At 61.0% G+C, this 57671-nt stretch carries 47 protein-coding genes and 1 tRNA gene (2 of these 48 cut by a window edge); 16 read left to right on the forward strand and 32 right to left on the reverse strand.

Annotation, left to right across the window (positions count from 1 at the left end; all coding sequences use genetic code 11):
- On the reverse strand, positions 1–457 hold the 5' portion of the coding sequence (locus ACO07N_RS04255) for a M3 family oligoendopeptidase (RefSeq protein ID WP_421979831.1). Its footprint begins 1370 nt before the window's first position; the window shows 457 of its 1827 coding nt (coding positions 1–457); the start codon lies at positions 455–457; its stop codon lies off the left edge, out of view.
- Positions 458–642: 185 nt separating this feature from the next.
- On the opposite strand from ACO07N_RS04255, the gene ACO07N_RS04260 reads away from it, so the two are divergent.
- Together ACO07N_RS04260 and ACO07N_RS04265 are read left to right on the forward strand one after the other, a co-directional pair.
- Positions 643–2199, forward strand: coding sequence for a sigma-54-dependent transcriptional regulator (locus ACO07N_RS04260; RefSeq protein ID WP_421979832.1), 1557 nt, complete (start codon positions 643–645; stop codon positions 2197–2199).
- Positions 2200–2497: 298 nt separating this feature from the next.
- The gene (locus ACO07N_RS04265) at positions 2498–4240 is read left to right on the forward strand and encodes a DUF882 domain-containing protein (protein ID WP_421979833.1); all 1743 of its coding nucleotides are present in this window, start codon (positions 2498–2500) and stop codon (positions 4238–4240) included.
- Positions 4241–4329: 89 nt separating this feature from the next.
- Here ACO07N_RS04265 and ACO07N_RS04270 read toward each other — a convergent pair whose 3' ends face one another.
- The 3 genes from ACO07N_RS04270 to ACO07N_RS04280 all read right to left on the reverse strand — a co-directional run bounded on the left by ACO07N_RS04270 (position 4330) and on the right by ACO07N_RS04280 (position 5870).
- Entirely contained in the window at positions 4330–4596 is a 267-nt protein-coding gene (locus ACO07N_RS04270; RefSeq protein ID WP_319384172.1) for a DUF2312 domain-containing protein, read from the reverse strand.
- Between the two features lie 133 nt (positions 4597–4729).
- Entirely contained in the window at positions 4730–5026 is a 297-nt protein-coding gene (locus ACO07N_RS04275) for a DUF1244 domain-containing protein (protein WP_421979834.1), read from the reverse strand.
- A 34-nt stretch (positions 5027–5060) separates the two neighbouring features.
- Positions 5061–5870 carry an N-formylglutamate amidohydrolase gene (locus tag ACO07N_RS04280; RefSeq protein ID WP_421979835.1) on the reverse strand — a complete coding sequence of 270 codons (810 nt, stop codon included), beginning with the start codon at positions 5868–5870 and terminating at the stop codon, positions 5061–5063.
- A 493-nt stretch (positions 5871–6363) separates the two neighbouring features.
- On the opposite strand from ACO07N_RS04280, the gene ACO07N_RS04285 reads away from it, so the two are divergent.
- On the forward strand, positions 6364–6783 hold the full coding sequence (locus ACO07N_RS04285; RefSeq protein ID WP_421979836.1) for a DUF1036 domain-containing protein: 420 nt from the start codon (positions 6364–6366) through the stop codon (positions 6781–6783).
- On the forward strand, positions 6780–8216 hold the full coding sequence (pyk, locus tag ACO07N_RS04290; protein WP_421979837.1) for a pyruvate kinase: 1437 nt from the start codon (positions 6780–6782) through the stop codon (positions 8214–8216). The genes ACO07N_RS04285 and pyk overlap by 4 nt, the downstream gene beginning before the upstream one ends.
- A 310-nt stretch (positions 8217–8526) precedes the next feature.
- Here pyk and ACO07N_RS04295 read toward each other — a convergent pair whose 3' ends face one another.
- The 5 genes from ACO07N_RS04295 to cpdR all read right to left on the reverse strand — a co-directional run bounded on the left by ACO07N_RS04295 (position 8527) and on the right by cpdR (position 11274).
- Positions 8527–9537, reverse strand: coding sequence for an alpha/beta fold hydrolase (locus ACO07N_RS04295; protein ID WP_421979838.1), 1011 nt, complete (start codon positions 9535–9537; stop codon positions 8527–8529).
- A gap of 66 nt (positions 9538–9603) precedes the next feature.
- Complete coding sequence (locus ACO07N_RS04300; protein ID WP_421979839.1) at positions 9604–10266, reverse strand: tetratricopeptide repeat protein; 663 nt, start codon at positions 10264–10266, stop codon at positions 9604–9606.
- Positions 10267–10427: 161 nt separating this feature from the next.
- Positions 10428–10553, reverse strand: coding sequence for a type B 50S ribosomal protein L36 (ykgO, locus tag ACO07N_RS04305; RefSeq protein WP_006932207.1), 126 nt, complete (start codon positions 10551–10553; stop codon positions 10428–10430).
- Positions 10554–10704: 151 nt separating this feature from the next.
- Positions 10705–10779: transfer RNA gene (locus ACO07N_RS04310), tRNA-Val, on the reverse strand.
- Between the two features lie 135 nt (positions 10780–10914).
- Positions 10915–11274: a cell cycle two-component system response regulator CpdR gene (cpdR, locus tag ACO07N_RS04315; RefSeq protein ID WP_029060655.1), complete on the reverse strand. Its 360-nt coding sequence runs from the start codon at positions 11272–11274 to the stop codon at positions 10915–10917.
- A gap of 231 nt (positions 11275–11505) precedes the next feature.
- On the opposite strand from cpdR, the gene ACO07N_RS04320 reads away from it, so the two are divergent.
- A complete protein-coding gene (locus tag ACO07N_RS04320; RefSeq protein WP_421984376.1) occupies positions 11506–12414 on the forward strand; it encodes an N-formylglutamate amidohydrolase in 909 nt (302 codons plus the stop codon).
- Positions 12415–12689: 275 nt separating this feature from the next.
- A complete protein-coding gene (gene hisN, locus ACO07N_RS04325; protein WP_421979840.1) occupies positions 12690–13487 on the forward strand; it encodes a histidinol-phosphatase in 798 nt (265 codons plus the stop codon).
- A gap of 29 nt (positions 13488–13516) precedes the next feature.
- Here the strand turns inward: hisN and ACO07N_RS04330 are convergent, their stop codons facing one another.
- Both ACO07N_RS04330 and ACO07N_RS04335 read right to left on the reverse strand, forming a co-directional pair.
- The gene (locus tag ACO07N_RS04330) at positions 13517–14653 is read right to left on the reverse strand and encodes an alpha/beta fold hydrolase (protein ID WP_421979841.1); all 1137 of its coding nucleotides are present in this window, start codon (positions 14651–14653) and stop codon (positions 13517–13519) included.
- A gap of 98 nt (positions 14654–14751) precedes the next feature.
- Positions 14752–15183, reverse strand: a complete 432-nt coding sequence (locus tag ACO07N_RS04335) for a hypothetical protein (protein ID WP_421979842.1) — start codon at positions 15181–15183, stop codon at positions 14752–14754.
- A 270-nt stretch (positions 15184–15453) separates the two neighbouring features.
- Here ACO07N_RS04335 and ACO07N_RS04340 point away from each other — a divergent pair, with 270 nt between their 5' ends.
- Positions 15454–15900: an Hsp20 family protein gene (locus tag ACO07N_RS04340; protein WP_421979843.1), complete on the forward strand. Its 447-nt coding sequence runs from the start codon at positions 15454–15456 to the stop codon at positions 15898–15900.
- A gap of 87 nt (positions 15901–15987) precedes the next feature.
- Here the strand turns inward: ACO07N_RS04340 and ACO07N_RS04345 are convergent, their stop codons facing one another.
- The 5 genes from ACO07N_RS04345 to ACO07N_RS04365 all read right to left on the reverse strand — a co-directional run bounded on the left by ACO07N_RS04345 (position 15988) and on the right by ACO07N_RS04365 (position 19804).
- A complete protein-coding gene (locus tag ACO07N_RS04345; RefSeq protein ID WP_421979844.1) occupies positions 15988–17046 on the reverse strand; it encodes a threonine aldolase family protein in 1059 nt (352 codons plus the stop codon).
- 45 nt (positions 17047–17091) lie between these two features.
- Entirely contained in the window at positions 17092–17685 is a 594-nt protein-coding gene (locus ACO07N_RS04350; protein WP_421979845.1) for a DoxX family protein, read from the reverse strand.
- A gap of 48 nt (positions 17686–17733) precedes the next feature.
- Positions 17734–18516, reverse strand: a complete 783-nt coding sequence (locus ACO07N_RS04355; RefSeq protein ID WP_421979846.1) for a DNA-binding domain-containing protein — start codon at positions 18514–18516, stop codon at positions 17734–17736.
- A 1-nt stretch (position 18517) separates the two neighbouring features.
- Positions 18518–19408, reverse strand: coding sequence for a DUF692 domain-containing protein (locus ACO07N_RS04360; protein ID WP_421979847.1), 891 nt, complete (start codon positions 19406–19408; stop codon positions 18518–18520).
- A gap of 96 nt (positions 19409–19504) precedes the next feature.
- On the reverse strand, positions 19505–19804 hold the full coding sequence (locus tag ACO07N_RS04365) for a DUF2282 domain-containing protein (protein WP_421979848.1): 300 nt from the start codon (positions 19802–19804) through the stop codon (positions 19505–19507).
- A 660-nt stretch (positions 19805–20464) separates the two neighbouring features.
- On the opposite strand from ACO07N_RS04365, the gene gltB reads away from it, so the two are divergent.
- Together gltB and ACO07N_RS04375 are read left to right on the forward strand one after the other, a co-directional pair.
- A complete protein-coding gene (gene gltB / locus ACO07N_RS04370; protein ID WP_421984377.1) occupies positions 20465–25144 on the forward strand; it encodes a glutamate synthase large subunit in 4680 nt (1559 codons plus the stop codon).
- Positions 25145–25230: 86 nt separating this feature from the next.
- Positions 25231–26661: a glutamate synthase subunit beta gene (locus ACO07N_RS04375; RefSeq protein ID WP_421979849.1), complete on the forward strand. Its 1431-nt coding sequence runs from the start codon at positions 25231–25233 to the stop codon at positions 26659–26661.
- Positions 26662–26744: 83 nt separating this feature from the next.
- Here ACO07N_RS04375 and ACO07N_RS04380 read toward each other — a convergent pair whose 3' ends face one another.
- From ACO07N_RS04380 to ACO07N_RS04390, 3 genes are all read right to left on the reverse strand, one after another.
- On the reverse strand, positions 26745–27881 hold the full coding sequence (locus tag ACO07N_RS04380) for a DUF459 domain-containing protein (RefSeq protein ID WP_421979850.1): 1137 nt from the start codon (positions 27879–27881) through the stop codon (positions 26745–26747).
- Between the two features lie 146 nt (positions 27882–28027).
- Positions 28028–29248, reverse strand: a complete 1221-nt coding sequence (locus tag ACO07N_RS04385) for a lytic murein transglycosylase (RefSeq protein ID WP_421984378.1) — start codon at positions 29246–29248, stop codon at positions 28028–28030.
- A gap of 142 nt (positions 29249–29390) precedes the next feature.
- On the reverse strand, positions 29391–30848 hold the full coding sequence (locus ACO07N_RS04390) for an outer membrane beta-barrel protein (protein WP_421979851.1): 1458 nt from the start codon (positions 30846–30848) through the stop codon (positions 29391–29393).
- Positions 30849–31167: 319 nt separating this feature from the next.
- Here ACO07N_RS04390 and ACO07N_RS04395 point away from each other — a divergent pair, with 319 nt between their 5' ends.
- The 5 genes from ACO07N_RS04395 to ACO07N_RS04415 all read left to right on the forward strand — a co-directional run bounded on the left by ACO07N_RS04395 (position 31168) and on the right by ACO07N_RS04415 (position 38725).
- Positions 31168–32181: a KpsF/GutQ family sugar-phosphate isomerase gene (locus tag ACO07N_RS04395; protein WP_421979852.1), complete on the forward strand. Its 1014-nt coding sequence runs from the start codon at positions 31168–31170 to the stop codon at positions 32179–32181.
- Between the two features lie 175 nt (positions 32182–32356).
- The gene (locus ACO07N_RS04400) at positions 32357–33124 is read left to right on the forward strand and encodes a motility protein A (RefSeq protein WP_421979853.1); all 768 of its coding nucleotides are present in this window, start codon (positions 32357–32359) and stop codon (positions 33122–33124) included.
- 26 nt (positions 33125–33150) lie between these two features.
- Positions 33151–34005, forward strand: a complete 855-nt coding sequence (locus ACO07N_RS04405) for a flagellar motor protein MotB (protein ID WP_421979854.1) — start codon at positions 33151–33153, stop codon at positions 34003–34005.
- Positions 34006–34505: 500 nt separating this feature from the next.
- Positions 34506–37052 (forward strand): autotransporter domain-containing protein, encoded by a 2547-nt coding sequence (locus ACO07N_RS04410; protein ID WP_421979855.1) that lies wholly within the window; start codon positions 34506–34508, stop codon positions 37050–37052.
- Between the two features lie 482 nt (positions 37053–37534).
- On the forward strand, positions 37535–38725 hold the full coding sequence (locus ACO07N_RS04415; RefSeq protein WP_421979856.1) for a TIGR03032 family protein: 1191 nt from the start codon (positions 37535–37537) through the stop codon (positions 38723–38725).
- Between the two features lie 260 nt (positions 38726–38985).
- Here ACO07N_RS04415 and ACO07N_RS04420 read toward each other — a convergent pair whose 3' ends face one another.
- The 11 genes from ACO07N_RS04420 to ACO07N_RS04470 form a co-directional block, all read right to left on the reverse strand.
- Positions 38986–39441: an NfeD family protein gene (locus ACO07N_RS04420; protein ID WP_421979857.1), complete on the reverse strand. Its 456-nt coding sequence runs from the start codon at positions 39439–39441 to the stop codon at positions 38986–38988.
- On the reverse strand, positions 39438–40418 hold the full coding sequence (locus tag ACO07N_RS04425) for an SPFH domain-containing protein (RefSeq protein WP_421984379.1): 981 nt from the start codon (positions 40416–40418) through the stop codon (positions 39438–39440). The genes ACO07N_RS04420 and ACO07N_RS04425 overlap by 4 nt, the downstream gene beginning before the upstream one ends.
- 228 nt (positions 40419–40646) lie before the next feature.
- Entirely contained in the window at positions 40647–41738 is a 1092-nt protein-coding gene (hemH, locus tag ACO07N_RS04430; protein ID WP_421979858.1) for a ferrochelatase, read from the reverse strand.
- Positions 41739–42950: 1212 nt separating this feature from the next.
- Positions 42951–44189 (reverse strand): phenylacetate--CoA ligase family protein, encoded by a 1239-nt coding sequence (locus ACO07N_RS04435; RefSeq protein WP_421979859.1) that lies wholly within the window; start codon positions 44187–44189, stop codon positions 42951–42953.
- Between the two features lie 39 nt (positions 44190–44228).
- Positions 44229–45083, reverse strand: a complete 855-nt coding sequence (locus ACO07N_RS04440) for an ABC transporter ATP-binding protein (RefSeq protein WP_421979860.1) — start codon at positions 45081–45083, stop codon at positions 44229–44231.
- 58 nt (positions 45084–45141) lie between these two features.
- The gene (locus ACO07N_RS04445) at positions 45142–46476 is read right to left on the reverse strand and encodes an ABC transporter substrate-binding protein (RefSeq protein WP_421979861.1); all 1335 of its coding nucleotides are present in this window, start codon (positions 46474–46476) and stop codon (positions 45142–45144) included.
- A 106-nt stretch (positions 46477–46582) separates the two neighbouring features.
- Positions 46583–47659, reverse strand: coding sequence for a branched-chain amino acid ABC transporter permease (locus ACO07N_RS04450; protein ID WP_421979862.1), 1077 nt, complete (start codon positions 47657–47659; stop codon positions 46583–46585).
- 3 nt (positions 47660–47662) lie between these two features.
- Positions 47663–48616, reverse strand: coding sequence for a branched-chain amino acid ABC transporter permease (locus ACO07N_RS04455; protein ID WP_421979863.1), 954 nt, complete (start codon positions 48614–48616; stop codon positions 47663–47665).
- Positions 48617–48630: 14 nt separating this feature from the next.
- Entirely contained in the window at positions 48631–49458 is an 828-nt protein-coding gene (locus tag ACO07N_RS04460; RefSeq protein WP_421979864.1) for an ABC transporter ATP-binding protein, read from the reverse strand.
- Positions 49455–51440 carry an AMP-dependent synthetase/ligase gene (locus ACO07N_RS04465; RefSeq protein WP_421979865.1) on the reverse strand — a complete coding sequence of 662 codons (1986 nt, stop codon included), beginning with the start codon at positions 51438–51440 and terminating at the stop codon, positions 49455–49457. The genes ACO07N_RS04460 and ACO07N_RS04465 overlap by 4 nt, the downstream gene beginning before the upstream one ends.
- A 403-nt stretch (positions 51441–51843) precedes the next feature.
- Positions 51844–53652 carry a caspase family protein gene (locus ACO07N_RS04470; RefSeq protein WP_421979866.1) on the reverse strand — a complete coding sequence of 603 codons (1809 nt, stop codon included), beginning with the start codon at positions 53650–53652 and terminating at the stop codon, positions 51844–51846.
- A gap of 260 nt (positions 53653–53912) precedes the next feature.
- On the opposite strand from ACO07N_RS04470, the gene ACO07N_RS04475 reads away from it, so the two are divergent.
- The gene (locus ACO07N_RS04475; protein WP_421979867.1) at positions 53913–55886 is read left to right on the forward strand and encodes a C1 family peptidase; all 1974 of its coding nucleotides are present in this window, start codon (positions 53913–53915) and stop codon (positions 55884–55886) included.
- A gap of 4 nt (positions 55887–55890) precedes the next feature.
- Here the strand turns inward: ACO07N_RS04475 and ACO07N_RS04480 are convergent, their stop codons facing one another.
- Positions 55891–56919: a LacI family DNA-binding transcriptional regulator gene (locus ACO07N_RS04480; RefSeq protein ID WP_421979868.1), complete on the reverse strand. Its 1029-nt coding sequence runs from the start codon at positions 56917–56919 to the stop codon at positions 55891–55893.
- Between the two features lie 105 nt (positions 56920–57024).
- Here ACO07N_RS04480 and ACO07N_RS04485 point away from each other — a divergent pair, with 105 nt between their 5' ends.
- Positions 57025–57327, forward strand: coding sequence for a hypothetical protein (locus ACO07N_RS04485; RefSeq protein ID WP_421979869.1), 303 nt, complete (start codon positions 57025–57027; stop codon positions 57325–57327).
- Positions 57328–57341: 14 nt separating this feature from the next.
- On the opposite strand, the gene ACO07N_RS04490 is transcribed toward ACO07N_RS04485, so the two are convergent.
- Positions 57342–57671, reverse strand: partial view of a GntR family transcriptional regulator gene (locus tag ACO07N_RS04490; RefSeq protein ID WP_421979870.1) — the 3' end only. 360 nt of this gene lie beyond the right edge of the window; only the last 330 of its 690 coding nucleotides appear in the window; the start codon falls outside the window, past its right edge; its stop codon occupies positions 57342–57344.

Below are 57671 nucleotides of genomic sequence, written 5' to 3' on the forward strand. Positions count from 1 at the left end.
AGGGCCGGTAATGCCCGAGCTGGCTGTCCTCCAGCGCCGCATCCATAACCGCGTCATCGACGGTATTCAGCTCAAGACCGAAAAACAGCAGGTGGGAACTGGCTGTCGTGATCTGCTCCTGCACATCGCCGTAAAACTTCTGCGCCGCAGGGTCGATGGTGTTGCCGGCATAGAGCAGACCCGCGAACGAAATCAGCCGCCCCATGAGGTCTTCCAGGTCCTCATAGGCGCGGATTGCGGTCACGAGGGCCGCAACATTATCCTTCGCCAGCTCCGAAAGCCGGCCCTTGTAGGACGCTTCGAACGTTTTCGCGCGTTCCAGGCTTTCTTTCAGGTCGCGCTCGATCTCGGGGGCATCCATTGCGGCATAGAGATCGGTCAGATCCCACTCCGGCAGGGCACCGAGCTCTGCGGATCCGGCGGACTGAGGAGCGTGGACGGGGTGCGGAAGAGGCATATTCAACTCCGGTGAGACCCTGCCCGAACGGGCAGCAGGCGTGTGTTTTCCGATATGTAGGACGGTCGGCCGCCGCCGTGCAATTCGGAAATCCGAAAATTCTCGCTTGTCGGGGACGATTTATTTACCCGATTGCGACCACAATGGATCGAAACGAGACAATTTCAAGTGAACTGATCCGGCCCATGCAAGCATCCAGTGGTAAAATTCTCATTGTCGACGACGACCCGATTCAGCGCCGGCTTCTCGAAGAAGCGGTGAAGAAATTCGGCTATCGCTCGAAAACGGCGGAAAACGGCGTCGAGGCGATGCAGATCATGAATGGTCCGGAGGCCAGCGAGGTCGACCTCATTATTCTGGACATGGTCATGCCGGAACTGGATGGCATGGGTGTTCTGGAGCAGCTGCGCAGCAACAAGAATGCGACGCCGGTGATCGTTCAGACCGGCCATGGCGGCATCGACACCGTGGTCAGCGTCATGAATGCCGGCGCGCAGGATTTTGTCGTCAAGCCGGTTGCGCCCGAACGGCTCAATGTCTCGATCCGCAACCTTCTGAAGACGTCCGCCCTCGAGGATGAAATCACCCGGTTCCGGAAACAGGCGTCCGGCACGCTGACCTTTGCGGACATCATCACGCACTCGGCGGCGATGGAACGTGTGATCAGCCTGGGCAAGCGTGCGGCCGCCTCCAACATTCCGATCCTGATCGAAGGCGAGAGCGGCGTCGGCAAAGAGATGATCGCCAGCGCGATCCAGGGATCCAGCGACCGCAGGTCTAAACCGCTCATCGCCGTCAATTGCGGCGCCATTGCCGAAAATCTCGTGGAATCCATCCTGTTCGGACACGAAAAGGGGGCGTTTACCGGCGCCGTCGACAAGCATATCGGCAAGTTCCAGGAAGCCCATGGCGGAACGCTGTTCCTCGACGAGGTCGGCGAATTGCCGCAGGATGTTCAGGTCAAGCTGCTCCGCGCCCTGCAAGAGAACGAAATCGATCCGATTGGCGCCCGCCGGCCGGTCAAGGTGGATTTCCGCCTGATTTCGGCGACCAACCGCCGCCTGATCGATCAGGTCAAGGAAGGCGTTTTCCGCGAGGATCTTTACTACCGGCTCAACGTTTTTCCGATCTGGATCCCGCCGCTGCGCGACCGGCGCGAGGACATCCCCGCGCTGACCCGTCATTTCCTGGCGCGCTTCGCCGCCGAGGAAGGAAAACCGCATGTCGCCGGTGTCAGAAGCGATACCGTCGCGATGCTCCAGGACTATCATTGGCCCGGCAACATCCGCCAGCTGGAGAACGCGGTGTTCAGGGCTGTCGTCCTGTGCGACGGCGCCCAGCTGACGATCAACGATTTCCCGCAGGTTGCCGCTGCCGTCGACCAGCCAGTGACGGAACCTGTTCCGCCGCTGCAGTCGAAGAGCATCAACAGCGAACCCGCCACCGCCCAGGCCGCCGCAGGTGCGAGCGCGGACACGCCGTCGCCCGAGTCTGCCGGCGGATCGGCCTCGCCGGCCGGATTTGAGTTTGCCGCCCCCTTCGGCTTCATGCGCAATCTCGACAAGGAGGGCCACGTCAGAAAGCTTGCCGACATCGAGGAAGAGTTGATTCGTGCCGCCATAAACCACTATTCCGGCCGCATGACCGAAGTGGCCAAACGTCTCGGAATCGGCCGGTCCACACTTTATCGCAAGCTCAAGGAATACGGTCTGGAAGACGACGACAAGAATGCCGCGGCCTGAATCGCGTCAAGATTCAGGCGACATCTGTTAAATGGACGATTTTTTGACGCATTCTGCCCTTATCCAGCCCTCATGCAGGGTTTTTCCGGTTTGCGGGGACCTCGTTGCATTTATGCTACGATTTCCCGGCAAGCGAATTTAGGGTAAAAACTTCTTAACTTGCAGCGGTTAGAGTTTGGCTCCTGCTGGGGAGCAAGGGATGGGCGTGAGCCCTCGAAAAACGGCGAGATAGAGATTGCGTAACCGATTTTTTGATTTCGGCGCCGTCGATTGGCTGACGCGAGCAGCGAGGGTTGCAGTGGCATGCGTGATCACGCTTGCCTGCATCACGACGATCGCGCATGCGCAGACCCGCACGCTGAAGCTTTACAACACCCATACAAAAGAGCGTGTCTCGATCACGTTCAAGAAAAACGGCCGATACATTCCGGGCGGCCTGCGCGAGGTCAATCGCTTCCTGCGTGACTGGCGCCGCAATGAGATCACCAAGATCGATCCTGAACTTCTCGACCTGATCTGGGAGGTTTACCGCGAGGTCCGCGCCCGGGATTACATCTACGTTGTTTCCAGCTACCGCTCGCCGGCGACCAACAACATGCTGCGCAAGCGCTCCAGGGGTGTGGCCAAGAACAGCCAGCACACGCTCGGCAAGGCGATGGACTTCTATATTCCCGGTGTCAATCTCGCCAAGCTGCGCGCAGCCGGACTGCGCAAACAGGTCGGCGGCGTCGGCTACTATCCGCGCTCCGGATCTCCGTTCGTGCATATGGACACCGGCCGGGTCCGCCACTGGCCGAAGATGAGCCGGTCCCAGCTGGCGAAGGTGTTCCCGAACGGCAAGACGCTTCACATTCCCTCGGACGGCAAGCCGATGAAGGGCTACAAGCTGGCGCTCGCCGAATCCAAATCCGGAAAACGCAGGTCGATCACCAAGCCGACCATTGTCGCCTCCGGCAGGAACGCAAGTTCCAACACTTCCAGTTCCGGCCTGAACACGCGGGATCAGAACCTGACCGCGCCCGGCAAACCGATCCAGACGGCGTCCACGAGCGAAAGACCGGCGTCTTCGGAAAGCAGCGGTGGCAGCCTCTTCGCAGGCCTGTTCCGGGGCGGCTCCAGAGATGAAGATCAGGCGAACCGGGGCGGCACGACCAGCAACCGGACGGCCGCCGCGCGCGTATCCCCGGTTCTCAAAAACCCGCCGATCCCGGCTCCCAAGTTCAGGGCAACACCTCCTGTAGACGCGGCTCCGGAAGTCTTGCTTGCAAGCGCCTCGCCCGGCGCCAAACCGGCCCCGGCCGGACCGGTACCGCCGCAAGCCATCGGCACCGCGCCCGCTCCCAACACGCTCGATGCCCAGCGTTTCGCGCTTGAAAGCGGGCAGACGGTGGCCGCCAACGAAGCGATCGACTCCCGGTTCCAGGTCGCAGCGCTGCCCGGTCAAAAGCCGGATAACGGCCTGAGCGAAGCCGCGAAGATCGCTGCGGCGCAACTCGGCATCGACGAAACGTCCGCGACGTCCGCGGCACCTGAGACCGACGATCCCGTTGCCGCGATCGCTGCTGCCACGGGGACCGCCGCACCGTTCCCCGCACCTGCACCGCGTCCGGAGGCGACACTGGCCTATGCATCGGCGACGGCAACGCCGCCTGTCCTGAACAGATCGCTGCGCACGAACGCCGCGTCGCAGCGGCAGGCCGCCCCCGCCCAGCTTGAGGCGGCACCGGCCGGCAATGCGCCAGCGACCGCCCAGCCGTCACTCTCGGGCCGCATTCCGCGCGATCAGATCATCGACCCGATGGCCGGCTTCGCAAGCTTGCCGGACAAGTCCGAACCGGTTCTGCTGTCGGGAGCAGGAACCACACGCCATCAGAAATTCGCACTGCTCAGCCACCCGAACCAGCGCCAGCTCAAGAACGTGATGATGCCGGGCAACCGCTTCGTCTCGGCGAGCTTCGAGGACGCGCCCTACGGCGCACTGAGAACCGACCGGTTTGACGGTCCGGCGATCGTGGTATTGCCGGTTCGTTACGCACGATAACCGGCTTCAAAACAAAGGCACGAAACAAAAAAGAGCGGTCACTGACCGCTCTTTTCTTTTTGTCGCGAAATCCGCCGACCGGTAAAGGCTCAGCTCTCCGGGGCAGCCGGCCCGGCCATACCGAGCGCGTGCATGTAAAGGTCTAGAACGGCCTCTTCCTCTTCACGCTCATGCGGCTGCTTCTTGCGCAGCGACACCACCTTGCGCAGGATCTTCACGTCGTAGCCGTTGCCCTTGGCTTCGGCATACACATCCTTGATGTCGTCGGCGATGACTTTCTTTTCTTCTTCCAAACGCTCGATGCGTTCAACAAAGGCGCGCAGCTGATCTGCTGCGACTCCACCCGGATCGGACATGAATTCTGGTCTCCTTTTTCATTCTTCTTGATGGCTCGACAGCCTGTTCCGGGCGAAAGCTGCCCGCCCGGATATTTGACAGAAGGGGTCACCGGTCTTGCGTGCCGCTTGAGGTCACGCGAAGGCCGGAAGTTCAATGTGAGGGTTTGTTCTTGTCGAATGCCGCTTGCTGTTCAGCCGTGGCTTCGGTCTGGTACTTGTCCTTCCACTCGCCGTACGGCATGCCGTAGACGATTTCGCGCGCATCCGCCTTCTCCAGCGAAATGCCCTTTTCCTGCGCTGCGTCCTGGTACCAGTTGGACAGGCAATTCCGGCAGAACCCGGCGAGGTTCATCATGTCGATGTTCTGAACATCGGTCCGGTTCCGCAAGTGATCGACGAGGCGCCGGAAAACCGCAGCCTCCAATTCCTGTTTCGTTTGATCATCCATCGCAACGGGTTCCTTCACTGTTGCTGTCTGCCTGTCAATGCGTGTCGGTACGCGAATTGAAATGCCGGATCTCCCTGCACGCACCAAGGCTCGCAATGTCGCGCAGGATCGGCGCCAGCCGTCCGGCCCATTCCATCTGACCGGCCTGGTCGGTGATCAGGTCCTGCCTCAGCTCCAAAAGAACATGAGCCAGCCCGCGACTGGTGCCATGCCGGTACATCGTATCGTTCTTGAGTGCGCCGTCATAAGGCTCGTTGTCGCCGATGACAAGATCGTCCTGGGCTCTCAGACCGCTCAGCACGGGCTCGACCGCGCGAGCGTCAAGGTCCCACAGTACGGTCGCGTGCCAGGGCCTGGGCACACCGCGCCAGATCGGCGTGAAGCTGTGGATCGACACGATGACGGGCGGTGCAGCAACACCGATCATCGCATCCAGCGTCTGGTCGATCAGATCGTGATAGGGCTTGTGGAACTGTTCGATACGGAACCTGCGCTCGGCCTCGTCGACACGGGCATTGCCCGGCACGACTGCGCCGTCGGACAGGCGCATGATCAGCGTCGGGTCGTCTTCTCCCCTGTTGGGATCGATCAGCAGCCGGGAGAAGGTCGAAAGACAGGCTGGTGCACACAGTTGCTTTGCAAGTTCAAGCGTGACGGCGCGGGCACCGATATCGTAGCCGATGTGACGCTCGAACTGCTCTGTCGCAACGCCGAGATTTCCGTAGCCGGGCGGCACGGTGTTGCGGGCATGGTCGCACAGGAGCAGGAGTCCGGACTTCGGGTCGCCGGCCACATATTCGGTCGGCCGAAAAATCTCACTCGCTATCGCTGCTGTCTGTGTCATGTCTCGCTACGTGGAAATTTGGTGAGCGCGGAATGCGGTCGCCGACAGCTTTACGTCAAACCGTGAGAAGAACCAAGTCGGAATCCGCAAAAACCGGAAAGTCGTGCCGTCCCCGCACGGAGTCCGCTGGATGTGAAGTGATCTCTGGAAAACTCTGTGAATTCATGGCGCTTTGTCCCGCCAAACCGGTTTTGTATACGCTTTATTGACGGCTAACATCTATCAGCGGGAAAACCGCCATGTTCCCGCCCCATTTCTGGCCACATAGGTGTCCTTATCGTTCCGGCGGGCAGATTTTATTGAACGGTTTCTGTAAACACGGTTGGGTGGGTGCCTGCACATTAACCTGTTAACGACGTTGACAAGACCCTGTTGTCGACGCAAAAAGCGAATGTCAGTAAAGCAGCAAAGTGAACGACTGCATATGTATGAGGTTGGGGAACGACACCAAGGATGGTCTCGGGCGCGCATCAACGCGCCTTTGAGGGCAGTCGTGGTCGCTGTCTTTACACTGCTGTTTTTCTCAATATCCAGTAACGGCGCATATGCCGATCTGCGGCTCTGCAACAAGACGGACAGTCAGGTTGGCGTGGCCATCGGCTACAAGGACAAGAGCGACTGGGTTACCGAGGGCTGGTGGAACCTCGCCTCGAATTCGTGCGAGACGTTGGTTCCGGGCGCCCTGGTGTCACGATACTATTACATCTACGCAGTTGATTACGATCAGTTCGGCGAATGGGGCGGACGTGCATTCATGTGCACCCGCGAGAAGGAATTCACCATCCGCGGCATCGAAGACTGTGTGGCCCGTGGCTTTGAGCGGACAGGCTTTTTTGAAATCGACACGGGTGAACAAAGCAGCTGGACGGTCCAGTTGACAGAACCCGTGCAACAAGGGACAGGTGGGCGATGAGGCGAAACCGGCGAGTGAAAATTCTAGCTACTCTCGGACCCTCTTCCTCAGAACAAGACATCATTGAAAACCTGTATCGCTCTGGAGCGGATGTGTTCCGCATCAACATGAGCCATACAAACCATGATCGTTTGGCACAGCTCGTTGAGCGAATCCGTTCTGCTGAAGAAAAGATTGGGAGACCGATCGGCATTCTGGCCGATCTTCAGGGTCCGAAACTGCGTGTGGGCACGTTCTCGGACGGCCCCGTTATGCTTGAAAACGGGGCGACATTCACGCTGGATGCAGACACGTCCGGCGGAGATATCAATAGGGTGCATCTTCCGCACCCGGAAATCCTGGAAGCTCTGGAACCCGGCCACCGGCTCCTGCTGGACGACGGCAAGATCCAGCTGACGGTGAAAGAGGCAAGCGCGACCAAAGCGGTAACCGAGGTCGTCGTCGGCGGAAAGCTCTCCGACCGCAAGGGTGTGAGTGTTCCCGATTCCGAGATCGCGACAAGCGCGATGACGGAAAAGGACCACAAGGACCTGATTGCCGCACTTGACCAGAAGGTCGACTGGGTCGCGCTCTCCTTCGTGCAGCGCCCTGACGATCTTGCCGAAGTCCGCAAGATCACGCGCGGGCGCGCAGGTGTTCTGGCCAAGATCGAGAAGCCGCAGGCCATCGGCCGTCTGGACGAGATCATCGAACTGTCCGACGCCATCATGGTGGCGCGCGGCGATCTCGGCGTCGAGATGCCGCTGGAACAGGTGCCCGGCCTGCAGAAGCGGATCACGCGCGCCTGCAGACGCGCCGGCAAGCCGGTCGTCATCGCCACGCAGATGCTTGAATCCATGATTTCCTCGCCGGTACCGACCCGCGCCGAAGTCTCGGATGTCGCAACAGCGGTGTTCGAGGGTGCGGATGCGGTGATGCTGTCGGCGGAATCGGCCGCCGGCGACTTCCCCGTCGAAGCCGTCTCGACGATGGACAAGATCGCCCACCAGGTCGAACAGGACAACAACTACCGCACGATCATCGACGCCCAGCGCGCGGAACCGGAAGCAACCGGTGCGGACGCGATATCCGCAGCAGCCAGGCAGATCGCGGAAACGCTCAACCTCGCCGCCGTCGTCTGCTACACGACATCGGGCGCCACCGGCTTGCGCGCGTCGCGTGAACGGCCGTCCTCTCCGGTGATCGTTCTGTCTCCCGTTCTGGCGACGGCACGCCGCCTGTCGCTTGGCTGGGGCCTTCACTGCGTTGTCAGTGAAGATGCGTCCAACGAAGAGGACATGATCGATCGGGCCTGCCGCATTTCCTATTCCGAGGGTTTCGCGAAACCGGGCCAGCGGGTCATCGTGACCGCGGGTGTCCCCTTCGGCACGCCCGGATCCACGAACATGCTGCGGATTGCCTTCGTCGGCAACGACGGCCAGGGCGGCATTTGACGGTCTAATCGGTTGAAACGGCATCGGGCGGTAATACCAACGGTCATAGATAGAAACCGATTTCATGGCATCAAACCGGTCCACTCGGTCAGGCGTGGTGCGCAGCGCGATGCCGGCGCATCGGGCAAGCGCCACAACGCAGCCGATGGCCGGTTTCATGCCACCGGAGGCCGGGTTCTTTTGCCCCAATGCCGCGTTGCGATTTGCTTGAAGTGCCGGCACTGCCGCGCAAACCGCGCCTTGCCTTGTGGCAAAACAATCCCGGTGAAATGGGTTTCTATCTATGACCGTTGGTATAAGTGCCGCCTGATCAGGCGATGTTGACCGGCCGGCCCGCACCGTCGCCGTCCGTCTCGACCGCGTCCGCGTCTTCAACCCGCCGCACCAGCTGCGACAGTGCCTTGGCGATCTCTTCCGTGTGCGTGTGATGGGGCATGTGACCGGCCTCGTCCAGCATGAGCAACTGTGCGTTCGGCAAATCCCGCAGGAGCCCCTCGCAGTGGATCGATGGCCAGACCACCGTATCGTGCGTCCCGCTGACCACGAGCGCGGGCTGCTGCAGCTTGGCATATGACCGGGACTGACGGATGATTTCCGGTTTCAGAAAGGCAATCTGGCGCGCGTTGGCGCGGAACGAGGCCGGTCTGAACAGAAGCGGCAACCTTATCCCGTCGGCATAGTCCTGCGGCGCGGGGTCGGGAAGAAACACGTTCGTCATGGCGCGCGGCGCAAGCAGACCGCCGACGGGAAGTGTCAGTGTCCAGCAGAAAAGCGCACCGATCACGGGCATGGCGGCAACAGTGTAGTACCAGTTCACTCCACCGGGCCACGCATGGCTGACTGGGGCGAGAAACGCCAGGCCCTTGACCCTTTCGGGCGCCGCAAGACCAAGCGCCGCCGTCACGGCGCTGCCGAGAGAATGCCCCACGACGACAGCGGTCTCGATCTCCAGCGCCTCCAGCAGACCGGCAATCGCTTCGGCCTGTCCGGCGGGCAGGTCAGAGCCCGGAGACCCGCAGCTTGAAAAGCCAAGACCTGGCCTGTCGATGAACAGAAGCGAATGCCGGCCCTCCAGCGCGTCCAGGAACGCCATCTTCATGTCATAGGCGTTGCCGCTTGCTCCGTGCAGAAACACGAGCACGGGCGCACGCTTGCCCTTCTCGGGCACGCTGAGGAGGTGATAGTGGAGTTTGACGCTGCCCGCCTCGAAAACGCTGCCATCGGGCTGGTAGCTCTGCCTGATTTGCCGAACCTGAACCAGGGTATACAGGAGCACCGCCAGGACCGGTGCACCGATGAAAAGAAAACCAATCAGAACCATAGCGCGAACATAGCTTTCGCGCCGGACGGTTCAAGGGCCGCCACGCAAGGATCGGGTCCACCGGTGCTATGCCGGCGCGCCCTCTGCCTCCTTTTCGAGATCCTCAATTGCCTCGACGGCATTTTCAAGCCCGGGATTGACCTCGAGCGCCCGCTTGAAGCTTACCAGAGCGTCTTCGTCGAAACCCAGCCGGCGCTGAATGATCGCAAGTCCGGAAAGGGCGCCCCAGTGGCGCGGTTCAAGCGCGAGCGTCCGCTCGATGTCAACGAGCGACTTGCCGAAATCTTCGCGCATGTAATGAACGGTTGCCCGCCGGTTCCATCCCTCTGCGAAGGACGGCTTCAGCACGACGACGACGTCGAGAAGATCGAGCGCCAGGGCGTGATCGTCAGCCTGGATCGCCTTGCCCGCGCGCGACATCAGGATATCGACCGTATCGCTGCCCGATTCCATCCAGATCATCTGGATCTCCCGCGCGGCGCGCTCCGCGGCGGATGGTTCGTCGGATTGGGCCAGATCATCGAACAACTGGTCCAGCCGGGACTTTTCTTCCTCCGGGTCGGTTTCTTCGACGACGACCTGGCCACCGGTATCAGGCAGATCCTCGGGCATGGGATTGAAGTCTTCCGCAGAAGGCGGGTCAACCTCGGGGCCGAGATCCGGGACCGGCTGCGCTCCGGCAAGGAGCGGCACCATGGAGAACAGGCATGTAAACACAAAAATCCGCATCCAACGATTATGGGTCGTTGAATGCGGCGGTCAATCCGGGAATTTGACACTTCTTCGTGCGCGCCACCTTTTCGGTGTCCGAAGCCGCAACCGTCAGTCGATTAAGGGCTTCGATCGTCAGGAGTTTTCAACGCTCCCGGGACGCGTGCGAAATACGGGACTTAGCCCTGACGCGCCTTGAAGCGCGGATTTTTCTTGTTGATGATGTAAACGCGGCCTTTGCGGCGCACCATGCGGTTGTCCCGATGACGGGTCATCAACGCCTTGAGCGAGTTCTTGATCTTCATGTCACTGTCCCCTTTCGGGGTCCCGTTACTTTAAACCAAATGAGCGCCTGAGGCGCTCACGTTCCAGTCGGTTGCCTTTGAGCGAAGCGCAGATCCTGCGCCGATCTCCGGATCAACCCGCGCGTCTTGAAACCCTCAATCAGCGCAATAATGGTGGGCGTGACAGGGATTGAACCTGTGACCCCTTCGATGTCAACGAAGTGCTCTCCCGCTGAGCTACACGCCCGAATTTCTCGGTAGTCCGGCACCGCTGTGCCGTAGTGGGGTGCGATATAACGGGGATCGGCATTCAGCGCAACCCTGTTCTTCATCGAACCGTCAAATTTTCCCTGTCCCGAGCGCCCGTCTGAAACGCGATGCGTCACGCCGCCAGCATACGCTCCACTTCCTGAACAAGATCCTTCAGATGGAAGGGCTTGGACAGGACCTTCGCATCCTTGGGGGCATCGGATTCGGGATTGAGCGCGACCGCAGCAAATCCGGTTATGAACATGACTTTGAGATCGGGGTCCAGCTCTGTTGCCCGCCGCGCAAGTTCGATCCCGTCCATCTCCGGCATGACGATATCGGTCAGCAGCAGGGAAAACGGTTCTTCGCGCAATCTTTCATATGCGCTCCTGCCGTTATCGAAAGAAACGACATCATGCCCGGCGTTTTCCAGCGCTTTTGCAAGAAACCGGCGCATATCATTGTCATCTTCAGCAAGCAGGATACGCGACATTGTAAACAACCATTGCTCAATTTTCGATTTGGCGGCATCGGGGTCCGGCCTTTTGCCGGTTATAGCCCGAATTCCACAGAATGATAGGGAGAAATAGTTCTTCAAAGCTTTTGATCAGCCGACTGTGGACTGTGTGTTGATTCCTTGGCACCATAGACAAAGGTAGTTGAAAGTGATCGGAGTGGCTTTGCCCGAAGGTAAAACAACAGGACGGACAATTTGACGGACGATATGCAGCCCCCGTTCAAAGCGCCATTCGTAGCCGACTTTAACGGCTTGCCAGCATTTGATGTCCTTTGTCCTGCCGATCAACGGGTACCCTACGTATTCAACTCGCCTCATTCCGGCCGGCAGTACTCGCAGCAGTTTCTGGCCTCCTCACGCCTGGACGAGAGCGCGATCCGGCGGTCAGAAGACGCCTTCGTGGATGATCTGTTCGCGCATGTCATTCCGCTTGGCGCGCCGCTGTTGCGCGCGCATTTCCCGCGCGCCTATCTGGATGTGAACCGGGAACCGTACGAGCTCGATCCCAAGATGTTCGACGGCAGGTTGCCCTCTTATGCCAATATCCGCTCGATCCGGGTCGCCGGCGGACTGGGAACCGTTGCCCGCATCGTCAGCGAGAACCACGAGATCTATCGGCACAGGCTGCCGGTCGAAGAGGCTCTGAACCGGATCGAAGAAATCTACAAGCCCTATCATTCGACCTTGCGCCGCCTGCTTGCGCAAACGCATGTCACGTTCGGGTATGCCGTCCTGATCGACTGTCACTCCATGCCCTCCAGCGTCAAATGCCAGGCAACCGACGTGCGCCCCGACTTCATTCTGGGGGACCGGTACGGCACGAGCTGCAACAGCGAACTGACCGAGTATGCGTGCTCAATTCTGCGGGGCATGGGATACAGCGTCAGCCGCAACAAGCCCTATGCCGGCGGCTTCATTACCGAGCACTATGGCCGGCCGGCCAGCGGGCTGCACGCGCTGCAGATCGAAATCAATCGCGGCCTCTACATGAACGAGGCAACGCACGAGCGCTCGCCCGGTTTCGACGACCTGTTTCACAATCTGAAGCAATTCGCACAGGAACTGATCGCGATGCCGGATGCCGCACTGCCTGCGGATTCCATTGCCGCCGAATAACTGTTCCTCAACCGCAAAAAAAGAGGCCGCACTCTTTCGAGGCGGCCCGAGTCTAGGGAGGAAACGCCCAAGGAGGGCGATGCGATAAAAGATATCGCACTGCAATAAAATCGCATTGCAGTGCACAAAGGTCAAGTCGGAAATAGGTAGTATCCTGTACAAACTATAGGCAAAAAACCCTGATTTTGAGATTCAATTTTCAGCACAAGAGATTATACAAGCGGCAAATCGAGTGATATTCGATGCGCGTGCTGAGGGTCCGTCAGGAAAATCCAATGAATGAAACCGTCACAAGCTCCAACAGGTTTGCGCCCTTTCTGGAGGACCTTGCAGAGGCCTCCACGGCGGCAATCATGCCGTATTTCCGCCAAGGCTTCGATGTCGACAACAAGCTCGACACCGGTTTCGACCCCGTCACGATCGCCGACCGCGATGGCGAGACCGCGATGCGTGCCCTGATCAACAGCACCTTTCCCGATCACGGCATACTCGGCGAGGAGCACGGGCCGGAAAAGCTGGATGCGGACCATGTGTGGGTCCTCGACCCGATCGACGGCACACGGGCGTTCATCACCGGTCTGCCCACATGGGGAACCTTGATCGGACTTCGGACTGCCGGGACACCAAGTCTCGGCATGATGGTGCAACCCTTTATCGGCGAGCGCTTCGCCGGAGACTGCCGCCAGGCGTGGTACCGCGGTCCGCAGGGAACCAGGACGCTCAGCGCCCGGCGCTGCAGCCGCCTTGAGGATGCATCCATTTTCACGACAACGCCGGTTCTTTTCACCGAAACGGAGCGCGCGGCCTTCGACCGCATCGAAGCCTCGGCGCGCCTGTCCCGGTATGGAACGGACTGCTACGCCTATTGCATGGTAGCCGCGGGACATGGGGACGCAGTGATCGAATCCGGCCTTCAGGCCTATGACATTGTCGCACTTGTGCCGATCATCGAAGGCGCCGGCGGTGTCGTCACGACCTGGACGGGCGGTTCACCGTCCGAAGGCGGCCGGATACTTGCCAGCGGAGACCCGCGTCTCCATGACAGGCTTCTGAAAGAGCTTTCGCAGGTGTGATTAAGGGTACGTACCCTAGGGTACGGACCCTAGGCTTGGCTGACCTCGGCCAAACCCGGCTTGTTGGAATCGCGCACGACCGTGGCAGTCGACTTCAGGCGGGCTTCAGCCAGTTCCTGCTCCGCTTCGAAACCGGGAATGAAGGCATCGAAGGCCGCCCAGAACTGGTCGCGGTAGACATCGCGTTCCATCATGATCTCATGGGCGGCGCCGGGTATCTCCACATAAGCGGCCGACCGGGTGCGTGCAACGAAGTCCTCGATGATCGGTGTTGAGACGATCCGGTCCTCTCCGGCGCCGAGCATCAGGCAGGGCAGCTTGATCCCGGGACCGGCGGTGCGCTTGCGAAGCGGCATCATCGTACGCGCGGCGGCATTCAGCCACCCGAAGGTCGCTGACCCGATCCCGAGTTCCGGCGCCTTGTCCAGAACCTTCCTGCACCGTTCGAAACGCGTCCGGTCCGATGTCTGGCGGTTCTTATCAAACGGCACCATGAGCTTGCTGTTGCCCCCCGGCACATAGAGCCGGCCGAGGCCGATGATCGACATCAGGCGCGCCAGCGGGTACCCGACCTTCTCCACGATGGCCGACGTCTTCGGAGCGCTTGCCCGCAGAGGAGGCTTGCCCAGAAGCCCTAAGGTGACGATCCGCATGAACCGGCGGTACGACTCGCCGATCCCCAGAGCGTGGCTGCCTGACGGCAGACCGAGCAGGGGGCTCGTGATCACCGCGCGGTCCAGCATCGTGCGAAGACGCACCGTATCGCTTAGCAGGACAAGGCCGCCGGTGGAATGCGCAAGGGCGAAATGCGGGCCGGCATAGTGGGCAAGGGAAACTTCCTTGAGGATCGTGCGCAGATCCGTCCGGAACTTGCGGAAGTTTGAAATATGCCCCCGCCGCGCACTGCGTGTCACGCGCTGGGAACCGCCCTGCCCGCGCCAGTCGAAGGCAACCACGTCGAAGCCGCGTTTGCGCAGATCCTCGACCACCTCGAAATACTTCTCAATGAACTCCGCACGCCCCTGCAGAAGCGTCACGGTTCCGCGCCGGTGCTCTCCCGTTCCGGCCCAGTGCGCATAGCGGATGCGGACACCGTCGGGCGTGGTCGCAAATCCGGCTTTGGCCCCGTCGGGTACGGGATTGTCGGGGTGATCGATCAGGTCCATGGTTCTTTGTGATACCCGCCTTCACGCGGCCCGACAACAGACTTCGGGCCGGTGCATTTAAGCACCGGCCGGAAAGTCGCCTTTTACCTCGGCAAATCCTACCAGCGGTATTGCCAGTAGACGCCATGGCCGATCGGGCGGCTGCGCACGATATGTGCATTGCGCGAATCAACGACAAGTCTCATGGGCATGCCGCGCCATCCGACCGCCTTGACGATATACATCGGCCCGCGGCGGTCGATGATCCGGATCCGGTGAAATCCGCGATGGCGCAGGCTGCGGCGGATCTGGCGCGGCCCGAGGGAATAGTGCCCTCCGCCATGTCCGCCCTGCCAGCCGTGGCCTCTTCCCTTGTGCTTGCCGTAACCCTTTTTCTTGTGATGGATCTGGATGACGGGCGCATCCTGCGAGGACTGGATCTGTTTCGCGGCGGAGAGCGGCGACGCAGCCGCTGCAGGTGCAAAACCGATTGTTGCCAGCAGGATGGCTCCGGCGATCGGAGCGGAAAGTTTTGAAGCAATCGATGACATTTCAATTCTCCTGGTCTGATCGCCAGCGTTTTGCTGACGTTGACCGGAAGATGCACGATCCAGCTTGAACCAAACCGGAAGGGACCGTTCATCGGGCGTTCATGTCGCACGCCGGTCACCGATCCGCGGCCTTGAAATCGAACCGGGCAATTCCCACCTCAACCGTGCAGGCGCCAAACGGGTCTGCAATCACCTCCCGTCCCGCCACCATGGGGGACAGGAAAACATGAAAATCAGTGAAGTATCTGTTGCTCAAAGGAGGACACTTTAATGCGTCACTTGGACTTCTCCCCCCTTTACCGCTCTACCGTCGGCTTTGACCGGCTTTTCTCGATGCTGGACACCGCCGGCAACGACACCCCGAGCTACCCGCCCTACAACATCGAACGCACCGGCGAGAACGCTTACCGGATTACGATGGCCGTGGCCGGCTTTACCGACGCTGAACTTTCCGTCGAAGCCAAGGAACACGTCCTGACGATCAAGGGCGAAAAGACCGACGAGGATTCCGACAAGGAAATCCTGTATCGCGGCATCGCCTCGCGCACGTTCGAGCGCCGTTTCCAGATCGCCGAGCACGTTCGTGTCGATGGCGCGAGCCTCGAAAACGGACTTCTGCATGTTGATCTCGTACGTGAGATCCCGGAAGCCATGAAACCGCGCAAGATCGAGATTTCATCCGGCGCGTCGAAGCAGATCGAAGCCAAGACCCACTAAGGTTCGGGTCTGCATCGAACTGCAGGAAAGTCGGGCGTCCGGGAAACCGGACGCCCTTGATACATGTGGCCGATCAAATACCGCCGCTCAGACTGTCCCGGCGAGCGTTTCCAGGAACGTTTTCACGTCCTCTTCTGAAGTTGCAAAGCTGGTCACCATTCTGAAACACACTTCGTCTGCTGCCGGGGCCACGTTATCCGACAGCTCATTGGCCGGCCATTCGTAGATATTCGCGCCGGCATCCCTGAGCGTTTCGAACCGGGTGCGTTTGACGATCGGGAACAGCTCGTTGGCTTCAACGCCCCATGCCGTCCGCCCGCCGAGTGCCCTGATCCCCTCTGCCAGTTTCAAGGCCATGGCGTTGGCGTGCCGCGCCGTATCCAGCCAGCTGTCATTTTCGAAATAGCCTTCGAACTGGGCCGCAACGAACCGGCTCTTGGAAAAGAGGTGTCCGGCGCGCTTCCGGAAGTATTCGAACTCCCTGGCCTGCTCCGGGTCAAAAAAGACAACCGCCTCGGCACACCAGCACCCGTTCTTCGTACCTCCGAAGGACAGGACATCGACACCGGCCTTCCAGGTCATCTCCGCCGGCGTGCATCCAAGCGTGACAAGCGCGTTGGTGAAGCGTGCACCGTCCATGTGCAGCGGGAGCGACCGGGACCGGGCAGCCTCCGCAATCGCGCCGATCTCGCCGACCGTGTAAACCGTGCCGCTCTCCGTGGCCTGACTGATGGAGACCGAGGCGACTTGGCCATGCATCACCACCCCGTCCGGAAACCTTGACATCGCAATCGTCAGATCGTCCGGCGCAATCTTGCATCCTCCGCCGGGAAGGCCGACGAGCTTGTTGCCGCTCGTCATGAATTCCGGGCAGTTGCACTCGTCTATGTTGATATGGCTGTCGCGATGACAGAAGACCGCACCGCCCGGTCTGCCGAACGTGGCAAGGGCAAGCGCATTTGCGGCTGTGCCGGTCGCCACGAAGTAGACCGCCACCTCACGCTCGAAAATGTCGTTGAAGGACTGGTTGACGCTCGCCGTCAGCGGATCTGCGCCATAGCCGGGCGCAAACCCGGAACTGTGGCGGGCCAGCGCCGACATCACCGCCGGAGCCGCACCCGCCCAATTGTCGCTAGCAAAATTCATGTGCCGGTTTAAGCAGGTCGGATTTCAACCGGCAACAGGATTTTCTCAGTAGTACATTTCCCGCTTGCGGTAGATACGCCCGAACAGCCAGTCGAGCGAGATAACGCCCGGTCCCTTCAGCGTCGGCACCAGCAGCAGGAAGATCCAAAGCAGGCGGTCATCGGCAATCTTGGAATAGGGGTCGCCGTCGAACATCGCTCCGATGGTCGCCGCATCCACGCCATGCCCGTTGATGTCCACATAGGTCATCACGATGATGAAGACGATCATGCCGAGGCTGGCGGCTCTCGTGAACAGGCCGACTACGACCAGTGCGGGCAGGATGAATTCCGCCCAGGTGCCCAGGAGGACAATCAGTCCGTAGGGAAAGAAGGCGATCCCGCTGGAGTCGTATCCGGCCGCTTCGAAGACAGTCGGCAGGATCTGGATATAGGCACCATCCGTCGGCACGAACAGGTTGGTAAGGCTCCAGTCGGCACCGCCGATCTTTGTCATCGCGGATTTCCAGAAAAACAGCAGCAGCACCGATGCAAAGGCCAGACGCGCCGCCAGACCCAGAAGCCATCCATTTGTGATGCGTTCAAAAAAGCCGAACACGGCCGTGTACAATCTGACAAAAAATCCGATGAGAGCGCCCATAAAGTCCCCCTTCCCTTTCCATACGACAACCTCAGGCTCTTGTCTGGTTTAAGCCTTTACGAGAGTTGTGAAAACACCATTTGCAAGACAATCCGACAGGGTGTCGGACAGTGAGAAGTCTTCGGCATGCCCGCTTGCCGCGGCTGCGGCGTCCGCAAGCGTGGCCCCGCCGAAAAGCGCGGTCACGAATATGTCGCCGCCGGGGCGGAGCAGCAGCAGCTCGACCTCGACATCCGGACGCGTGATCAAGACAGACTGCGGTGATTCGAGATCGATTGCGATGTCGGCGTCCGGATCGAACCTGTTCGCGCGTATCAGGTCCCAGACCGGCCACGACGATCGCAGAACCGAGGACGCCGGATGCTTGCCGAAACGCACCTGCCCGACGTCATCGGGTGCAATCGTCCCGATCTCGTTCGGATCGAGCGGTGCCGCGTCTTCCGCGTGATACGCTTCGAGCCAGGCCCATTCGGCCTGCGCCACGTCCGCGAGATAGGGATAGGCCTGCAGCGGCGGAAATCGTTCGATGAAACCGGCGAAGTCCGCGCCATACCACATCAGCACCGGGGTTTGAGGCGGGTGTTCGGCGACGAAGGCCCGCGCCAGCGCCTTGAAATAATCTGCGCCGAGCAGGTTTCCGACCGCCGGAAACGACTGTTCGAGGGCTTCGCTCAAGCTGACGATGACGTTGTTCCGGTAGACATTGAACCGTTTCGGCGCGGTCTTCCCGTCCGGTCCGACTAGGCCTGCCGGCGTTTCAGCGGCCGGATCCCACAGCGCTTCGCCGAATCGGCCGGCACTCACCTTGGGAGGAAACTCGGGGGCATTCATTTCAGACCGCACGTTTCAGGGCCGTGGCCGGTGCACCGCTCAGGATCGCATCGGCCGCTTGCGCCTCGGCCTGCAGGACCTCCCACGCCGGAACGTCGTTGTCCCACTCGATCAGGGTCGGTATCGGACCGTTTTGACGTATCACCGTCTCGTAAAGTGCCCAGACGGCGTCATCGACTTCCCGGTCATGCGCATCGATCAGCAGGGGGCGCCCCGCATCATCGGTATCCGGCGCGTGGCCGCCCAGATGGATCTCGCCGACGTCGCCGATGGGAAACGCCGCAAGGTAATCCTCGGCCGATCTTTCGTGATTGGTGCACGAAACATGGACGTTGTTGACATCCAGCAGCAGGCCGCAGCCGGACCGGCGCGTGATTTCCTTCAGAAAATCAAGCTCGCTCATCGTGCTTTGCTCGAAGGCAACATAGGTGGACGGGTTTTCGAGAAGCATCTTCCGCCCGACCACGGTCTGCACTTCGTCGATATGATCGCAGACGCGGTCCAGCGTTGCCTGATCGTAGGGCACGGGAAGAAGGTCGTTGAAATAGGTGGTGTCGTGGGTGGACCACGCAAGATGTTCTGAGAAGAGGCCCGGCTCGTATCTCTTGTTGAGGATCGCAAGACGCTCGAGGTGATCCTTGTCCAGTGGCGTTTCGCCGCCGATCGAAAGACCGACGCCGTGCAGGGACAGCGGATATCTTTCACGGATCGTCTCCAGCTGCCGATGCGGCATCCCGCCGGCACCCATGTAGTTTTCCGCGTGAACCTCGAAAAACCCGATATCGGCTTCAGTCCGGAGGATGTCGTTGACATGTTCGGCCTTCAGTCCCGCGCCGGCCCGCGCCGGAATGGCTGCGTCAATGCGGTGTGGACGTTTGTGCTCGGCGAACATGTCTGGCTCCGGGTGGAGAAAAAGCAGTCAGGCAGGCGGCATAACTCCGCCTGCCCGAAGAGGCGGCCGGTCATCCGGCCGCAAATCACGCGGAAATCAGGCTTCCGGCAGGTCGCGGTCCAGCTCGGTCAGCGAACCCTTGCGGCCATCCGGCAGTTCCATGGAGACGCATGTGCCCTTCGGTACGAGGGTCCAGGCATTGCCCTGGTAGTCGACGGTGGACGTGCCTGCGCATGTGGTTCCAGCGCCGGCCTTGCAGTCATTCTGGCCTTTGAGAGACACGCCGTAGCACTTTTCCTTGGCTTGCGCGTGCGCAGGGGCGGTAGCGGAAAGACCGGCGACTGCGGTTGCAACGGCACCAGCGACGATTGCTGCGGACATAGCCTTGTTTTTCATTTCGAACTCCTCTGGTCGAACCAAATCCAATTGGGGCCAACGCGCTCCGGGTGTGGCGCAGGCGCAAGACAGAAATGAGCCTATCGCCGATAAATAGGAAATCAAACGCCTGTGACCGCTTTGAGAGCAGCCTTGGGCGAGATTTTCACAGACGAAATATTCTTACCCAAATTCTGGCGAAAATGGCCTTTCGAGACAATTGGAACTTTTTCGATGAAACAATTATAATGCCGCCCCACAGAAACAGACTTGCTCCCGGCAGCGAAATCTGTCATGTTCCGCGCGCCTAGAATAGGACAGGTATGCTGTCCCAATTAATGCGGCGCCGGCGGTACATGCCAGCTGGCGGGAAAGAAGCAGCAAGTAGGCTGACCGGTCGACGGATCCGGGGAGGATTCGCGGCAAGACGAAACGGGATGTTTCGGCAGCGGCATGTCCGCTGCGTCAATGCGACGGTTTGTTTTGACAGGCCGGCGCGGTAATACATCGACAGAGCCGGGGCATTGAGGCCAGGGTTCGCCGAGCCGCATTCTTGATGGGATGCGACCCGAACGGAACCGGACGCTTCAAACCACGGCAGCACTGGGGTTAACAGTGAGGGCGCACATGACGAGAACAGAGCTGACGACCAGCACAGCCATGCAAGCAGGCAGCGCGGAGATGAAACCCGCCACAGCCGCGACACTTGCCGAACGACTGGGCACGGCCGCCGACAAAGGGCTCTACAATCCGTCGCGCGAACACGATGCCTGCGGTGTCGGGTTCATTGCCCACATGAAGGGCGAGAAATCCCACAAGATCATTTCCGACGGCCTGCAGGTTCTGGAGAACCTGACGCACCGCGGCGCCGTCGGTGCCGACCCGCTCATGGGCGACGGTGCCGGCATGCTCGTTCAGATCCCGCACGCCTTCTTTGCCGCCGAAATGGAAAAGGCCGGAACGCCGCTTCCCGACGCCGGCCACTATGGCGTCGGTTTCATTTTCATGCCGCAGGACGATGCACTGCGCGCCAAGTGCGAGGAAATCGTCGAGCGGGTGATTGCCGCCGAAGGCGAGGACCTCCTCGGCTGGCGCGATGTGCCGGTCGACAACGCGTCCCTGTCCAAAGCGCCCGACATCGCGGCAACCGAGCCCGTCTCCCGCCAGGTCTTCATCAAGCGGGCGCGCAGCGAGGACCAGGACGCCTTCGAACGCCGTCTTTACGTGTTGCGCAAGGTGATCTCCAACACCGTGCGCGCGGAAACCGATGCCGTCAGCAAGGGCTTCTACATCGTTTCCCTGTCCAGCAGGACCATCGTCTACAAGGGCATGTTCCTGGCCTACCAGCTTGGTGCCTATTATGCCGACCTGAAGGACCCGGGCTTCACGTCCGCCCTGGCGCTCGTGCACCAGCGCTTCTCCACGAACACGTTCCCGTCCTGGGACCTGTCGCATCCCTACCGGATGGTTGCCCATAACGGTGAGATCAACACGCTGCGCGGCAACGTCAACTGGATGGCTGCCCGCCAGGCATCCGTTTCGTCCGCGCTCCTGGGCGACGACATCTCCAAGCTGTGGCCGATCTCCTACGAGGGACAGTCCGACACCGCCTGTTTCGACAACGCGCTGGAATTCCTCGTCATGGGCGGGTATTCGCTTGCGCATGCGGCGATGATGCTGATCCCGGAAGCCTGGGCCGGCAACCCGCTCATGGATGACAACCGCCGCGCATTTTACGAGTACCACGCGGCGCTGATGGAACCGTGGGACGGCCCGGCGGCCGTTGCCTTCACCGACGGACAGCAGATCGGTGCGACGCTGGACCGCAATGGCCTGCGTCCGGCCCGCTACATCGTGACGGACGACGACTTCGTGATCATGTCCTCCGAGGTCGGCGTTCTGCCGGTCGAAGAGGAACGGATCGTCCAGAAGTGGCGCCTGCAGCCGGGCAAGATGCTTCTGATCGATCTCGACGAGGGCCGCATCGTCTCGGACGACGAGATCAAGCGTGAGCTGTCGACGGCTAATCCCTACAAGGACTGGCTCCACCGGACGCAGATCGTTCTTGAAGACCTGCCGGGCGTGCGTCAGCGCGCACCTGTTGCCGGCGAGAGCCTGCTCGATCGTCAGCAGGCCTTCGGATACACCCAGGAAGACATCAAGCTTCTGATGACCCCGATGGCGACCGTCGGCCAGGAAGCGATCGGCTCCATGGGAACCGACACGCCGATTTCCGCGCTCTCCGACAAGTCGAAGCTGCTGTACACTTATTTCAAGCAGAACTTCGCCCAGGTCACCAACCCGCCGATCGATCCGATCCGCGAGGAACTGGTCATGAGCCTGGTGTCCTTCATCGGACCGCGCCCGAACATCTTCGACCTGAAGGGCCTGTCCTCGTCCAAGCGCCTGGAAGTCCGTCAGCCGATCCTGACCAACGAGGACCTGGAGAAGATCCGCGCCATCGGCGACATAGCCGACAACCAGTTCTCCGCCAAGACGCTCGACATCACCTACAACGCCGAAAAGGGCGCCAACGGGATGGAAGGCGCGCTGGATGAACTGTGCCAGCGTGCGGAAAAGGCCGTCCGCGACGGCTACAACATCATCATCCTGTCCGACCGCCTGATCAGCCGGTCGCGCATCGCCATTCCGGCGCTGCTGGCAACCGCCGCGGTGCATCATCACCTGATCCGCAAGGGCCTGCGCACCTCCGTCGGGCTGGTAGTCGAGACGGGCGAAGCGCGCGAAGTCCATCACTTTTGCGTCCTCGCCGGTTTCGGTGCCGAGGCGATCAACCCCTATCTCGCCTTCGAGACGCTCCTTTCCATGCACATGGAAATGGACTTCCCGGAAGAAGTGGACCAGTTCGAGGTTGTCGAGCGCTACATCAAGTCGATCGACAAGGGCATCCTGAAGGTGATGTCCAAGATGGGCATCTCGACCTACCAGTCCTATTGCGGCGCGCAGATCTTCGACGCCGTCGGCCTCGGATCGGCTTTCGTCGAAAAGTACTTCTTCGGAACGGCGACCATGATCGAGGGCATCGGTCTTGGCGAAGTTGCCGAAGAGACCGTCCTGCGCCATTCGGAAGCCTTCGGTGATGTCGCCATCCTGCGCCGTTCGCTGGACGTCGGCGGCGAATACGCCTACCGCACACGCGGCGAAAACCACATGTGGACGCCCGAATCCATCGCGCAGCTGCAACATGCCGTGAGGTCGAAGCTGCCCGACATGTACCGGGCGTTCGCACAGGAAGTGAACGAGAAGAGCGGACGCTACGCGATCCGCGGCCTGTTCCGCATCAGGGACGCCGGCGAGATCGGCCGGTCCGCGATCGATATCGATCAGGTGGAATCCGCCGAAAGCATCGTCAAGCGCTTCGTCACCGGCGCTATGTCCTTCGGGTCGATCTCGCGTGAAGCCCATACGACGCTCGCCATCGCCATGAACCAGATCGGCGGCAAGTCGAACACCGGCGAAGGCGGCGAGGAGCCCGAGCGTTTCAACCCGCTCCCGGACGGCTCGCGTAACCCGCGCCGCTCCGCGATCAAGCAGGTGGCGTCCGGACGCTTTGGTGTGACCACCGAGTATCTGGTCAATTCCGACATGATCCAGATCAAGGTCGCCCAGGGCGCGAAGCCCGGCGAAGGCGGCCAGCTGCCCGGTCACAAGGTCGACGCGGTCATTGCCAAGGTCCGTCACTCGACCCCGGGCGTCGGCCTGATCTCTCCGCCACCGCACCATGACATCTATTCCATCGAGGATCTGGCGCAGCTCATCTATGACCTGAAAAACGTCAACCCGGAGGCGGATATCTCCGTCAAGCTGGTGTCGGAAGTCGGTGTCGGAACGGTTGCGGCGGGTGTTGCCAAGGCACGTGCCGACCACATCACCATTTCCGGTTTCGACGGCGGCACGGGTGCCTCTCCGCTCACATCCATCAAGCATGCCGGCAGCCCCTGGGAGATCGGCCTGGCCGAGACCCAGCAGACACTTGTGCTGAACGGCCTGCGCTCGCGCGTCGCCCTCCAGGTTGACGGCGGCCTGCGCACCGGGCGCGACGTGATCGTCGGTGCGCTGCTTGGCGCTGACGAGTTCGGCTTCTCCACGGCCCCGCTGATTGCCGCCGGCTGCCTGATGATGCGCAAGTGCCATCTCAACACCTGCCCGGTCGGCATCGCCACCCAGGACCCCGTGTTGCGCAAGCGTTTCAAGGGAACGCCGGAACATGTGATCAACTACTTCTTCTACGTCGCCGAGGAAGTGCGCGAGATCATGGCAGGCCTCGGTGTCAGCAAGCTGGACGACCTCATCGGCCGCTCGGACTTCCTGGACAAGAATGCGGCCATCGAGCACTGGAAAGCCCAGGGCCTCGACTTCTCGCGGATCTTCTTCCAGCCGGATGCCGAACCGGAAGAAACCCGCTGGACGCAGACCCAGGAACATCCGATCGTCGACATTCTCGACCGGCGCCTGATTGCTGCCGCGCAGCCGGCGCTGGAAAGCAAGGAACCGACCGTCATCGACGAGACCATCTGCTCGGTCGACCGTTCGGTCGGGGCGATGCTGTCCGGCGAGATCGCCAAACGCTATGGCAACAAGGGCCTCAAGAAACCCGACACGCTGAGGATCAATCTGAGGGGAACGGCCGGACAGGCGTTCGGCGCGTTTGTCGCACGGGGTGTCACCATCGATCTGGTCGGCGATGCCAACGACTATGTCGGCAAGGGCCTGGCAGGCGGCAAGCTGATCGTCCGCCCGCCGGAAAACACGCGCATCGTTGCGGAGAACAGCATCATCGTCGGCAACACCGTTCTTTACGGCGCGACCGAAGGCGAGTGCTACTTCCGCGGCGTGGCCGGTGAGCGCTTCGCGGTCCGCAATTCCGGTGCGATCGCCGTCGTCGAAGGCGTCGGTGACCACGGCTGCGAATACATGACCGGCGGCGTAGTCGTGGTGATCGGCCAGACAGGGCGCAACTTTGCGGCCGGCATGTCGGGCGGCATCGCTTACGTTCTCGACGAGGACGGTTCCTTCGGCACGCGCTGCAACCTGGCAATGGTCGATCTCGAGCCGGTCACGGAAGAAGACGACCTTCTGGAAAAGCTGCATCACCATGGCGGCGACATCGAGCACAAGGGGCGCGTCGACCTGTCGTCCGACATGAGCCGGCACGATGACGAGCGCCTGCGCCAGATGCTGACGAAACATGTCGAGCTGACCGGTTCGACCAAGGCAGCCGCAATCCTCGACGACTGGGCGACCTACCGGCCGAAATTCGTCAAGGTGATGCCGGTCGAGTACCGCCGTGCGCTGCGCGAAATGGAAGAACAGCGCCTTGGCATGGTTGCCGCGGAGTAATCGGAAAACGGAAAGAAAGGGCTCTCGGCCGCAGTCAGCGGCCGATAGAAGCCACTTTGGGAAGACGCAAATTTGAGGAGGTTGCCTTGGGCAAGGTTACCGGTTTTTTGGAAATCGATCGTCAGGAGCAGAAGTACCAGCCGGCTTCTGACCGCATCCGCCATTTCCGTGAGTTCACGATCCCGTTGAACGATCAGGAAGTCGCCAGCCAGGCGGCGCGCTGCATGGATTGCGGCATTCCGTTCTGCCACGGCCCCGACGGCTGTCCGGTGAACAACCAGATCCCCGACTGGAACGACCTCGTCTACCAGGGCGACTGGGACATTGCCCTGCGCAACCTCCACTCCACGAACAACTTTCCCGAATTCACCGGCCGCATCTGCCCGGCGCCTTGCGAGGAAGCCTGCACACTCAACCTTGAAGACATCCCGGTCAACATCAAGACCGTCGAGCAGGCGATTGCCGACAAGGGATGGGAAGAAGGCTGGATCGTGCCCGAACCGGCGGCTCGCAAGACCGGCAAGGCCGTTGCGATCATCGGTTCCGGACCCGCCGGCATGGCCGCGGCGCAGCAGCTCGCGCGCGCAGGACACACGGTGCACATCTATGAGCGCGAACCGAGCGCCGGCGGTCTGCTGCGCTACGGCATTCCCGACTTCAAGATGGAAAAGCACTATATCGACCGTCGCGTCGAACAGATGGAAGCCGAAGGCGTCACGTTCCACTACGGCGTGAATGTCGGCGTCGATACCGCGCTGGAAGAACTCGCCGAACGCCACGATGCCGTCATCCTGTGCGCCGGCGCCGAGCGCCCGCGCGACCCGGGCGTCTCCGGTATGGAGCTGGAAGGCTGCCACTGGGCGATGAAGTATCTCGTGCAGCAGAACCGCCGCGTCGGCGGCGAGCCGGAAGGCGACGAGCTGCCGATCTGGGCCGGTGGCAAGCACGTGGTCGTCATCGGCGGCGGCGACACCGCTTCCGACTGCGTCGGCACGGCATTCCGCCAGGGCGCCCTGTCCGTCACCCAGCTCGACATCCGCCCGATCCCGCCGCTCAAGGAAGACAAGATGACGGTCTGGCCCTACTGGCCGACCAAGTTCCGCACGTCGTCCTCGCAGGCGGAAGGCGCCGAGCGCGAATTCTCGGCAGCGACGCTGGCCCTTGTCGGCGAGGATGGTGTCGTCACCGGCGTGAAATGCGCCCGGGTCGATGAAAAGCGCCACCCGATCGAGGGCACCGAATTTATCCTGCGCGCAGATCTCGTGCTCGCGGCAATCGGCTTCTCCGGCCCGCTGCTGGACACCTACATTGCCGAGGCCGGCGACAAGCTCGAACTCGACGGCCGCACCAACGTCAAGGCCAACACGGAAGACTACAAGACCAGCATGGACAAGGTCTTTGCCGCCGGCGACGTGCGCAAGGGGCAGTCACTCGTGGTCTGGGCCATCCGCGAAGGCCGCCAGGCCGCGCGCGCCGTCGACGAGTTCCTGACCGGCACGTCGGATCTGCCGAGATAATCGAAAGGCGTTCAGGCGGCGCATACCCGCCTGCACCGGCAGGGCGCAGCTGCGCGGCAGCAGACGACTTGCGTCTTATGGAATTATGAGCCGCTGGGAACAGCGTCTTCCAGGACGGATGTGCCTTCGACAGCCATGCGCGGGTCATCGACGCGGCCGGGCATGGGCGGCAGCGGATCGCCCTTGACGAAGAAACGGTAGGCAGCGCTGTTCCTGTTGACCTTGCCTTCGTCGTCCTCGCCGCCCAGCAGAAGTGCTTCGGGCGAGGTTGTTCTGCCGGTCAGAACGATGAAGTTCGGATCATCCTCGATACCCTCGAACGCCAGCCCGCCATAGCCGCCGAGCAGCCTCAGAAGCTCGCGGTCGACGAAGAAGGCAAGTTTCTGATAACCGGGCCATGTGAAACCGATCCTGTCCCGCGTCCGCAGCCGGGCGTTCTTGCCGTCAACGTCCGGGCCGAAGGACGAATAGCTGCCGTCTTCGGCGAGGAAAATGTCCCAGATGTCGACATAGCGGACACGGCGATCCTCGGTCAGAGACTGGAAAATTGAGTTCAACTGCGTGAAATCCGCGTTGACGGTTTCCGTATTCGTCGGTGGCAGGCCCGCCCAGACGATGGGTTTCTTTTCCTGGCGCACGACCCGAACAAGCCCATCGACCTTCTTGCGATAGGCATCGATCCATTCCTGCGTCATGAATTCGACCGGCACTTCGCCCGGGAAGGGTTTGCCGAGATCCTGGCGGCCGATCATCACGACAACAGCCTTGACGTCGTCTCCGCGGATCTTGGCGAGCGCCCTCGTGCTCCAGTCCGGCGCCCCCTCACCCGCAAAGCCCGCCTTGTCCTCGGTGATCCGCTCGACGCGAATTTGCGGTTTTTCGGCAAAAATAAAATCAAGCCCGTCGGCAACGCCGCGTGCCATGCGGTCGCCGACAACCAGGATCACGCCTGCATTCTCGTCTTTCGCGACAGGTTCGTATTTCGGTGGTGTTCCGGCAGCGCGTGCCGGTGCCTGGCGTTTCTTGGTCTGTTGCTGGGGTTGCTGGCCCCGGCGCCGTTCCTTGCTGCCGAACAGCTTTTGCAGGGGAGAAAACGGATTGAAGCCGCGCAGCAGCCCGCTTTGCGCGACGACAATCTCCTTGTCTTCAGCCTGCTGGGCAAAGGCATCCGGGGACGGTCCGAAGGTCAGGCACAGCACGGCCACCAATGCAATCCTCATCAGATGCATCACCGCTCTCGTGCTGAACCTTGCCTTTCCGGCCATCAATGCCACCGCGAGTTTCCGCCTGTTCGTCTAACACAGATAAACCCAACAGCGCCGCAGGGGAAGCCACCAGATGCTTGTTGATTTGTGCAAGGCGGATATCAGCCGCCCTGCTTCACCTGCCTCAGCAACATGACCGACGCGTACCCGTCCGGCACGAGGCCGCGCGATTGCTGGAACGCCCGGATGCCCCGGCGTGTCGCCGGACCGACCTTGCCGTCGGCGGCGCCGACGGAAAAACCGCGGCTGTTCAGGAGGTTCTGCAGTTCGGCGGTTTCCGAACGGCTGAGCGGTTTATGATCCCGCGACCAGTCGCCCGCCAGGGGCCCGCCGCCGATCAGACGGTCTGCCAGGTGGCCGACGGCAAGGGCGTAGGCCGTCGCGTTGTTGTACCGCTTGATCACGTAGAAATTGCGCAGCATGAGGAAGGCTGGTCCGCTCGCGCCGGCGGGCAGCACCAGAACGGCCTTGTCGGAAGGCCGCGGAAACGCCCTGCTGTTGGAGCGGCCGATGCCGTATCTGCTCCACTCTCCGATCGTCAGCGTCTTCTCGCCATCGGCAAGGTGATAGTCGAAGCCGGACGGCAGCTTGACTTCGTAGCCCCATGTCTTGCCGGTCTGCCAGCCGTGTTTCTTCAGGTAGTTCGCGGTCGAGGCAAGCGCATCGGGAATGGATGTCCAGATGTCCCGGCGGCCATCGCCATCATAGTCGGAGGCATAGGCTTTCCAGCTCGACGGCATGAACTGGGTGTGTCCCATGGCGCCGGCCCACGACCCTTCCATGTCCTGAAACCGCACGTGGCCCGCCTGCACGATGGCAAGGGCCGTCACGAGTTCCTTGTTCCAGAAGCTCTTCCTGCGCGGTGCGGCATAGGCCAGCGTCGCAAGGGCCTGGATCACGTTGTGCCGGCCCATGAAGCCGCCATAGTTGGTCTCCATGCCCCAGATCGCCAGAACCGCTTCCCGGTCAACGCCGTACCGGCCTTCGATCTGCTGCAGGACAATCGCGTATTCCTCCAGCAGTTCGCGCCCCTTCTCGACGCGGGTATCGGAGACCGCGCTGTCCAGATAATCCCAGATCGGCTTCACGAATTCCGACTGCTTGCCCATCAGGCGGATCGTGTCGTCGTCGGGCTTCATCCCGGTGAAGACGGAATTGTAGGTCTGCGAGGAAATCCCGGCAGCCTTCGCCGTCGGCCAGAAGTCGCGTACGAACCGGTCAAACCCCGGATCGGCCTGTGCCGGTGCACTCACGGCGGCAAGTCCGGTTGCCAATACAGCGCAGCCTGCAAGCTGCCGAATTCGGGATTTCAAGACACTCAGTCCAGGCACCAAAGCCGTCACGTCAGCAGTCCGCCAATAAAAGCTCCGCATCGGGGCCTCCTTAAGCCCTGGGGCCGTTGCCCCTGTTCGTGTTCGCTTCTGCCCCCGCCCCATGAATGATCTTCGAGTGGTTACTGTACCGTTAATGACGGAACCTGAGACCGGCTTCGATCGCATTTTCGGTATAGTCGCTGCCGTCCTCGGAACTGTCGAACCTGCGATGCGTGTAATCGACGATCAAGGCCGTGTTGCGCGTCAGCGCGAATGTCACGCCGCCGAACCCGGTCAATGTCTTTTCTTCGATCGAAACGCCTTCATACGTCCTGTAACTGTATCCGACGCCTGTCTCCGCAACCAACCGGTCGCTGAAAGCGTGCGCCACCCTCAAATCTCCTGAATAAATGATCGAGCCACTGGAAGTGTCAATATCCGTCGCGACAAAGTTGGTTCCGAGCCCGGCCGTGACAGTCGTCAGCCGGGACGGCGACCAGACCAGCGATCCGTCGACGACAAGCCCGGAAAGAGCGTCCAGCCGATCGTCCTCGATGTCCTCGATACGCCACCCCAGGCCGATATTGCCCGTCACTTTCGGCCCGGACGCGATGCTCAGCCCGCTGCGCAACTGATAGCCGTTGGCATCACGCTTTTCGCACAGGCTGTCGCTGCACGCTTCGTCGAAGCGGCGAAGCAGCAGCGACCCTTCGACAAACGGCGTGAACACGCTGCCGGTATCCATGTCGAGCCTGAGATTGGCCGAGTAGAGCGTGTTGTCGCGACCGCTGTCGATATCGTCATCGGACGTGTAGACGATTCGGTCGAGCCCGACAAAGGCGGTTGCCGCGACAAGGCCGACGGCGCGCGTGGCGCCGAGATCGGCTGTAAAGGTCTGCACGTGATCGGCGCCTGAAGCTGTTGATTCGGCGCTCCCGTCTTCCTCGCGCGTATAGGTATAGGACACCCCGGTGTCGATCTGTGTCACGTCGTTGAGATCAAGCCTCAGGTCGGCTGCGGCCGACACGTTGCCGTCGTTGTCGTCGGTGTTTTCCGGATACCCCGTATAGGACCCGCGCAGGGAAGCGCCGAACTCGTGCCGCGACCAGTTCGACGTAAGCGCGAAGTCCGGAGAAATGCGGTAGAGCGCACCGGCCGTGCCCGAAGAGGATCGGGCGGTGTTGTCCGTCCAGCCGGTCGCAAGGGTGATCTGCGGCGTGAAGGTGAAGGATCCGAGGCGGATACCGCTCGGCCGGTCAAAGGCCGTGTCCCCGCCGAAGACACTGTCGTCGACGAGACTGTCGGACAGCGGCACCGCGCGGTCGACCGAAGTGATCCGGTCGGAAAACGGCCGGACCGGCGCAACCTGCCCGTTCGTGCCCAGGCCGGTCGAGCCGTCTTCGGCTTCTGCGCTGTTGAGCGTCCGGCGCAAGGCATAGACATCGGACTGGGCCGGATTGGCCTGCGTGCTCGCCTCGGCGGCGTCGGTTGCTCCTTCCCGGCCACCGGGCACATCCGTGCCGCGCAAGTCCGGCAGCGCCGTTTGCGCATGGGACGGCGCCGCCGCAAAAACGGTCAGGGAGGCAAGCAGGGGCAATAGGCGGCGCATTCAGGTATCGAACCGGTCGAAGTCTAGATCGGTTTCAAACTGACCAAACTTGGTTAATCCTTCGTTTCTTTTTTGCAAATTGACAAAGCGGCCGCCCCTTGCGGCGCCCGCTTGTGCGCGGCCCCCGTCTTCATCCACAACACATGCCGAAATCCACACGGGAAACCGCGCAAATGGAACAGCTTCCATAGATTTGGCGCAATCTGGGACGACAGAGGAGAAGAATGACGGAAATCCGGTACCGTTTGGCTCCTGCCGCTGCTTGATCCCCGCTGACGAGTGGTCTAGGTCATAACCAGTTCAGAAAAAGAAAGATCTTATGGCAACTCCATCCCCCGAAACCGTTTCCGATCAGACCTCGGACAAGCTGACGCAGAGCGTGGTATCTGCGGAGCGGACCCTGGAGACAGAAATCGCGGGATTGAGTGCCGTGCGGGCAGCGCTGAAAAACGGGCTCGCTGGCCCGTTCAAGCGCACCTTTGACCTGATCAGCAACAGCACCGGCCGCGTCATCGTCACGGGCATCGGCAAGAGCGGTCACATCGGCACCAAGATCGCCGCAAGTCTTGCGTCCACCGGAACGCCGTCCTTTTTTGTCCATGCCTCGGAAGCAAGCCATGGCGATCTGGGCATGATCGGCAACAACGATGTGGTTCTGGCCCTGTCCTGGTCCGGTGAGACGCAGGAACTGGCGAGCATCGTCAACTACACACGGCGCTTCAAGGTTCCGCTGGTGGCCATCACCTCCCGCGAGGACAGTGCGCTCGGGCGCGCATCGGACATTGTCCTGAAGCTGCCCGGCGTCGCGGAGGCCTGCCCGCATGGCCTGGCGCCGACGACATCCGCCCTCATCCAGCTCGCCATCGGCGATGCGCTGGCGGTCGCGCTGCTGGAAGGGCGCGGTTTCACCGCGCAGGACTTCCGTGTCCTTCATCCCGGCGGACGGCTCGGCGCCAGCCTGAAAACGGCCCGGGACATCATGCATTCCGGGGACAGGCTGCCGCTCGCGTCCGCAACCACGTCCATGAGCGACGGCATCGTGCTCATGACCCAGCGCGGGTTCGGTGTCCTCGGTGTGACGGATGAGCTGAACCAGCTGATCGGCATCATTACCGATGGCGACCTGCGGCGGCACGTTTCCGCGAACCTCCTGGACAAGACCGCGGGGGACATCATGACCCCGTCGCCGAAAACGGTCGGGCCGGACACCCTGTCGGCAACGATACTCGAACTGGTGAACAGCCTGTCCATCACCTCTGTTTTCGTGATTGAAGACGGCCGTCCCGTCGGCATCGTGCACCTTCATGATCTGCTGCGGATCGGCGCGGCCTGATTTTTTTGCCGAAACGCATCGGCAGCGACCGGTCACAAAACCGTCAGCGCAGCCAAAAAAGTTCGTTTTCCATGCACTTCGTCGAAGCGCATTAGGATTTGATTAGCCATACCAGTCTTAGACTGCACCCAAGTTTCACTGGCTGGAATGCCATAGACCTTGGTGTGTGATCAGAATGGATCTGGCGACCCTCATTGGAATCGTAGGTGCGTTTGGCATCGTGTTGACCGCTATTTTCCTTGGCGGCAGCTTCACGCAATTCGTCGACGTGCCCTCGGTCCTGATCGTGGTTGGCGGCGGCCTTGCGGCCACGCTTGTCCGCTTTCAGCTTTCGGACATCGCGACCGCGTTCGTGACCGGTTTCAAGGTTGCCCTGTCAGGCAAGGGCAACAGTCCGCGCGACCTGATCTCGGAGATCACCAATCTCGGCGAGATCGTCCGCAAGTCCGGCCCGCTCGGATTGGAAAACGTCGACGTCTCGGATCCCGTTCTGGCAAAGGGCGTGCAGTACATCGCCGACGGCTATGAGCTCGAATTCATCAAGGAAGCGATGGAACGGGAGCGGGACCTTCAGCTGTCGCGCCTGTCGGAAGGCAAGCGCGTGATGAAGGCGCTCGGTGATTCGGCGCCGGCCTTCGGCATGATCGGAACGCTCGTCGGTCTCGTGCAGATGCTCGCCAACATGGACGATCCGGCTGCGATCGGTCCTTCCATGGCCGTTGCTCTTCTGACGACACTTTACGGCGCCCTAATCTCGAACATCATCTGCCTGCCGCTCGTGGACAAGCTCGATGCGAAATTCGACGTGGACGAACTCAACCAGACGCTGATCATCGACGGTGTCTGCCAGATCCGCGAATCCAAGAGCCCCGCGCTCATCAAGGAAATGCTGGTGGCCTACCTGCCGGAGAAAGTACGCGCCGAACTGGTTGAGGCGGCTTAGCGGGCTAATCGAACGGACAGAAGCGCATGGCACGGAAAAAGCAGCAAGGCGGTGGCGGAGCTCCAGACTGGCTGGTCACCTTTGCCGATCTGATGTCGCTTCTGGTGTGTTTCTTCGTCCTGATCATCTCGTTTTCCATTCAGGACAAGGAGAAACTGCAGGTCGTCGCCGGATCGATGCGCGAAGCGTTCGGGGTCAAGGAAACCTCGCGCCGCACGGGCATCATCGAGGTCGAAGGCATTCCCATCCGGGAATACATGAAGGACATCAGCCAGGTCGAGCAGGAAAACGATTCCGATTTCTCCCAGGAGCGGCACGAGAAGCGCCGCAAACAGGGGCCGGAAGCCAACACGCATGACACGCTGGAAGCCGATATCGAGAAACCCCGCCAGTTCGCAACGGCAGCCGCTTCATTGCGCCAGGCCTGGCAGGAGATGCCGGAAATAACCGAGGTCTCGAGCAACATCATTCTGGAGGAGACCGAGGAAGGCCTGAACATCATGCTGGTCGACCAGGACGGCCGGTCCATGTTCCGCGAAGGCTCCAAATATCCCTACGAGACGACGCGGCGGCTGATCGCGAAGATGGCGCCGGTGCTGGCACGAATGCCCAACCGCGTCGAGATCACCGGACACACCACGGCGGGCCAGCAGACCAGCGACCCGAGCTACACCGGCTGGGACCTGTCGAGCGAACGCGCAAACGTCGCGCGCCAGATCCTTGCGGAATATGGTGTGCCCGAAGACCAGTTCTTCGCCGTTGTCGGAAAATCGGATACCGAACCGCTCTTTCCGAACGACCCGTATCTTGCCGCGAACCGCCGCATCGGCATCCTTCTGAAAGCCGAAGAGCCCCCTGTCCCGCCCGGCCACAAACTCTGAGTGCAGAACGTCTGCCCGGCGCGTTGCGTGCGCGCGTCCGGCAGCATCGAAACTCACCAGCCCGGGGCTGACGTGGTTCGCCCTAAAATCAACCACTCAAATCCACAGCCTCATCCTCTTTTGTCATCCCGGCCAAGCGCAGCTCAGAGCCGGGACCCACTCGTTTCCAGATCGGTTCGGATAGCGGCAGGCGCAGCCGTAACCCGTCGATTTCGCAAGCGGTGGTTAGAGGAGGCCACGGGTCTCACTTCGTTCGCCCGGGGTGACGATGGGGTGCGCTTGCGTCCTTGTGATTGGTCCCGCTTTGCCGCGTGGCTTTTCCGCAACCTGCGCCGTCCCGGACCTGATCCGGGACCTGAACACGGCTGGCGGGAGGCCCCGGCTCAGGGCCGGGGCGGCGAAATAGGTGCCCGCCCGTGTAGATTTTTATTTGCCCGTAAGGAATGACACGTTAATGATGACCCTCGTGTGGGGGACGTCCGATTCGAGAGACGTCCGGAATGTCGAGCTTTTCCCGTCAGCTTCTGCTAACCACCGTTTCCACCGGCGTGCTTGTGCTTGCGTTGAATACACCACCCGCGCGCGCCGATGAAATTGTTATCGACAGCCCCGAAACCACCACTCAATTCGTGGACGGAGATGACACGATTGTCATCACCGGGGACGGCAGCATCGCCACGGCAAATAACTTTGAGTCAGGTGTTCAAAGCACCGGTGACAGAAACACGATCACCAACGATGGCAATATCGACACGAACGGAAACTACGCGTTCGGAATCTTGAACACAGGCGCCAATAGCACAATCACTAACAGCGGTGATATCTGGACGGAGGGGGAGAACGCAGCCGGTATTTCCAATTTCGGTGGCAACACTGCAACAATCGCCAACGAGGGCAGTATCACGACAAATGATGAAAATGCGTTCGGTATCTTAAATACTGGTGACAATTCCAACATCACGAACAGCGGAACTATCCGCACCTATGGCTATGCTTCCGTGGGCATCCATAACTATGGAGCGAACAATGCCACAATCACCAACAGCGGCGACATCAGAACAGAGGGACAATACGCGGACGGAATTTACAACAGCGGAAACAGTACCACGATCCTCAATAGTGGGAGCGTTCTAACGATCTATGAGGACACGTTCGGGATTAGCAATGCGGGCGAAGCTTCACTTATTGTCAACAGCGGCGACATAGTTACCCAGGGAGAAGGCGCTGCCGGTGTTTACAATAGCGGCCAGGGCACATCCATCACCAACAGCGGCAGCATCAGAACAATCGAGTCCTACGCAGATGGAATTGCGAACACAGCAAATTACGCCAAGATCACGAACAGTGGCGATATTCGGACAGAGGGAAGCTATTCAGCCGGGTTATATAATTTTGGATATGATGCGACGACGAGAAATGAAGGCAATATCCATACAGGCGGGTTCAATTCACCCGGTATTGTGAACACAAAGCAAGGTACGGTCATCAACAACGGAACGATCCGAACGACAGGACGCAACGCCCATGGGATATACAACAGTAGAAACCAGCTTGTTGTGATTACCAATAGCGGAGACATCCGAACGAGCGGGGACGATGCGTACGGGATTTGGAACTACTACGGTTATGATGCGCGCATAACCAACAGCGGCGACATCCGAACAACCGGAAATGATGCTCCCGGTTTCTACAGTTACTACTCACACGGTACGGAATTCACCAACAGCGGTGTCATCATCAGCGAAAAGAGCCATGCGATCTATATTGGCAACGGTTCAGCCGGAACCACACTCAATCTCAACGCCCCCTCTTTTTTCGGCGGTGCCATCACCTTCGATTCCGAGACGACGCTGAACATCACCACCGGCGCCTCGCATTCGGTTCTCTGGCAGCTGCCGACGACGAATGTTGCGGGCGGTGAGGCCAATGTCTCGGGTCCTGTCCCCTGGTTCTATGACAGTACCACCGGCCAGTTCGCCACCTTCGACCCGACGGGCCTCACCGCCAGTTTCAACCAGATGGCCAACACCGCCAATATGCTCGGCCGCCTCGGGCGCTACAGCCTCAGGCAGGCGGGGCGCGGCGGGTCTGCGGGCGCGTCTTCTGCGCTCGCCTATGGCGATGACGGGACGCAAGGTTACGACAGCTTCGATGTGCTGCTGGCCACCAATTCCGGGCCGGACGCAGCTTACGGCCTCAAGGCCGGGTCCTTCTGGCTCACCGGCTTCGGCGGCGAGGCCAATTATGACGGCGATGAGACGACCCTCGATCACAGCATCGATCAGATCGGCGCGGCCCTCGGCTATGCCTGGCACCAGTCGCCGGACATGCACCTTGGTCTTATGCTCGGCTACATGAACGGCTCCATCACCGCGCAGAGCACCTGGGCGGAGTCTCAGGACATTACCAGCAACGGCGTCTTTGCCGGTGTCCATGGCGACCGGCGCTTCGGACGGCTGATCCTCGGGCTCGGCCTTGCCGGCGGCTGGCAGACCAGTGACAGCAGCCGCTTCGTCAACGACAACACCGCCCTCACCGGCGGTCTCACGCTTGGAGAGAGCACCGCCGACGCCTCCTATCACAGCTGGTTCGTGACCCCGGAAGCCGCGCTCTCTGCCGATATTGCACTCGGGCAGACCGGCATCGTGCTGACCCCGTCCATACGCGGGCGCTATGCCCTGCAGCAGACGGGCAGCTATACCGAAACCGGCGCTGCCGCCAATGCCATAGTCGACAGCCATACGTTCGGCGTCGCGGAAGGCGATTTTGAACTCGCGATTTCCAGAAGCTTCCAGCTCGTGACCCTCACGGGCCGGGCGGGTTATCTGCTGCGCAGTTCCACCGGCGATGATGATGTGCCGGTGACGCTGCTTGGCATCACCAATTCCATCGGTCTCGGCGAAACGGATCGCTCGGCTGCCTATCTCGGCGCCGGACTTGACCTGAACCTCGGCCCGCAGGCCAGCTTCACACTCGACGGTCAGGGATACCTTTCCGATGACGTTGACGCACTGGAGGGCATGGCCCGGTTTGCGATCAGGTTTTGATGGGGAGTATCGCAGCCCGCGCCGTCCCGGACCTGATCCGGGACCTGAACATGGCTGGCAGAAGGCCCCGGCTCAGGGCCGGGGCGGCGCTCGGGATTGCCTCGTCCTTCTTCTTGGAACGCGGTATTGCGTCGTGCACTCGACCAGCCGCAAGGTCGATAACCTCTCCCTGTGGGAGAGGTCGGCCTGCAAGGCCGGGTGAGGGATCAGAGCTATCAGCACGCCTCAGACGTTTGCCCCCTCACCCTGCCCTCTCCCCGGCGGGAGAGGGAAACCGGGGCGACGGTTGTTGGGTCAATTCCGTCTGTTTGTGCGAATGGCCCCGCAACCTGCGCCGCCCCGGACCTGATCCGGGACCTGAGCACGGCTGGAAGAAGGCCCCGGCTCAGGGCCGGGGCGGCGCTCGGGATCGCATGGCGCGGTTTGCGATAAGATTTTGATGAGGATTGCGGGGCGGTACAATTTAACGTGGGAGATGAACTTTGACCGAAGTCCAGAAAGGCACCTTGATCGAAGCCAGACCACAACCGGCTGGCACGAATGAAGCAGCGTCATCTGCAGATGCAGGCGCCGAAAGTCCGGCGCCAACGGAAACGCAACAGGAAAAGCTGGACATCTCCTGTTCATCGGGTCTCTCGAACTGGCTGCTCAGGAACAACTGTTCCATCGTCTTCACATCCTACCAGACCGGCCAGGTTTTTTTTGTCGGCGTCATGCCGAACGGCTCGCTGTCGTTTCATCAGCGCAACTTCCAACGCGCCATGGGTCTTTGGACAGATCCGGCAGCTCAGAGCCTCTACCTGAGTTCGCTTTTTCAGCTCTGGCGTTTTGAAAACATGTTGCATCCGGGCGAGGTCGCCAACGCAGATCACGACAAGTGCTACATTCCGAGGCAGTCATTCGTCACCGGGGACGTGGACGCGCACGATGTCGGAGTCGATGAAGATGGCAGGATCGTCTTCGTGAACACGTCCTATTCCTGCCTTGCGGTTCCCGACCCTGTCTATTCCTTCCGCCCGCTCTGGAAACCGCCCTTTATCTCAAAACTGGTGGCCGAGGACCGCTGTCACCTGAACGGCCTTGCCATGGAGGCAGGCCAGCCGAGATATGTGACCGCTGTCTGCCGTTCCGACGTCCTCAACGGATGGCGGGACCGGCGCGCGGAGGGTGGTATGATCATGGACGTTTCAGACGACACCGTGCTGACCGAGAACCTCTCCATGCCGCATTCGCCGCGGCTTTACGACAACCGGCTTTACGTCCTCGATTCCGGCCGCGGCAACCTGTGCCGGGTCGACCAGAGCTCCGGGACATTCGAACCGGTTGCTTTCTGCCCCGGCTTCCTGCGCGGGCTCGCCTTCCGGAACGGCCACGCCATCGTTGGACTTTCCCTTCCCCGCGACCGGTCGTTTTCCGGATTGGAACTCGACACGGCCCTGAAGGAAAAGGATGCAGACCCCTGGTGCGGTATTCAGATCGTCGATCTGAAGTCTGGTGGCGTCGTCGAATGGATTCGCCTGTCGGGCGGCATCCGCGAGCTCTTCGATGTCGCTGTGCTGCAGAACACCCGGTGCCCGATGGCGCTCGGATTTGTAGGAGACGACATCAGAAGAACGATCCGCTTCGGCGAGGAATTCGCCGAGTTCAAAAGGCCGGTCCCGGCAGACCGGTGATCGACCCGGTGCCAGCAAAAACGCCGCACCTGTCCGGCCGCCTCCGCGCCTGCGCCGCCCCTCAGGATCGGGACCGCGTATCCGCGGCGTCCTGGACCTGATCCGGGACCGGAGCAGCGCCTTGCAGGAGGCCCCGGCTCAGGGCCGGGGCGGCGATCAATTCACAGTCCCATGCGTCACAAAACGATCCTCATCCTGAGGAGCACGCTTGCGTGCGTCTCGAAGGATGGGCGGCAAACACTTTGCCGTCAGTGTGGCTCTTACTCGACTTGCGTAACCACCAGCCTGGCACCGTCGATGGACTCCACGCGAACCTTTGTTCCCGCCGGCAGGTCCGGGCCGGTGATGCGCCAGATCGTGTCGTCGATGGACAGGTTTCCCGCGCCCTCGCTGAGCGGTTTCTGCAGCGTGAATTCCCGCCCGATATAGCGGCTGCCGCGCTGATTGAGGCCGGGATCGCCGGCCTCGGACGCGAGCCTGCGCATCATCCGCCGACCGATCAGGAGGCTGACGATCGACAGGATCAGGAAAATGCTGACAAGCACCTGCCAGCTCGGATCGAAGATCAGCGCAACAACGCCGACGGCGAGGGCGGACAGCCCGAACCAGAGGAAGATGCTACCCGGTGCGACGATCTCCAGACCGAGCAGAAGCAGGCCGAGGACGAACCACGTCCAGGGCCCGAGCGCACTGATCGTGTTTTCGATGAGCGTCACGAGGAACCTCCCTCCGGACGGCCCGTATTCGGAATGCGGGACGATGTGCGGTCTTCCTGCGCCTTGTCGCCGAAGGCCTCCTTGGCAATCTCGCCGATCCCGCTCAGGGAGCCGAGCAACGAGGTCGCTTCCATCGGCAGGATCAGCGTTTTCTGGTTGCGGGAAGTCGCCAGGGCCTGGAACGCCTCGACATACTTGTTGGCGACGAAATAGTTGATCGCCTGGACATCGCCCGAAGCGATGGCGGCACTGACCATCTGCGTTGCCTTGGCCTCGGCCTCTGCTTCCCTCTCGCGGGCCTCCGCATCCCGGAACGCGGATTCACGCCGGCCTTCAGCCTCGAGGATCAGCGATTGCTTTTCGCCTTCCGCCTGCAGGATTTCCGACTGCCGCTTGCCTTCCGCTTCCAGGATGGACGCGCGCTTGTCGCGTTCCGCCTTCATCTGGCGTGCCATGGCATCGACCAGGTCCCGCGGCGGGTTGATGTCCTTGATCTCGATACGCGTGATCTTGACGCCCCAGGGTTCGGCCGCTGCGTCGACGACGCGCAGGACCTTCGCGTTGATTTCATCGCGGTTGGAAAGAAGGCTGTCCAGGTCCATTGATCCCATGACCGAGCGGATATTCGTCATCGTCAGGTTCAGGATCGCATTCTGCAGCCCGAGGACCTCATAGGCGGCACGCGCCGCATCCAGCACCTGATAGAAGGTCACGCCGTCGGCGGTCACGGTCGCGTTGTCGCGCGTAATCACCTCCTGGGACGGCACATCGAGAACCTGCTCCATCATGTTGAGCTTCTGGCCGACCGTATCGATGAACGGAATGATGAAGTTCAGACCCGGCGACAGCGTCTTGCGGTATTTGCCGAACCGTTCGATCGTGTAGTTGTAGCCCTGCGGAACGGTCTTGACCCCTGCGAAAAACACCAGGATGACGAGAACCACGAGAGCGATCAGGACAATACTGGCTCCATCGATATCGATTGGCATGAATTTCTCCTGTAGACGTCTGGATTTCCGCGGCCACTATGCTCTTTTTGCGTGAGTCGTTCCAGCGCAATTCAGGGTACAAAGCGGCAGGAACACCGCGCTTCCCACCCCTTTTTTCGCGAGTTGGGGCGCAAAACGGAAAAGCTCGGCCGGTCGGCCGGCCGCGTTCGCGTGAATAGGTTCGATGTGGTTCCTGCCGGGCGGCGGCGGATCGCCTCAGAGCCAGCCGCCGAGTTCGCGCCTGACGATATGCTCGATCACGTCCATGCCCAGTCCCGTGTCGTTGAGACAGGGAATGTGGGTGAAATGCTCACCGCCGGCTTCCTCGAAGATTTCTCCGGCTTCCCCGGCGATTTCCTCCAGCGTCTCAAGGCAGTCGGCAACGAAGCCCGGGTTCATGACGGCGACCTTGGAGACGCCGTCCTTGGCGAGCTGTTCAACGGTCTTGTCCGTATAGGGCTGCAGCCATTCTTCGGGTCCGAACCGGGACTGGAATGTCACGCGCAGCTTCTGCTCGTCCCAGCCGAGCACATCGCGCATCAGCCGCGTCGTCTTCATGCAGTGGCAATGATACGGATCACCGCGCTTGAAATAGGATTGCGGAATACCGTGGTAGGACGTCAGCACGACGTCTGGTTCGAAATCGAGCGTGGCAAGATGCTCCTTTACGGAGGTTGCCAACGCGGTCACGTAGACCGGATCATCGTGATAGGGCGGTACGGTCCGGATCGCGGGTTGCCAGCGCATCTCCAGCAGCGTCTTGCAGACGACATCATTCACCGTCGCCGTCGTCGTTGCCGAATATTGCGGGTAGAGCGGAAACACCAGGATCCGGTCGCAGCCCTCCTCCTTGAGCGCCTTCAGCTTGTCGGGAATAGAGGGCTGTCCGTAACGCATCGCCCAGTCCACCTTCAGCCGGTCGCCCTCACCCGACATCACCTCAGCCAGCTTGTCGGACTGGCTGCGCGTGATGGTCCTGAGCGGAGATTCATCTTTCTCGTGGTTCCAGATTTCGTCATAGGCCTTGCCGGACTTGCCCGGTCGGGTCATCAGGACAATGCCGTAGAGGATCGGATACCAGATCGCCCGCGGCCATTCGATCACGCGTTTGTCGGACAAAAATTCGCGCAGATATCGCCGCATCGGCCAGTAGTCGGTCGCGTCGGGGGTGCCGAGATTGACCAGGAGCACACCGACCTTGCCACTCTTGACGGGCGGGTGATCCCCGGGCAGATGCAGTTTGCGGTATTCGGCAGCCTTGTCGGCCACCTTGTCAGCGCTCAGCGGTGCGGTTGGTTGAACGTTCATCGGCTCGGCGTGTCCCTCAGCGGAAAATCCTCTCATGCCATACATAGGCCAACCTGCGGTCAAGGCCAATGCGGCATAGCGCTTACGCTGGACAAAGGCGCCGGATCACATGGAAACAGCATCTTGAACCGGCGAACGGCCAAAGGTGTTTGACCTTATAGCCCGAAATACCGGCTGCCACATGAGTTTCACACAGTCCGGGTCATGCCAAGGCTCGACCCTGGCATCCATGCCGCCGCGTTGCGTCCCGAAAGGCTTCACTGTTTTCGAAACGGAGCGGCATGGATTGCCAGATCAGGTCTGGCAATGACGAAGGGATAAAACATCGATTCCCTCCATCGTCACCCCGGGCGAACACCGTGAGACCCGGGGCCGGGGAGCCCCGGCGTTTGGGGAGAGGCGGAGCAAGCACCTCGGGTCCTCTTCCTCGCCGATCCCGGCTCGCGCTACGCTTGGCCGGGATGACGATACCGCGGGGTATGCCGTCTTTCCGGGAAAACACGTGACAGACCGACCCCCTGGCAACCCTCCCTCTTCCGGGTCATGCCATTGCTTGACCAAGGCATCCATACCGTTCCGTTTCTTCCTGAAGGGCTTCACTGTTTTCGAAACGGAACGGCATGGATTGCCAGATCAAGTCTGGCAATGACGAAGGGATAAAACACCGATCCCCTCCTTCGTCACCCCGGGCGAACGAAGTGAGACCCGGGGCCGGGGAGCCACGGCGTGCCGGAAGGAACGGGGAAAGAACCTCGTGTCCTCTGCCTCCCCGATCCCGGCTCGCGCTACGCTTGGCCGGGATGACGATACCGCGGGGTATGCCGTCTTTCCGGGATATCATCCGACAGATTGAACCCCGGGCAAACCTTCCTCTCCCGGGTCATGCCATGGTTTGACCATGGCATCCATGCCGTTCCGTTTCTTCCTGAAGGGCTTCACTGTTTTCGAAACGAAGCGGCATGGATTGCCAGATCAGGTCTGGCAATGACGAAGGGACAAAACATCGATTCCCTCCATCGTCACCCCGGGCGAACACCGTGCGACCCGGGGCCCACTCTGATCAGCGCTTGCGCAAAAGACGGGTTCCGACCGCCACTTCACCATTGCCGTACCGCACTGGAAACGAGTGGGCCCGGGTCTACGCTGCGCTTTTCCCGGGTGACGATCGGGCGTGTCCCGCTTCACATTGCCGAAACCGGGCGACCGGTTCCCTCACCCGTATTCGCGTTCATCGGCGATCACCTTGCCGTCGTTGGGCAGGGCCCCCGGCGGAACGATTTCAACGTCTCCCTTGAGGCGGGTGACCTCCTTGAGCGTCATGGCGACCCGGTCCGTCAACCCATCCGCGCTGATATCCGTTTCCACTGAGAGCGTCATCGCGTCGCTTTCGCCCGCACGACTGACGGCAAGCCGGGCCTTGCTGACTTCCGGATGCGCCGCGACGATCTGGGCGATCTGCGCGGGATCGACGAACATGCCCTTGACCTTAGTGCGCTGGTCCGCGCGGCCCATCCAGCCCGCAAGCTGCATGTTGGTGCGTCCGCAGGACGACCGGCCCGGGATGACCTTGGAAAGATCGCCCGTTCCGAACCGGATCAACGGATAGAGCGTGTTGAAATTGGTCACGACCAGCTCGCCGACTTCGCCGTCGTCCACCGGTTCGCCGGTTCCCGGCCGCACGATCTCGACAATGAAGTCCTCGTTGACGACCATGCCGGTTCGGGCTTCGGTCTCGTAGGCGATGACGCCGAGATCGGCTGTTGCGTAGCACTGGGCAACCTGAATGCCCTGATCCTCGTAGTCCTGCCTCAGGGACGGAAACAGGGCGCCGCCGGAGACAAGCGCCTTTTTGATGGAGGAAACATCACGGCCCTGTTCCCGCCCCCGGTGGAGCAACACCTTCAGATAGTCAGGCGTGCCCACGAAACCAGAAGGCCTCAGAACCTCGATGGCCTCGACCTGCGTGTCCGTGTTGCCGACCCCGGCGGGAAACACGGTACAGCCGAGCGCAATCGCGCCGTGGTCGAGAATGAACCCGCCCGGGGTCAGATGATAGGAGAACGCATTCAGAACCGTGTCGCCCTTGCGGAATCCGGCAGCGAACAGGCTGCGTGCGCCGTTCCACGGATCAAGACCCGGTGCCTGCGGCTCCCAGATGGGTCCGGGAGACATGAAGACACGCGCGGCTTCGGAAAGCTCGCCCGCCAGAAATCCGCCGAAAGGAGGATCGGCTTTCTGCCGTTCCATCAGGTCCGACTTGCGCAGGATCGGCAGGGCGGCCAGGGACACGCGGTCGACGATGCCCGCAAGATCGCACCCTTCCAGATGCGAGGCCCAGCCGGGTGCCCGGCGCATGGCATGTGCCATGAGTTCCGGCAATCTGACAAAGAGATCCCGTTCGCGCAAAGCGGGGTCCTGCCGCTCGCGCGCATCAAACTGTTGGTCGCTCATGGTCGTCTCCGCGTCTATGGCATCCGGGTCACATGCCCGTCAGGCCAGCCAGCGCTTCCTTCGCTTGTAATGTTTGACATTCCGGAACGAGCGGCGTCCTTCACCGCCGACGCCCAGATAGAATTCCTTCACATCCTCGTTTTCGCGCAGCGCCTTTGCATCGCCGTCCAGCACGATGCGGCCGGATTCCAGGATGTATCCGTAGGTCGCGTATTTCAGCGCGACATTGGTGTTCTGTTCCGCCAGCAGGAAGGACACGCCTTCCTTTTCGTTGAGCTGGCGGACGATCTCGAAAATCTCTTCCACCAGCTGCGGCGCAAGGCCCATGCTGGGTTCATCCAGCAGGATCATCTTCGGCCGGCTCATCAGGGCGCGCCCGATCGCGCACATCTGCTGCTCGCCGCCGGACGTGTAGCCCGCCTGGCTCTGGCGGCGTTCTCTCAGCCGCGGAAAATAATTGTAAACCATCTCCAGGTCGGCCTTGACCGCCGCATGCCCGTCCTTGCGCGTATAGGCACCGGTCAGAAGGTTCTCCTCGATGGACAGGTGGCCGAAACAGTGCCGTCCTTCCATGACCTGGATGCAGCCGCGCCGGACAAGCTCGTTCGGCGACAGAGCCTGGACCTCGTCCTGGTCGAACAGGATCGAGCCTTTCGTGACTTCGCCGCGTTCGGCGCTCAGGAGATTGGAAATCGCCTTGAGGGTCGTTGTCTTGCCTGCGCCGTTCGCGCCCAGCAGCGCCACGATGCCACCCTTCGGCACCGTCAGCGACACACCTTTCAGAACAAGGATCACGTGGTCGTAGATGACCTCGATATTGTTGACCGAAAGGATCGTGTCCGCAGTGTCCGCCGCACCGTCCGAACCGTTCTTTTCTACATCCAGCAATGCCATTCAACTCTCTCCTGGGATGCTCCGCCGCGCAGGGTGCGCGGCGGAACGGACTGCCTGGTCAGTTCGGGCAGGGTTCGGTGCGCTCCGGCCACGGCGCGTTCTTTTCCGCGTACTCGGCAGCAGCTGCCTCGAGAAGCGGACGCACGATGTCGGTCATCGGCTCGATCCAGCCGGATGCCTGACGCCATTGCTGTCCGTCCCACTCCTGGATGAAGACGGGATGGCTTCCTGCGTGGTCGTCACAGGTGACTTTCATCGGATGCGCGAAACCGGCAAGGCCGAGTTCCTTCAGACGCGCTTCGTCGAGATTGAGCGCTTCCAGCCCCATCCGCATGTCTGCACCGGTGATGACCTTCTTGCCGGTCAGTTCCTGTGCGGTGCGGATGCCCTCGGCGATGATGACCGAGTTCAGGACGCCGCGGTTATAGAGCGTGCCGCCGATCGAACTTGCGTCCGTTGAGCTGAGCCCGGCATCGATGACGTGTTTCTTGATGTCATCGAGAGCAGGGAAGTCGCTGCCGACGCCGGAGAAGTTCATGGCCTTGTAGCCCTTGGCGCCTTCACCGCCCGCTGCGGCATCGTCATCGCCCGCGGACCACCAGACGCCGATGAACTTGTCCATCGGGAAACGGATCTTGACGGCTTCCTTGATGGCGGTCGGGTTCATCGCGCCCCAGCCCCACATGACCATGTAGTCGGGACGGTCCCGGCGCACGTTCAGCCACTGCGACGACTGGTTCTGCATTTCCTTGACACCGACCGGGTACTGCAGCAGCTCGAAGCCGTATTTCTCGGCAAGCTGCTCCAGCAGCGGGATCGGCTCACGGCCATAGCCGGCATCCAGGAAGATGTAACCGATCTTCTTGCCCTTGAGGTTGTCGAGACCGCCTTCCTGCTCACCGATATACTTGATGACGACGGACGCGCCATCCCAGTAGGTATCCGGCACGTTGAAGACCCACGGGAACGTGGAACCGACAGCCGCCGCGGACAGGCCGTAGCCCATCGACAGGACCGGGATCTTGTCAACGCCCGCTTTCGGGATCAGCTGCAGCGTGATGCCGGTGGAATACGGATTGTAGACCAGAGCACCCTTGCCCTTCGTTGCCTCGTAGCACTCGACGCCCTTCTGGGCGTTGTAGCCGGTCTCGCATTCCTCGAGCTCCAGCTTGACGCCGCCTATACCGCCGTCGCGCTCGTTCAGCATTTTCAGGTAGTCATGCATGCCGTTGGCAATGTGAATGCCGGAAGCGGCAAACGGACCGGTGCGGTAGGTCAGCAGCGGCACATAATTGCTGTCTTCAGCCTGAGCGACCGTGGTTGTGGCAAGGCCGGAAAATCCGACCCCGAGCGCAACAGCGGTTCCCAGCGCAATTTGCTTGATGCGTTTCATGTTTCTCCTCCCATGCGGTTCCGGACCATCCGGCACCGCCAGACCTGTTGCGCCATTCCTCTCCGGACCGGTCCAAATCCGGATGACGTTCAAAATGACTGGCCTCCTAGTAGGGGAAGGGCCAGACCCTGAGCTTCTGCTTCGCGATCTGCCAGAGCCGCGCAAACCCGTGCGGCTCGACGATCAGGAAGAAGATGATGAGGGCGCCGACGATCATGAACGTGACATGTTCGACCGTTTCGGCAGCCAGGTTGATCCCGATGGTACCCGGAATGAACTTCAGGAACACCGGCAGGATCCAGATGAAGGCCGCGCCCATGAACGATCCGCTCAGGCTGCCGAGACCACCCAGGATCACCATGAACAGGATCTGGAAGGACAGCGCGATCGAATAGGACGACGGCTCTGCCGCATTCAGCCAGAAGAACACCATCATGGCGCCGGCGACGCCGCAGATATAGGACGAGACGGCAAATGCCATGAGCTTGGTCTGCAGCGGACGGATGCCCATCAGCTCGGCGGCGATGTCCATGTCGCGGATCATCATCCAGGAGCGCCCGATGCGTCCGCGCAGCACGTTCGCCATCAGGAAGGCGATCAGCGCGGTGATGCCGAGTACGATGAAATAGCGCACAATCGGGGTCGCCTCCGCACCGGACACCACGACACCGAATGCCTCGCGATGCGGGATCTCGATCGCACCGGACGCGTTGTCATTATAGAGCCACGGGATGCGGATGAAGCACCACTCGAGGAAGAACTGGGCGGCAAGGGTCGTCACCGCGAGATAGAGCCCCTTGATGCGCAGGCTCGGCAATCCGAACACCGCCCCGATCGCTGCCGAGAACACGCCCGATAGGAGCACCATCAGGATGACGTTGGCGTCCGGGAAAATCGTGGTGAGCTTGTAGGCCGCGTAGGCACCCACGCCCATGAAGGCACCTGTGCCCAGGGACAGCTGCCCGCAAAAACCCGTCAGCACGTTCAGACCGATCGCCGCCAGCGAAAACACCAGGAACGGGATCATGATCGACGTCAGGAAAAAGTCATTGGCAAAGGCCGGTATCACCACGAAGGCAATAGCCAGGATAAACATGAGACCGACCCGGTCCTGCAGGATCGGCATGAGCGCCTGATCCGCCTTGTAGCTTGTCTTGAATTGGCCAGCTTCGCGATAGAACATTCTTTATACCCGCTCGATGATGCGTTCGCCGAAGAGGCCCTGCGGCCGGAACAGGAGGAAAACGAGGGCAATGATATAGGCAAGCCAGGACTCGATCCCGCCGCCGACAAGACCGCCCCAGTAGAGCTCGCCGATCTTCTCGCCGAACCCGATGATCAGACCGCCCACGATGGCTCCGGGAATGGAGGTGAAGCCGCCGAGGATCAGCACCGGCAAAGCCTTGAAGGCCACGATTTCGAGCGCGAACGAGACGTCCGAGCGCGCGCCCCACATGATCCCGGTCGCAAGCGCAACGAGGCCTGCCGCGAACCAGACGATGGCCCAGATCTGGTTGAGCGAGATGCCGACCGAAAGTGCCGCTTGGTGATCATCGGCAACAGCCCTGAGAGCCCGGCCGATCCGCGTCTTGTTGAAGAAGATGCCGAGCGCCGCCACCATCAGCACCGCGATCACCGCCGCGGCGATATCGATATGCTGCAGGATGATCAGACCGCGCTCTCCGAACTCGATCGCGGTCGAGCCGGTCGGCAATCCGAGTTCCTCGGTGATCATCTGCTTCGGCTCACCGCCAAAGACGAATTCTCCGAACCCGATCAGGAAATAGGTCAGGCCGATGGTCGCCATGAGCAGGATGATGTCGGGCTGGTTGACCAGCGGCCGCATCACCACCCGTTCCACACCATAGGCCAGGATGCCCATGGCACCGATGGTCAGGGCGAGGGCCAGATAGGCGGGAACGCCGTTTTCGTTGAGGCCGACCAGCGTCAGGCCGGCGAACACCACCATGATGCCCTGGGCGAAGTTGAAGACGCCCGATGCCTTGAAGATCAGCACGAACCCGAGCGCAATCAGCGCATAGAGGATCCCTGCAACGAACCCTTCCCAGAGAACCTGGAGGAAGAAATCCGGCATGTCGTACATCTGCACGAAGGGATCGATGAAAATGTCGTAGAGCATCGTTTCACTCTCCCCTAGTGACTCACGCCGAGATAGGCGTCGATGACGTTTTGGTCGGCCTGCACCTCTTCGGGCGGGCCATCGGCGATCTTCTTGCCGTAGTCGAGCACGACCACCCGGTCGGACAGGTCCATGACCACGCCCATGTCATGTTCGATCAGCGCGATCGTGGTGCCGAATTCCTGGTTCACGTCGAGGATGAAGCGGCTCATGTCCTCTTTCTCTTCCAGGTTCATGCCGGCCATCGGCTCGTCCAGAAGGAGCAGGTCCGGTTCCATGGCAAGGGCGCGCCCGAGTTCGACCCGCTTCTGAAGGCCGTAGGGCAGGCGCCCGACGGGCGTCTTGCGGATCGCCTGGATTTCCAGAAAGTCGATGATGTCCTCGACTTTCCGGCGATGCTCGATTTCCTCGCGCTCCGCCGGTCCGCGCCAGATCAGCTGCCAGAAGAAATTGCGGTGCATCTTCAGCGAGCGCCCGGACATGATGTTGTCGAGCGTGGTCATGCCCTTGAAGAGCGCAACGTTCTGGAACGTGCGTGCGATCCCCTGGCTGGCGGCCTCGTACGGCTTCATCTTGCGCCGCTCCTTGCCCTGCCAGGTGATCGTGCCTTCCTGCGGGTGGTAAAACCCGTTGATGACATTGAGCATCGAGGTCTTGCCGGCACCGTTCGGACCGATGATTGCCCGGATCTCGCCCTTCAGGATATCAAAGGAAATATCCGTGATGGCCTTCACGCCACCAAAGGCCAGCGACACGTTGTCGACCCGCAGCAACTCCTCGCGCGGCGCGGTATCGGCAGCGCCGGCCGGGGCCGTTGTCACGTCTGTTGCAAAGGCGTTCATTCGGCGGCCTCCTGATAGCCCTTGCCAGGATCATGGGTTTCCATATCGCGAATCTCGACCGTTGCTTCGATCGCGCCCTTGCGGCCATCCTCGAAGGTGACTTCCGTACGGATGTGCTTGGAGGTCGAACCGTCGTAGAGCGCCTCGATCAGCGGTGCGTAGCGCTCGGCGATGAAGCTCCGCCGAACTTTCTGGGTCCGGGTCAGCTCCCCGTCATCGGCATCCAGTTCCTTGTGCAGGATCAGGAACCGCTTGATCTGGGCACCTGCCATCATCGGTTCGCGCGACAGATCCCGGTTGACCTGATCGACATGGCTTTCGACCATCGCGTAGACGTCCGGATGGGCCGCGAGTTCCTGGTAGGAGGCGTAGTTGACGTTGTTGCGCTCCGCCCACGACCCGACGGCGGTCAGGTCGATGTTGAGGAACACGGCGACCATGTCGCGTTCGTGCCCGAAGGCGACGGCTTCCTTGATGTTGGGAAAGAACTTCAGCTTGTTCTCGATGTATTTCGGCGCAAACAGCGCACCGTCGTTGAGCTTGCCGACATCCTTGGCCCGGTCGATGATCTTCAGGTGGCCGTTTTCGGCGATAATGCCGGCATCGCCCGTATGCACCCAGCCGTCCGGCGTCTTGGTCTTTTCCGTTGCCTCGTCATTCTTGAAGTAACCGACAAAGACGCCCGGAGACCGGTACATGACCTCGCCGTTGTCGGCGATCTTGAGTTCGACGTCGGGAGCAGGTTTGCCGACCGTGTCGCCGAAGATCTCTCCATCCGGCTGCAGCGTGATGTAGACGCTGGCTTCCGTCTGTCCGTACAGCTGTTTCAGGTTGAGGCCGAGCGAGCGGTAGAACTGGAAGATCTCGGGTCCGATGGCTTCACCGGCCGTGTAACCGACCTTCATCCTTGTCAGTCCCATCCGGTTCTTCAGCGGCCCGTAGACGAAAAACTCGCCGAGCCGGTAAAGCAGGCGGTCCTTGAAACCCACGGTTTCGCCGTTGAGGATCTTTTCACCGACGTTGCGCGCGACGTCCATGAAGTAGGTGAACATGGCACGCTTGGTTTTGCCGGCATCTTCCATGCGCACCATGATCTGCGTCAGCAGGGTTTCAAACACCCGCGGTGGCGCGAAGAAATAGGTCGGCGCGATCTCCCGGCGGTCGACATCGATCGTGTCCATTCCTTCCGGGCAGTTGACGCAGTAGGCGGCCGTGAAGGCCTGGGCCAGCGAAAACACGTGATCGCCGATCCACGCCATCGGCAGGTAGGCAAGCACTTCCTCGGTTTCGTCGAGGTGATCGAACACATTCGCGTTCCGGGCCGAAATCGCCAGATTGTCGAAGGAAAGCATGACACCCTTGGGACGCCCGGTCGTGCCGGAAGTGTAGAGCATCACCGCGATATCCGATCCCTTGCCCCCGGAAAATCCCTGTTCCCATTCACCTGCAAGCGCCCCGTTCTTCGCCTGCAGCGAGCGGCCTTTGTCCTGAACGGATTCATAGGAGTGCAAGTGCGTGTGGTCGTAGTCGCGCAGGCCCCGGATCTCGTCATAGATCACGTCCTTGAGGGTGGGCACTTCGTCCGACATCGACAGCAGCTTGTCGACCTGCTCCTGGTCCTCGACGACCGCGAATTTCACTTCGGCATGGCCTAGGACATAGGCCATTTCCTCGGCAACGGAGTCGGAGTAGACCGGCACCGGAACGGCCCCGAGCGCCTGCGCCGCAACCATGGACCAGTACAGCCTCGGGCGGTTGGCGCCCACGATGGCGATCTTGTCGCCCTTTTCCAGTCCGAGAGATTTCAGTCCGATTGAAAAAGCGCGGATTTCCTCGCACACCTCGGACCAGGTCCAGCTCTGCCAGATCCCGTAGTCCTTTTCCCGGAATGCCGTCCGGCTTCCAAACGTCCTCGCATTGCGCAAGAGGATTTTCGGAAAGGTGTCTTCCCCGCTCGGCGACGTGCCGCTCGACCCTGCCATTATTCGTTTCTTCCCCTTGGACCGCTGTCGCCGGACCTGTGTGCACACGTCCTTCGGTGATCCGTTCTTGTTCAACCGGCAGCAGCGGTGCCGCGACCGCCGGTCTGGAAGGTGCCCCGGTTCCGGGGTCGTTGTTTCAACGGATATGAAACAGCCTGCCGTCCCAACCTTCAACCGGTAATTTGTCGAAGACGACCCGGCATCGTGTCCCGTTGTCTGCCATCGGGACGCTAGACCGGCTGATTTGCAGCAATATGATCCAATTATTTCCAATTGTTGCATTTGCGCTGCGACTGCGAAGGCCAGGCAGGCCGACACTTGAATACTGGTGCGGCACCTGACCGGTAGATGGGAACGAGGGCCGGCCGGCGGCGCGGGCAGGAAGGAAAATCGCGGTGGTGCGCTACTCGATCTCGACAATGATCGTATGGGTCGCATTCTGTGCAAGCGCCCATGCCGCGCGATCCACAACCCGTGCGTTCTCCGCTATGCGCCCGGCGGGAACCAGCATTCCGAACTGTTGCCGGCCGCTGCGCCGGGCGGGTTGACCGCTCGCCCAGTTCTGGAAGGCCAGCGGCGCGCCGGACTGCCATCGGGGCCGCCCGTCCACTGTCTCCAGTCCTATCGTCGGGCCGTAATCGTTGAAAAGCCCGCGGCTGCCGCGGGTCCAGAGTTTGCGGTCGAACCGCACCATGTCGACGACGAAGGCGTGTTCTTCGGCGGAGTTGATTTCCACGAGTTTTCCGTCGAACCGGTCGAGCAGTTGCTCGATATCCGGTCTTCCGAAGGTTGATCCCATGTAGATGGCCGCGTAGAGCCTGTCCTGGAAATACCCGTAGATCATCTCGCGACCGGGCACGGCGCTGATCAGCTTGTGCAGCCTGGGGTCGGTTTCCAGGAGCCGCGTTTGGGCGTCGTCGATGAGACGCGCGGTCGCGGCGGACGTCGCGAACACTTCCACGTAGTCCAGATTTGCGTCAAGGACGCCGAGGGCGGAGACGGTCGCGCGCCCGAGATAACCGGTGTCGGCAAGGCCGTTGTAGCGCTGGAATGTACGCAGGGCGTTGATCGTTCTGGTGCCGGGCTGACCGTCCACGGCGCCGACGTCATTGCCGCGTGTCGCGAGCGCCGTCTGGACCGCCTTGATCCTGTCCCTCGGCAAGCGGATCATGTCCAGCGCCGCACGGCGCATGTCACCGTTGATCTCGGTCCCTTCAAGAGGTGTGCGGTATCGCCCGAAAACGCGATATCTGACCTCAGACTGCAAGGCTTCTTCTTCCAGGGTCACGGCACTCTTTGCCAGCGATCCCTCGGGATAGGATTGGAAGTACAGCGCCCAGGCCCTCGGTGTGTTCAGCTTGTCCGCCGCGCCGTAAAGAGCCAGCTCGTCTTGTAGTGAATTCGGTGTCAGCGCTGCCTGCTGAACGGGTTTCTCCGGTTCCGCGACCTGTTCGGGCGCTTTCAGGATGACCGATCCGATCAGGGAGGAATTGTCCCATGGCACCTGCCGTCCGTCCGTTTCCTGAATGACATCCTGCCGGACGCGGCGCATGACGACGCCGATATCTTCGCCGGGTGTCTCCAGATGCCGGACCAGCGCCCCGGTGAACGGGCTGTTTTCTCCCTTGCCGTCCAAGGCGACATTTCCGGGCTGGGTCGAATAGGCGATCAGGGTGCCGATGCCTGTCTCGACCGCGGCAAGCCCTTGCCCGACGCTTGCCGAGCGTGTGCCCATCGTCGCCGCAAGGTTGCGGAGCAGCGGGTTGTTGCGGCAGGCATCGAGGATGACCAGGTTCGTGCGCGGCTCCCGGTTCATCTGAGCGAGGATGACCTGCAATCCGATCGCCTCGAACTCGAGATCCGCTTCATCCAGCAATCTGGTCTCGATCGGAGCGAGATAATTCTTCCCGGCAACCTGCAATCCGTGGCCGGCAAAATAGAACAGGGCGATGTCGGCCCCGCGGATCGCGCGTGCGAACTGTCTGATCTTCGCCTCGAAGTCCAGACGTTGCAGGTCTATGCCTTCAATCACCTCGAAATCGAGCCGCCTCAACACTGTTGCAACCGCAGTCGCATCATTCACGGGATTGGCCAGGACTGGAGCATGCTCGTACGCACTGTTACCGACAACCAGCGCGACTCGTTTTGCCAGAGCGGGACTGCCGAAGGACGTCAGAACGACGATTGCAAGCGCGCAAACGATCCGTCTCATGAACATGCTCCCCACCTGTTGATCTTGACCCCGGCAGGAAAGACTAGAACGCAGGGGCAAGCGAAATCAACAGATCCACTCAAGTGGTTCGAGTTTCTCAGCGGCATCGTCTAGCAAATACATCTCTCAGGACATGACTTCGCAAGTAGCTTACGTAGGGTAATTGCACCCTCCACTGATCGCGCTTATACTCGGTTTGCGTACAAAAACGCAATATACAACCACGATACAACCGGAACGATTTGCGAGGGGGAGACGCCATGGCCAAACGTCCAGCCAAAGCGAAACAAGCCAGGAAAACGAAATCTCAGGCGGCGAAAAAGAAGGCCCCGGCGGCCAAGGCCTCACAGCCGGTAGCCGGTCCCTCTCTCGGCCGGCGTATCTTGAACGTTCCGCGCGATGCGACCGACCTGCGCGACCGCTACTACGAGCCCGCCCTCCTTGGCCTGGAACTCTCGATGAGCCCGCCCGGTCCGGACCTCAGCCCCATCCGCGACCAGGGAGGCGAAGGCTCCTGCACCGGCTTTGCGCTTTCCAGCGCGATCACGCTTCTCAATCGGCAACGTCACCGGCGCCTCTCGGGTTCGATGGAAGCGCCCCTTGCCAGCGCGCGCATGCTCTACGAGATGGCGAAACTGAACGACGAGTGGCCCGGCGAGGACTATGAGGGTTCGAGCATAAGAGCGGCGTTGAAAGGGTTCTTCAACAACGGCGTCTGCAGCGAGGATCTGGCACCCTATGTCGAGGGAGAGCGAAACTGGTATCTGAATAAAGATCAGGCCGAAGATGCCAGAAAGCTCGGCCTCGGGGCCTATTTCCGCCTGCGCCCGCAGATCATCGATTACCATGCGGCGCTGAACGAGGCCGGTGTCATCTATGCTTCCGCCATGGTGCATCGCGGCTGGCAACGCCCGCGCCGGGGAGACATTGCGCCCTCGAACGTGACGGAGGGCGGCCACGCCTTCATCATCGTCGGCTATGACGACAAGGGGTTCCTGATCCAGAACTCCTGGGGGGAAGAATGGGGCGGCTTCGACGGACAGCCCGGGATCGCCCGCTGGCGATACGAGGACTGGTCGGCAAACATCATGGACGCCTGGGTCCTGCGGCTCAATGTGCCAACCCCGGACTCGTTCGATCTCACGGTCCGGTCACAGGAAGACGCCAGCCGAAGCCTGCTGGGCTCCCCCGCCACGCGCGCACCTCGCCACGAGGAAATCGTCGGACACATCATCCATCTCGATGACGGCAATCTCGTCGAAACCGGCAAGTATCCGACGCCTGTAGCCAGTCTCCAGGAAACGGCAAACTTTCTGGCGGACGAAAACGCGACGGCCGGGCGCGACTACAGGCACCTGCTCTTTTATGCCCATGGCGGCCTCAACGATCAGAACGCTTCAGCGAACCGCGTCAGAAAAATGAAAGAGGTGTTCAAGCGCAACGGCATCTACCCGATCCACTTCATGTGGGAAACGGGATTTTTCGAAACGCTCGGTGACATCATTTTCGCATCGAACGCAAAGGCGGCGGCACGGGTCGGCAGCGTTTCGGACTTTTTCGACCGGGTTCTGGAAACGACGGCACGGCTTCCTGGACGGGCCATCTGGCGCGACATGAAACGCGATGCCGGCCAGTCTTTCCTCTCATCGGGCGGCGGCACCAAGGCCCTCAAGATCCTGCTCAAGGGCAATGCCAAGCGTCAAAAGCCGCTCAAGATCCATCTGATCGGTCACAGTGCCGGCGGGATTTTTCTGGGCCACCTGCTCGATCGGCTCAACGCCGTCAACCCGCTCTCCGAACCGGTTCAGTCCTGCTCACTGATGGCACCCGCCTGCACAATCGACTTCTTCAACAGGTTCTATCACCCGCGCATTGGCGGCAAGAACGCCGCATCTGATGTCGCGCAATTGGTGCAGTACAATCTGATCGATCAGCGCGAACGCGACGATTCGGTCGGCCCTTACAGGAAGTCGCTTCTCTACCTCGTCTCCAATGCCTTTGAAGACACGCGCAAGATGCCGCTTCTGGGAATGGAGAACTTCAGCAAGGACCTCTCCCTGAAACCGGCCCACAAGCTCCATTATGCAGGACGCGGCGACACGATCACGGACAGCAAGACCCACGGTGGCTTCGACAACGACCGGGCAACGATGAACAACATCCTGAAGAACATTCTCGGCGTAAAACCGTCACCCGCGAAAGGGTTCCAGCCGGAGGACATGACCGGCTACTGAGGCTTCATGAGGGCGCGCCGGTGCTTTTTCTGGCGACGAGCCAGGGTTTCAGCTGAATGTTTCCCTCCTCCGGCGGCGCGCCTTCGAGAAGGTCGAGCAGCAACCGGGCCGCCTGCTCGCCAACCGCGCGGCGCGGCTGATGGACCGTCGTCAGCGGCGGAACGAAGTGCCCGGCAATATCGATGTCATCGAACCCGACAACCGAGACATCCCGCGGCACCCGCACACCGGCTTCGTTCAAGGCGCAAATGAACCCGAAGGCCATCCGGTCCGCCGCGCAGAACACCGCCGTCGGGCGGTCCTTCAAACGGAGCCACGCCTCGGCCGCCTTTTCTCCCGCTTCCAGCGTGTAGTCGCCTTCGAAAAGCCAGTTCTTGTCCGGGTCGAGACCGGCCTTCGCCAGCGTCGACGTGTACCCGTCAAGCCGGTCCCGGCCCGGCTTGTGGGTCAGCGATCCCGTGACATGCCCGATCTTCGTGTGCCCGCACTCAAGCAGGTGCGAGACCGCCAGCCGCGCGCCGAGAAGATTGTCCACCACGGCGATCGGCACTGCCGGGTCATCGCTCCACTCCCCGCAGGCCACGATCGGCGGCAGCTTGGGGTTCATCGCGCGGATAGCGGAAATCGAGAAGTGTCCGTCGAGAATGACGATGCCGTCGCAATTGTTCTTGCTGAAGAAGTCGCTGACCGTCGAACGCGACATGGACGGCTTGCGCGTGTCCGCGATCAGAACCTTGAGGTTCTTTGCCGCGCAAACGGTCTCGATGCCCTGCAGGATGTTGGAGAAATGCGAGTTGCCGATATCGGGCACAAGCGCCACGATGGTGCCCGTGTCGCGCCTGCGCAGATTTCGCGCGGCGTGATTGAGCACATACCCTGTTTCCTCGACCGCCCTGGCAACCTTGTCGCGCGTCTTTATCGAAACGCGTTCAGGCGTGGACAGAGCCCGGCTGACCGTCGCCGTAGAGACCTTGGCCGCACGCGCGACATCCTGAACGGTGGGATTGGGTTTTCTGACGTTCGACTCGCTCATTCAATTGTTCTTAACCGACAAGACTCCGATCTGGCGATTTATTCTTCAAATATCGGAGCGGAAAGGCAATGCTTGCAACCGGATTGGCAATCTGAGGAGCGACTTATGCCCGATGAACGACTGATGGACGTATCGTCCGACGAACCGCCCACGGATTTCACGGCGCCGCAAAAGGCTCTTTGGTGGCTCCGGAAGGGTGACCTCGGCCTTGGTCCGGAGTGGGAGCGCGCGCACATGATCTGCCAGGAAGCGGAAGGCCAAAAGACACACGACTGGATCCATGCGCTGTGTCACCTGATCGAAGGCGATCTCGGCAATGCGGCCTACTGGTTCAGGCGTGCGGAACAGCCGCCCGGCGCGACAGATCCGAAAGAGGTTTGGGAGCGCATTGCGGCAGCGAACGGGTGAGACGGGAAACGCAGTTAGTCCGCGACGCCCAGATATTCCTCGATCTGCTTGACGCCGCGCTGCATATGGGCGTCGATTTCGTTCAGCATGAGATCCAGCCGTTCGCCGAGGGCCAGCTGCAGATACCGTTCATGGGCATCCACGATCGGGCCCTTGCGGCCATGCGCTCTCTGGTGCTCGGCAAGGTAAAGCTGCAGCCGTCCGGCGATCCGGCGCCAGCTTTCCAGGAGCAGCTTGTGCCCGCTCATCTCGTAGACAAGGGAATGAAACCGGACTTCCGCCTCGCTCGATGACACGTGATCATCGAGTTCCAGCGTTGCCAGAAGATCCTTGTGGCGCGCGTC

The sequence above is a fragment of the Roseibium sp. genome, assembly GCF_965229775.1.
GTDB lineage: Bacteria > Pseudomonadota > Alphaproteobacteria > Rhizobiales > Stappiaceae > Roseibium.

Bases quoted from the DNA above. Each gene is read 5' to 3' on its own strand.
- ACO07N_RS04260 (WP_421979832.1), top strand. From the start codon at position 643: ATGCAAGCATCCAGTGGTAAAATTCTCATTGTCGACGACGACCCGATT.
- ACO07N_RS04270 (WP_319384172.1), bottom strand. From the start codon at position 4,596: ATGTCCGATCCGGGTGGAGTCGCAGCAGATCAGCTGCGCGCCTTTGTT.
- ACO07N_RS04275 (WP_421979834.1), bottom strand. From the start codon at position 5,026: ATGGATGATCAAACGAAACAGGAATTGGAGGCTGCGGTTTTCCGGCGC.
- ACO07N_RS04280 (WP_421979835.1), bottom strand. From the start codon at position 5,870: ATGACACAGACAGCAGCGATAGCGAGTGAGATTTTTCGGCCGACCGAA.
- pyk (WP_421979837.1), top strand. From the start codon at position 6,780: ATGAGGCGAAACCGGCGAGTGAAAATTCTAGCTACTCTCGGACCCTCT.
- ACO07N_RS04295 (WP_421979838.1), bottom strand. From the start codon at position 9,537: ATGGTTCTGATTGGTTTTCTTTTCATCGGTGCACCGGTCCTGGCGGTG.
- ACO07N_RS04300 (WP_421979839.1), bottom strand. From the start codon at position 10,266: ATGCGGATTTTTGTGTTTACATGCCTGTTCTCCATGGTGCCGCTCCTT.
- ykgO (WP_006932207.1), bottom strand. From the start codon at position 10,553: ATGAAGATCAAGAACTCGCTCAAGGCGTTGATGACCCGTCATCGGGAC.
- cpdR (WP_029060655.1), bottom strand. From the start codon at position 11,274: ATGTCGCGTATCCTGCTTGCTGAAGATGACAATGATATGCGCCGGTTT.
- ACO07N_RS04320 (WP_421984376.1), top strand. From the start codon at position 11,506: ATGCAGCCCCCGTTCAAAGCGCCATTCGTAGCCGACTTTAACGGCTTG.
- hisN (WP_421979840.1), top strand. From the start codon at position 12,690: ATGAATGAAACCGTCACAAGCTCCAACAGGTTTGCGCCCTTTCTGGAG.
- ACO07N_RS04330 (WP_421979841.1), bottom strand. From the start codon at position 14,653: ATGGACCTGATCGATCACCCCGACAATCCCGTACCCGACGGGGCCAAA.
- ACO07N_RS04335 (WP_421979842.1), bottom strand. From the start codon at position 15,183: ATGTCATCGATTGCTTCAAAACTTTCCGCTCCGATCGCCGGAGCCATC.
- ACO07N_RS04340 (WP_421979843.1), top strand. From the start codon at position 15,454: ATGCGTCACTTGGACTTCTCCCCCCTTTACCGCTCTACCGTCGGCTTT.
- ACO07N_RS04345 (WP_421979844.1), bottom strand. From the start codon at position 17,046: ATGAATTTTGCTAGCGACAATTGGGCGGGTGCGGCTCCGGCGGTGATG.
- ACO07N_RS04350 (WP_421979845.1), bottom strand. From the start codon at position 17,685: ATGGGCGCTCTCATCGGATTTTTTGTCAGATTGTACACGGCCGTGTTC.
- ACO07N_RS04355 (WP_421979846.1), bottom strand. From the start codon at position 18,516: ATGAATGCCCCCGAGTTTCCTCCCAAGGTGAGTGCCGGCCGATTCGGC.
- ACO07N_RS04360 (WP_421979847.1), bottom strand. From the start codon at position 19,408: ATGTTCGCCGAGCACAAACGTCCACACCGCATTGACGCAGCCATTCCG.
- ACO07N_RS04365 (WP_421979848.1), bottom strand. From the start codon at position 19,804: ATGAAAAACAAGGCTATGTCCGCAGCAATCGTCGCTGGTGCCGTTGCA.
- gltB (WP_421984377.1), top strand. From the start codon at position 20,465: ATGAAACCCGCCACAGCCGCGACACTTGCCGAACGACTGGGCACGGCC.
- ACO07N_RS04380 (WP_421979850.1), bottom strand. From the start codon at position 27,881: ATGAGGATTGCATTGGTGGCCGTGCTGTGCCTGACCTTCGGACCGTCC.
- ACO07N_RS04390 (WP_421979851.1), bottom strand. From the start codon at position 30,848: ATGCGCCGCCTATTGCCCCTGCTTGCCTCCCTGACCGTTTTTGCGGCG.
- ACO07N_RS04395 (WP_421979852.1), top strand. From the start codon at position 31,168: ATGGCAACTCCATCCCCCGAAACCGTTTCCGATCAGACCTCGGACAAG.
- ACO07N_RS04400 (WP_421979853.1), top strand. From the start codon at position 32,357: ATGGATCTGGCGACCCTCATTGGAATCGTAGGTGCGTTTGGCATCGTG.
- ACO07N_RS04405 (WP_421979854.1), top strand. From the start codon at position 33,151: ATGGCACGGAAAAAGCAGCAAGGCGGTGGCGGAGCTCCAGACTGGCTG.
- ACO07N_RS04410 (WP_421979855.1), top strand. From the start codon at position 34,506: ATGTCGAGCTTTTCCCGTCAGCTTCTGCTAACCACCGTTTCCACCGGC.
- hemH (WP_421979858.1), bottom strand. From the start codon at position 41,738: ATGAACGTTCAACCAACCGCACCGCTGAGCGCTGACAAGGTGGCCGAC.
- ACO07N_RS04435 (WP_421979859.1), bottom strand. From the start codon at position 44,189: ATGAGCGACCAACAGTTTGATGCGCGCGAGCGGCAGGACCCCGCTTTG.
- ACO07N_RS04440 (WP_421979860.1), bottom strand. From the start codon at position 45,083: ATGGCATTGCTGGATGTAGAAAAGAACGGTTCGGACGGTGCGGCGGAC.
- ACO07N_RS04445 (WP_421979861.1), bottom strand. From the start codon at position 46,476: ATGAAACGCATCAAGCAAATTGCGCTGGGAACCGCTGTTGCGCTCGGG.
- ACO07N_RS04450 (WP_421979862.1), bottom strand. From the start codon at position 47,659: ATGTTCTATCGCGAAGCTGGCCAATTCAAGACAAGCTACAAGGCGGAT.
- ACO07N_RS04455 (WP_421979863.1), bottom strand. From the start codon at position 48,616: ATGCTCTACGACATTTTCATCGATCCCTTCGTGCAGATGTACGACATG.
- ACO07N_RS04460 (WP_421979864.1), bottom strand. From the start codon at position 49,458: ATGAACGCCTTTGCAACAGACGTGACAACGGCCCCGGCCGGCGCTGCC.
- ACO07N_RS04465 (WP_421979865.1), bottom strand. From the start codon at position 51,440: ATGGCAGGGTCGAGCGGCACGTCGCCGAGCGGGGAAGACACCTTTCCG.
- ACO07N_RS04470 (WP_421979866.1), bottom strand. From the start codon at position 53,652: ATGAGACGGATCGTTTGCGCGCTTGCAATCGTCGTTCTGACGTCCTTC.
- ACO07N_RS04475 (WP_421979867.1), top strand. From the start codon at position 53,913: ATGGCCAAACGTCCAGCCAAAGCGAAACAAGCCAGGAAAACGAAATCT.
- ACO07N_RS04480 (WP_421979868.1), bottom strand. From the start codon at position 56,919: ATGAGCGAGTCGAACGTCAGAAAACCCAATCCCACCGTTCAGGATGTC.
- ACO07N_RS04485 (WP_421979869.1), top strand. From the start codon at position 57,025: ATGCCCGATGAACGACTGATGGACGTATCGTCCGACGAACCGCCCACG.